This window comes from Wenyingzhuangia sp. IMCC45533 (assembly GCF_054111225.1).
This window is the reverse complement of the sequence record NZ_CM134197.1, coordinates 576715-634385: the sequence shown is the minus strand read 5'-3', so window position 1 is coordinate 634385 and position 57671 is coordinate 576715. Positions and strand designations below refer to the sequence as shown.

Genomic DNA, 57671 nt, shown 5'->3' with positions numbered 1-57671 from the left:
AATAGCATTTTTTATATCATTGTTTTTATAAGTAGTGTTATACAGCATGGTGTAAAGAATCATTATTGGTGTGTTTCCCTAAAATTCTATCGTTTTCTTCCATCACCATTGGGTCATTTTTCATTTCCCATAATATTTTACTAGCTCTTTTTCTGTTTGCTTTTAAATCGATGATAGGATGTGGGTAATCAATCCCCAATTTCAAATTAAATAATCCTTGCTCTAAAGGAGTCATTAAATAAGGTTCGTGGATGTGTTTGGTTTGCAAATGAGCCAATTCAGGTACCCACTTTCTAATAAAATCAGCATTGGCATCTAGCTCGTGTCCATTTTTTACAGGATTGTAAATGCGCAAGGTGTTCACACCAGTTTCTCCGGCTTGCATTTGTACTTGTGCAAAATGAATTCCTGGTTCAAAATCGATAAACATTTTAGATAAGTACACAGCACACTCCTGCCAAGGTTGCCAAAGTAAGTGTGTAAAGAAAGACACAATCATGGCTCTCATTCTAAAATTAAGATACCCTGTCTGGTTCATACATCTCATACAAGCATCAATCATAGGAACTCCTGTTTGTCCTTGTTCCCATGCCTCCTGATATTTTTGAGAAATATTTTTCTTTAACATTTGATACCCTCGGTTGATACTAGATTCTTCCATGGTGTGCTCCATTTCAAACTTTTGTATAAAATGAGCTTGCCACTTTAATCTGGCCATAAAAGCATCTAAATCTTTTTTGTTTTTACTCAAAGGCCTAATAGCCCTAGAAGATTGCCATACTTCTCTTGTTGATAAATTTCCCCAAGCTAAATAAGGAGATAATCGACTACAAGATTCTATTTGAGTGTTGTCTTTCTCTTTTTTAGGATTTAAATACTTGTCCTTAAAAAAAGTATTTTGGTATTTTAACGCTTCTGTGATTCCACCTCTTTGTATCAGACTTTGTTCTGGGGTAGATAAATCTGTAGCGGAGAATTGTTTTTCTAGTTCTTCAACCTCGTGAATGGTTAATAACTGGTTTTTTGGGTGAAAAGGAGCCTGTGGAGCTTCCATATATTCTTTCCACTTTCCAACCCAGCCTTTTCTGTTTTTTATTCCTCTTAGTACACCATTCCAAATGCTCTCTGTCCATTCAATAAGGTTATTATGGCAATACCTTTTAATTTTTAAGTCCCTATGATAAGTACACATCAATCCTGTTTCCTGATGGGAAAACAAATCTCTAATATTATAAAACTGTTGCAATTGATTAATGGTTGCAGCCAGCTCAGAATTTACCGCCAATACTTTAGAATTGTAAGGCAATAAATGCTTGTTAATATCTCTGATAGATTCTTTAATAAAATCCCAATGTCTTTTATCGTAATGAGGATCTTTAATCAAAAATTCTTCGAACACAAAAAGGAGTAATACTCTTTTTCCAGTTCTAATTGCGTTTTGTATAGCTTCGTTATCCTGCAATCTAAGATCGCGCTTTAACCAAACCACAGCTAATGATTCTTTGTTATACATATTGTTATGGTTTTATGGGTTAATAATATTTCTTAACATTCCGTTGAATATAAATCCGTGAAAAGGCCAAACTGCGTACCAATAAAGTCTGCCTAATACACCTTTAGGTCTGTAAATGGCTCTCTGAAAAAGTTTGTTGTTTAAAATTTTAAACTCCAACCAAGCTTCACCAGGTAATTTCATTTCTGCATAGAGCAGTAGTTTTTTTTCTTCCTTATTGGCATAAATAACTCGCCAAAAATCTATAACATCTCCTGTTTGTATTTTGTCTACGTGAGTTCTTCCTCTTCTTAGTCCTACACCTCCAAAAAACAAATCAATATAACCTCTTAACTTCCACAAAAAATTTCCGTAATACCAGCCTGTGTCTCCGCCGATAGACCATATTTTGTATATGGTTTTTTCTTCATCAACAATTTGTTTAGACCTAATATCTTTAAAACAACCATATTGTGGCGGGTTCAAGTGTTTTCCTAAAGACTCACTTAGAATAGGAGAGTTCACAGCATCTTTCCAACTAGAAACAATAGCATTTTGCTCAATAATTACAAAAGCATTTTTAACAGCTTCTTGGTAACTAATAGGAGTGATGTTTAATATTTGGTTGATGTATGAAGGTTTCCCTATAATTTCCACCTTCATACTATCAACCAAACTAACTGCTAATGAATAAGTTGTAGTAGTTACAAAATATAACCAGTAAGAGGACAATTTGGGAGTCATCACGGGAATTGTATAAATGTATCTCTTAAATCCTCTTACTTTGGCAAATTGTAATAACATTTCTTTGTAGGTGAGTACCTCTGGTCCCATAATGTCGTAAGACTGATTGTATAGCTCTTTGACAAGTACGGCTCTAGATAAAAACGAAATTACATCCGTTACAGAAATGGGTTGCGTTCTAGTATTCAACCATTTTGGAGTAATCATGATAGGTAGTTTTTCTATCAAGTCTCTAATAATTTCAAAAGAAGCACTTCCGCTACCTACAATAATCCCTGCTCTGAAAGTGGTTAAATTAAAGGTTCCCTTTCCCAATATACTTTCAACTCTTTTTCTAGACCTTAAATGTTTTGATAAATGTTTGTCATTTACAATCCCACTTAAGTAAATGACTTGTTCACATCGAGTTTTTTCAATATACTTCTTAAAATTTTTAGCACAGTTAGACTCCAAAGTTTCAAAACTTGTTGAGGTACTAGACATGGAATGAATCAAATAATAGGCGATACCTATATCAGTAGGTATGTTTTTTAAAGTTTTAGGTTTCAGAAAATCGACTTCTATAAACGTGATGTGTTTATGGTCTTTGTAGTCCTCAGGAATTCTATTCAAATCTCTAACACAGCAAACCAGCTCGTGTTTGTTTTGCAACAAAACGGGAATGAGCCTTAGCCCAATATAACCTGTAGTTCCTGTAATTAGTATTTTCATTTTTGTGTTGCTTTGATGTGTTTAAAACTCCTGTCATAACCAATGAGTACAAAGGGTAAAGGAATCTTAAATAACATCTAATTTTTTATAACGATGCTTGCGCATTTACTATACGATTGTTGATTTGTGTCAATCATCTATGTCTACTTGTTGATGGGTTTGGGTCGTTGATAGGGGATACGCTCAATTAAATCAGTTTTTACGTATCCATCTAAACCATTGATGGTTACTACTTTTCCCTTTGCCAAATCAATAAAACCATCTTGATGTATCAAATCTTCTTGTACGTATAGTTTTACAATTTCCCCAATTAAAAGAATGGTTCCGTTTTCTTTGATATCGTATTCGTTTGCATATTTCATCAATATTTGGACAGGTGCATCCTTAACAAAAGGAATCTTACTGTCTGGCTTAAATTCCTGAGTCAACGCTGTTTGATTAAACTCGCTTATTTCAAAAGGATACTTTGCACTTGTATGATGAGCATCTTCTATAATATTCTGGTATATATGGTTGATGGAATAATAACCATTCTCTTTAATATTATCGTAAGTGTTCCTCGCTACCGTTGTAGGCCTAAAAATCATACCCAGCAACGGAGGAGCTGAACCCATATGTACTACAGAGCTAAAAACAGACACATTTTCAATACCGCTATCAGAAATAGATCCAACCAAATTGGCAGACTTAAAGCCTGTTGCACTGTTGATTAGATTGATCTTAAAAATATGGTCTAACTCTTTAATTTCTTGGTGTGTATAAGTTTTCATTTACAAAGTTTTATAGTTGTTGATGACAATATTTTTAGCCTTTAAATCGTGCATTAAATTGTACACACCAAAAAACGTTCTATTCATGTATATAAAATGTTTAGAACCCCTGTTTCCATTCATGTTTTTTAGTTGGGTATCGTTGTTAAAACGTTCTCCCAAGGCTGCAATTTTCCCAAAGAAAACTTCATCAGAAAAATCAAAAGTTTCCACGTGAAATGGTTGCGTAAAAAGGCTTAGTAGGTCGTGAAATAAGCTAGTAAAAAAGAACAGTTCTTCTTGAGAATCCTCTTCTAATAAAATTTCTAATTCGAATAATTTCTCTTTAAATAAAACAGGGTCATCAATTACCTTTGGGTCTGCCAACTCAAAATATGGAATGTAAAAGTTGTCAGGAATTTGCTTCATGCACCCAAAATCTAGAGCAATCAAATCATAATTTTCTGAAATAAGAAAATTCCCTGGGTGAGGGTCTGCATGAACTTTCTTTAAAACGTGAATTTGATACATATAAAAATCCCAAAAGGCTTGACCAATTTTGGTTCTCGTACTCTCATCAACTTGATCAATCTCAAATTCAGAAAGATGAACTCCCGTCATCCAATCCATAGTGATGATTCTGTCTGTAGATAGCTCAGGATAATACTTTGGAAATTTTAAATTAGGAATGTCTTTACAAGCCTCAGAAATTTCTATACTCTGATTAACTTCTAAAATATAATTGGTTTCTTCAATTAACTTATCTTCTACTTCCTTAAAGTATTTGTCAGATCCCTTCCCTTTAATATTAAACATTTTAATAGCTACAGGTTTAACAAGAGCCAAATCTGAACTAATACTTTGGGCAACTCCAGGATATTGAATTTTTACAGCTAATTTTTTTTGATCTAAGGTGGCTTTATGCACTTGACCTATACTTGCTGCATTTACAGAATTCAAATCAAATGTATCGTAAATTTCACTTGGGCTTTTTCCAAAATATTTTCTAAATGTTTTTAAAACTAATGCAGAAGATAGAGGGGGAACTGAAAATTGAGATAAAGAAAACTTTTCTACGTACGCTTTAGGTAGCATACTTTTTTCCATACTCAGCATTTGAGCCACTTTTAAAGCACTCCCCTTTAGGTCTTTTAAACTATCATAAATATCCGTGGCATTTGCTTTGTCTAAATTCTGTTTAGCAACGGAAGCATTCCCAACAGTTTTCTCTACGTTGTATTTTAGGTAATTTATTCCCACCTTGGCACCCGTGCTTATCAATTTGGAAGCGCGTTGTATTTTTCCTGTAGGTATGCTATCGAGTGTTTTCATATATTATAGGTTAGGTTTAATTTTTTCTTTGAAAAAGAATTTTCCAAAGTCAATAATGCTTTTAATAGGAGTTAGGTTCATCACATCAAAGCTTGCATTTACAGATTTTTCTATAAACAAATCTGTTTTTTCAAAACCGTTAGAAGTATCATCTAGCCAAAATTGTATTGTAAACACTAGTTGTTTCCATTTAAACTCTTCTAAGCTCTTTTGATTAAACTCGTTAATTTCTTCTTTTTTAAAGTCAAGAGTATCTATTTCTAGCGAAGCCACGTACTCCTTAAATTTTACCTTAAGAGCGTTTAATAGTTTAATTTTTTCTAAAATATTTTTGTTTTCTTTCAATGTGATAATCACATAGCTTCTGTTAGCTGTTAACATTTCAAAAAACGTAAAATAAAATACGAGCAACTTATTTCTAGCATCTAAATCATGATAGCTTTCATCTGCACTAATCAATTTTAAAGTTTCGTCAAAAAAAGTACTGTAAACATCTTTAGCAACACTTTCAAACGAACTGTAATGATTGTAAAATTCCTTCTCGTCAATTTCTAAAGTTTTCGTAAAACTGTAAATTGATTTAGGAGCTTCTCCGTTTTCTAAAACGTGCTCCATGTATTTTGAAATAATTTCGTTTTGTAAGTTTTCTTTGGTCGACATAATATTTTTTTAAAGGCTTTACTTAAAGTTAGCTTACAATTGGCTAAAAATATCACGTCTAATCCTTTTTTTTCTACTGATGATGTTGTGGTCAATGGAAAAGGTATTTGTTACGCAGTGCTAGAAAAATCTAGACTTTTATTGTGTGTGTGATGAATAGGAAGGGGGTAAAACTATCCCAAAAGTATTTTTTTTACAGATTGGTGTTATTGGGTGTTAAATGTTTCGAATGGGAAAGTGGATGTCTAAAAAACAGAAATGCCAACTAACAATTTGTTAACAATAAGTTAACTGATTCTACATGTTTTTGGTGGTGTTGAGAAGGTATATTTGCAACGCAGTTTACAGAAAACAATGGACAGATTTTTAAGAAATACAATTTTGGGATTAGCAATGATGATATCATCATTAGCCTTTTCTAACAACCCTGGAATTGAAGGATTGGACAATATAAACGAAGTCGTTCCCGAATTAAAAGAATCTATTCAAAGAATAAACAAAGTCAATACTAAAGAGGTTGAGAAAATGTTTATGAAGAAGAAAAGAATTGATAAGATTTTTACTCCTAAGAAAAGACTTTCAAAAAAGAAATACTTTATAGCTTAATTATTTTAGATAGCTAATTCTTATTTGATGCCATCAATTACGGCTTGAGGAGCGAATTTTGTTAAATCTCCGTGGTGCTTAATAATATCTCTCACAATACTAGAACTTATAAAAGCGGTGTCTGCACTCGTTAATAAAAATACAGTATCTATACCTGTTAATTTTCTATTGGTAATAGCAATAGCTTTTTCAAATTCAAAATCTGCAGGATTTCTAAGTCCCCTTAAAATAAAATTGGCATTAATGTCTTTACAAAACTCGGTAGTTAAGCCTGTATAGGTCATTACACTAAGGTTTGAAACATGTTCAAAGGTCTTTTCTATAAAAGACAAACGTTCCTTTAAAGAAAACTTGTACTTTTTGGAGTCGTTAATACCAATGGCAATCACGAGCTCATCAAACAAAGGCAAAGCCCTATTAATCACATCTACATGACCTAAAGTAATAGGATCAAAAGATCCTGGGAATACAGCTTTTTTCATAAAGTTTAAGGTATTACTTTTTTGTGGCCATTTCAATAGCGTTCGTCAACAATTTTTCGAGCGGTATTCCAGCAGCCTTCGCTTGTTGCGGTAGTAAACTTTCTGTGGTCATACCAGGAACAGTGTTCATTTCTAAAAAGTAGGGGGTGTCTCCAATAAAAATGAATTCAGATCTCGAAAAACCACTCATGTTAAGTGCTTTGTAAGCTTTTAAAGCCTCATTGTGTAAATTTTGTAGTTGAGTTTCAGAAATTCTCGCAGGAGTTATTTCCGTAGATTTTCCTTCGTACTTGGCTTCGTAATCAAAAAAGTCATTTTCTGATACAATTTCAGTAGCAGGTAAAGGAATAATTTCGCCTTGATAATTAATAACTCCGATGGACACTTCTGTACCCTCTAAAAAAGCTTCTATTAAAATTTCAGAGTCTTCTTTGAAAGCTTTGGTTAAAGCAGCTTCAAAATCATCTATTTGATTTACTTTGGAGATACCAAAACTAGACCCAGCGTTATTAGGTTTTACAAATAAAGGAAGCCCTAACTCATCAACAACCCTTTGTTTGTTAATAGTCTCTCCCTTGTTAAAGTAGAGTGATTTTGCTACGTGAATCCCCTGCTTTTTTAAAACACTTAAGCAATCTCTTTTGTTAAAGGTTAATCCCATTTGGTAACTAGGAGCCGAGGTGTGAGGAATGTCAAGCATTTCCAAATAACCTAACATTTTTCCATCTTCTCCAGGAGTACCGTGTATTACATTAAATGCACAATCAAATTTTACTTTCTGTTGATTGTGCACGAAAGAAAAATCGTTTTTATCAATACCCAATAATAAGCCTTCTTCAATTTCTACAGACCATTGATCTTTAGTAATCGTTACTTTATAGGGAGTGTATAAATTAGTGTCAATATGGTTAAAGACAACATTTCCACTAATCATTGATATTTGATATTCGCTAGAATATCCTCCCATCATAATGGCTATATTCGGTTTCATAATTAGGTGTAATTTGGTCTAAAAATATTAAATATTAATTCAAATCCATGCATCTAGGTTTTATATCTTTGTCAAAAATAATTTTAAATGAAGTTGTTACATTTCTTAAAGAGTAAGTACTTTTTGCTGAGCTTATTAACAGCATTGATTATTAGTGTTTTGTTAGTTTTTGGGGTAATGAAATTTTTACAATCGTATACACATCAAGATCAAAAGATAGAAGTACCCAATTTAACAGCACTTACTTTAGAGGAGGTAAAAATAGTTTTAGAAGATTTAAAACTAGATTGTGAAGTACTAGAAACAGGAAGCTACAATCCTGAAATTCCTAAAGAAACCGTTTTAGAGCAGCAACCAGAAGCAGGACAAATTGTAAAAGAAAAAAGAAAAATATATTTAACAATAAATCCTAACGGTTATGCAAACGCTCCCATTCCATCTTTTTATGGAAGTACCAAAAAAGAAATAGTACAACTGATTATTAACAGTGGTTTTAATATAGGAGGATATGAAGAGGTTGATGATATAGGAACCGTTGTGAGAGGTTTAAAATTTAAAGGAAAAGACTTAAAAGAGGGAGATATGTTGCCTAAGATGTCTGTGATAGATATCGTTATTGGTAACGGACAATTGAGATAAATATGGAGGGAATAGGACCAGAAATGGAGCAGAATTACGAGCATTACAATTTTACAGCAGAACAAGGGCAAGAGCCTTTAAGAGTTGATAAGTTCTTGATGAATTTTATTATGAATGTTACTCGTAACAAAGTACAACAGGCTGTTAAAGATGGGAATGTGTTGGTGAACGATGAGGTAGTTAAAGCCAATCATAAAGTTAAACCAGGAGATGTTGTAAAAGTAGTTTTTGAGTTTGCCCCTGGAGAAACAGAGATATTACCTGAGGATATTCCTTTAAATGTAGTTTATGAAGATGATGAAGTAATTGTAATTAATAAGCCTGCAGGAATGGTTGTGCATCCTGGTCACGGAAATTACGATGGAACCATGGTAAACGCTTTAATGCATCACTTTAAAAATTTGCCAGAAAATGCTGATGGTAGGCCAGGATTGGTTCACCGTATTGATAAAGATACTAGTGGTTTGTTGGTTGTTGCTAAGACAGAACATGCTTTGGCTCATTTGTCTAAACAATTCCACGACAAAACTTCAGAACGTTTGTATCATGCCATTGTATGGGGAAATGTGAAGGACGATGAAGGGACGATTGAGGGAAATATCGGAAGAAATTTAAAAAACAGATTGCAGCAAGATGTTTTTCCAGAAGGAGATCAAGGAAAACCTGCAGTTACACACTATAAAGTTTTAGAACGTTTTACTTATGTAACTTTGGTGCAGTGTGAATTAGAAACAGGTAGAACTCATCAAATTAGAGCCCATTTTAAGCACATTGGTCATACTTTGTTTAATGACGAACGTTACGGAGGGAATGCTGTACTAAAAGGAACTACCTATACCAAGTACAAGCAGTTTGTAGAAAACTGTTTTAAGATAATTCCTAGACAAGCTCTGCATGCAAAAACATTAGGTTTTGAACATCCCACTACTGGAAAAATGATGAGGTTTGACTCTGAAGTGCCTCAAGACATGGTGCAAGTACTAGAAAAATGGAAAGGTTATACGTTAACTAATAAAGATTGATTTAACACACGTTACATAACTTATAAAAAAGGTTGGCTAATTTTAGCGAACCTTTTTTTTATGAGTTGTTTTGTTCCAAAATTATTTAGCAACTTTTATTCTATGTATTAAATTCTTTTTACTAGAAATCTCTAAAAAGTAAATACCAGAACTTAAATTTTCAATTGCTGTTTGATTTGTGCTAGATTGAAGCAACAACCTACCCTGGAGGCTGTATAGTTTAAGGCTCTTAAATTCAGACCATTCAATACTTAATATAGATTGGTCAATGGTTAATCTGATTTCAGAGTCAGTTGAATTAAAAAATAATTCATTTGATAGGATTCTAGTACAGCCGTTTTCGTCAACAATATCAAAAATAGGAGTGTTAGGACATAAATCATCGGGATTTAGTACTCCATCATTGTCATCATCTTTTTGGCTATTACTACACCCTCGCGAGTCAACATTATCTCCCGAAGAGGTGTTTGGACAAAGGTCGATACTATCTAATACATTGTCATTGTCCATATCACCGATAGGGCAGCCATCTGCATAAATTTTAACTCCCTCAGGTGTGTTAGAACAAATATCTTTATCATCAGTAACACTGTCATTATCGCTGTCAAAATTATTGTTTTGACAAAAGGTATATTCAACAAAATCATTATATCTAATATCAACTCCGTTTCCTCTACTTATTAATCTAGGATAGTCTTTATTTATTACTCGGGGATAGTCTTCAGTTGTATATAAAGGTAATAATTCACAATAGTTTTCTAATAAAGCATTGTTGCGGATTATAATAGAATTTACACTGTTGAGTTTTCTTAAACCATTTAATGAAGTTAACGATTCATTTTTCCATATATCTAATCTATCGATACTTGTTACGTTTTCTAGTCCTGTCAGTGATGTTAAAGAGTTGTTACCTTTTGAAAGAAATCCAATATATAGACGATTTACTTTATTTAATTTATCTAGACCAGATAATGTTCTTAATAAGTGATTACCTCTTATGTAAAAACGTTCAACTTCTTCTAAAGAATTCAATCCTTCTAAGCTAATAAGACTAGGGTTATCATCTATGAATAAATAAGATAATACAGTTGAGATGTTTTCAAGCCCCCTTAAACTCGATAGTCTTTTGTTGTCGGAAACAGATAAATGATCAATAAATGAACTTACATTATTTAAACCGTTTAAGTTTTTTAAATGATCGTTCTTTTCAATTTTTATATAATCTGATTCTGTAATATTATTTAAGTTACTTAAGTTGGCTAAATATTTATTGGAAACTATGGTTAGATAATGACATGTATGGATATTGTCAAGCCCTCCAAGTGATTTAAGATTTGTGTTATTGGTAATATTTAATGAATAAAGAGTATTTAAGTTATTTAAGTAAGTTATATTGGTAAGTAGCGTGTTGTTAGATAGATTTATTGATTTGGTATTTGCTAAATTACTCAAGCCATTTAATGAACTAATAGTGGTCTCGTTAATGGAAAATATTCCTTTCACAGAAGTAAGATTATTTAGGTTTTTGATATTATTAATATTAGGGGTTTCAATTGTTAAATTACCCGTTACTGTATTAAAATTAAATACATCAACTTCTTGTTGATTACTAAGCGTTACACTACCTCCAAAAATACCGTTACCGTTATCTCCACTATCAATAACACATTCATCGTTAATTAAATCTGCGTAAGTAGGATTATTTCCATTATGGTATATTCTAATCTGCTCAGAAGTTAATGTGGGAAGAAGATTTTTTAAAGGACAAAAGTCTAATAAGTTATCATTATAAAAAATAGTAATAGTACTTCTAAAGTTTTGAATATTTTCTACAGTAGCAATAGAGTTTAATGCTTTATTATCTCCAATTCGAATATTACCATTAACAGTTGTCAGTTTTTTAAATCCATCTAAACTTGTTAAATGTGGACTTCCAAATATTGTCAAATCTCTTTTAATTTCAGTTAAATTATCCAAGCCTTCTAAAGATTCTAGTAAAACGTCCATTTCACCGTTTTCTTCAATAAAAGAGGTAGATAAAGAAGAGAATAAAGAAAAATCTAAAAATATTTTTTCTAAACTGTTTAATCCTTGAAAGTTTTTTAGCAATGGAGTTCCAGTAATATTTAAAGAAATTACAGTTTTTAAATTATTTAATCCATTAAGAGAGTTTAATTCTATATTGTTTGAAATAAGAAGTCCTCCAGTATTATCTCTGTCTAAATCAAGTTCAGAACCAATATTTTCTAGTTTATAAAGACCTAAAAAAGAAGTTAGACTGTTATTTGATGAAACAAAAAAAAGGTGTCCTATTTGTGTCAAACTGTTCAACCCTTCAAAAGAAACTAAAGAGTTGTTGTTGGTGATGTAAATACTACCTTTTACCTCTGTTAAATCATTTAAGCCTCTTAAAGATACAAGATTTTCATTATCCTCAATTATAAGCCGAGGAAAGTTATAAGACACTTGGTATATAGAATCTTTAATTCCAATAGAAGTGAGCGAATTTAAGCCTTCTAGAGAGGATAAGGATGAGTTTTTACTTATAGTAAAATTATTATTTACTTGTTCTAGTTTCTCTAATCCCCCTAAGTTTGTAATACCACCAGGAGTAGCTTCAGAAATAGTCAAAGACCCATTAACTTCAGTGTAGTTAAAATTGTCTATTTCCTCTTGCGTAGTTAAAGTTAAATCTCCGTTATGCGATTGCGCGTAAAAAGGAGTGTAAGTAGATAAAAAGAGGCAAAGAATGAGAAGCCATAAATTTTTCATAAAAATATTTTTGCCTTCAAATATAAGGATTATTGTCTTTTTAAAATTGATTTCTTTGATTTATGTTATGGTTTCACTTACTTTTTTTAGTTGAATTGAAAGAATAAATAACTATTTTTAATTTTATAATAAATTAATAATGAAAATAGTTGTATCCCCTGCCAAGTCATTGGATTTTGAATCTGAGGTGCCTACAGAAAAATTTACACAAGGAGCATTTTTAAAGCAAGCAGAAAAATTAAATATAGTTTTAAAAGAAAAATCTCCCAAAGATTTATCTGCATTGATGAAAATATCAGATAAGTTAGGAGAGTTGAACTGGCAGCGCAACCAAGAATGGGGTTTGCCATTTACTAAAGACAATGCACGTCAGGTTGTATTTGCATTTAACGGTGATGTTTATACGGGTTTAGATGCCTACACTTTAAAAGCAAAGCAGATAGAAGTTTTACAAGATAAACTCAGAATTCTATCAGGTCAGTATGGAATCTTGAAACCTTTGGACTTGATGCAGCCTTATCGACTGGAAATGGGAACCAAATTAGCTGTTGAGGAACACAAAAACTTATATCAGTTTTGGGGGAATACTGTTACGGAAAAGTTAAACGAAGAATTAGTAGAGAACGAAATATTTGTCAATTTAGCTAGTAACGAATATTTTAAAGTGGTAAAACCAAAGCAGTTAAAAGTTCCAGTAATTACTCCTCACTTTAAAGATTACAAAGATGGCAAACTAAAAATCATCTCCTTTCATGCAAAAAAAGCAAGAGGATTAATGGTTCGCTACATTATTGACAAAAACATTGACACGCTTGAAGGTCTTAGAGGCTTTAATTACGAGAATTACGCGTTTGATGCCAATCTATCTACTGAAACAGATTTGGTATTTACAAGGTAATAGCCGTTAAAATTACATATTACAAAAGAGACAGTTGTTTAGTTTAACACTGTCTCTTTTGTGGTTTTTATGGAGTTCTGACACCTTGTCAGAATTTTCTGACAATTTGTAGAGAGGCAACCCATGGCATACATATTGACTAATCCATATTGTAAAATTGAATTAACAACATAAATAAATAACATAATTATGAGTAAGATTATTGGAATTGACTTAGGAACAACCAACTCATGCGTTTCTGTAATGGAAGGGAATGACCCAGTGGTAATTCCTAATGCAGAAGGAAAAAGAACAACACCGTCTATTGTAGCATTCGTAGATGGAGGAGAGCGTAAAGTAGGAGATCCTGCAAAAAGACAAGCAGTAACAAACCCAACCAAAACAATTGCTTCTGTAAAGCGTTTTATGGGAAACAAGTTTTCTGAAGTTTCAGAAGAAATCTCAAGATCTGCATATAAAGTAGTAAAAGGAGATAACGATACCCCACGTATCGATATTGACGGACGTTTGTACACACCACAAGAAATTTCTGCAATGACTTTGCAGAAAATGAAAAAAACGGCCGAAGATTACTTAGGTCAAACGGTTTCAGAAGCTGTAATTACAGTTCCTGCATACTTTAACGATGCACAACGTCAAGCTACTAAAGAAGCGGGAGAAATTGCTGGTTTAAAAGTACAACGTATTATTAACGAGCCAACTGCTGCTGCATTAGCTTACGGTATTGATAAAAAAGGGCAAGATCAAAAAATTGCTGTTTACGATTTAGGAGGAGGTACTTTTGATATTTCTATCTTAGAAATTGGAGATGGAGTTTTTGAAGTATTATCTACCAATGGAGATACTCACTTAGGAGGAGACAACTTTGATGAGGTGATTATCGACTGGTTAGCAGATGAATTTAACGCTGCTGAGCAAGTAGATTTACGTAAAGACCCTATGGCTTTACAACGTCTAAAAGAAGCTGCTGAGAAAGCAAAAGTAGAATTATCTTCTTCTGCGCAAACAGAAATTAACTTACCGTACGTAACAGCTACTGCTAGCGGACCTAAGCACTTGGTACAAACTTTAACGCGTGCTAAATTTGAGCAATTAGCTGCTGAATTGGTAGTTCGTTCTATGGAGCCTGTTAAAAAAGCTTTACAAGATGCAGATTTAGATACTTCTGATATTGATGAGGTAATCTTAGTAGGAGGATCTACTCGTATTCCTGTAATTCAAGAAAAGGTAAAAGCATTTTTTGGAAAAGAGCCAAACAAAGGAGTAAATCCTGATGAGGTGGTTGCCATTGGAGCTGCTATCCAAGGAGGAGTTTTAGCTGGAGATGTTAAAGATGTATTATTGTTAGATGTTACACCTTTATCTTTAGGGATTGAAACCATGGGGAATGTATTTACCAAATTAATTGAAGCAAATACAACTATTCCTACTAAAAAGTCTCAAGTATTCTCTACAGCGGTAGATAACCAACCTTCTGTTGATATTCACGTATTACAAGGAGAGAGAGCTATGGCAGCGGATAACAAAACAATTGGACGTTTCCAATTAACGGATATCCCACCAGCACAGAGAGGTACTCCACAAATCGAAGTAACTTTTGATATTGATGCAAACGGAATTATTAAAGTATCTGCTGTAGATAAAGCAACAAACAAGTCTCAAGAAATTAAGATTGAAGCTTCTTCAGGTTTATCAGAAGAAGAAATTGCTAAAATGAAAGCAGATGCAGAAGCAAACGCTGAAGCAGATTCTAAAGCTAAAGAAACTGCTGAAAAGGTAAACGGTGCCGATCAATTAATTTTCCAAGTTGAAGCACAGTTAAAAGAAGTAGAAGGTAAATTACCAGAAGACAAAAAAGCTCCTATTGATGCTGCTTTAACAGAGTTAAAAACTGCGCATGCCGCTAAAGATGTTGCTGGAATTGATAAAGCTACAGAAACTCTAAATGCTGCTTTACAAGCTGCATCTGCAGAATTCCAAGCTGCTGCTCAAGAAGCACAAGCTGGTAACGCTGGGGCCGGGGCTCAACAAGCAAAGCCAGAAGGAAGTCCTGAGGATTCAGTAGAAGACGTAGACTTTGAAGAGGTAAAGTAAACACTCAACTGTAGTATATTATTTAAAAAGGGAATCAGAGATATCTGATTCCCTTTTTCTATTTCTAACTAATGGCTTTTGATTTATAGCTGGAAATGCTTGTACGAAAAAAATAAGTATTGACTGATTCGTAGCTACTCTATCAAGTTTCCGTGACTTCATCCAAAACCAAACTGAAAAAATTGAACTGTGTAATACCTTTTTCAAGCATCTAAATAGGATAAAAGCCTACATCAAAAAAGGGATATCACTATATCTATTTTATTTTCTACTCAATGTAAACAACGTAATCTCAGGTCTTACATTAAACCTTACTTGCCATAAGTGACCCAATGCTCTATTAATGTAAAGAGTTCTATTGTTGGATAAATTATATTTACCAGCAGCATACCTTTTGTTTTTTACGGGTAGCATAGGAGGATTTAAAAAAGGAGGTTTTACTTGTCCTCCATGTGTATGTCCAGAAAGTATCCAACTGTTATAGTCTCCCCATACATCCAAATCACAAACATCAGGATTGTGGCAAAGGGCTAAGTTGGCCTCATGACTATTCATATCAGACATCGCTTCTGTTGCATTAAAATTGGTTCCCCAGTAATCGTCTATTCCAATAATATTCAATCCCTTTATATTTATCTGTTCATTTCTAAGAATTTTAACCCCTGAGGATTTTAATATTTTAACGATAGAATTTGCGACATCATTTTCTAACCAGTCTTTTCCATAATCGTGATTTCCTAAAACACCGAGAGTTGCAATTTTGCCACGGACACTATTTTTCATCACAGTAGTTAATTGCTCAAGCTGTTTGTAATCTTCGTAACTCACAAAATCTCCAGTGTAAACCACAATGTCAGGGTTTAATTTTCGTGCTTTTTCAAAAGACTCAATAATGTATTTCCAGTCAAATTTATTGCCTACATGAATGTCACTTATTTGCATTACTGTTTTTCCGATGAGACTTTCTGGTAAATGTTGAATAGGCATTTTAATCTTAACAAACTCTAGCCAAAAGGGTTCAATTTTCCAAGAGTACAATCCGGAAAGGAACCCAATTCCAATAGCACTAAAAACTCCTTTCTTTATAAATTTTCTTCTTTCCATTTTTTATCAATTGATTATTAAATATAAAACGCATTTAGTTTTTTTTATTCTATAAAACCAAAAAAGCAGAGCTTTAAATAGCTCTGCTTCTAATTTTTTACGAATTAGTTATTGAAAACACATCGAGTGAAAATTGACCTAACCTAGTGTTTTAACTGGTAAAAAGCTTCGTACATCGCTGTTCCTAATCTCTTTTGACCTTCGGTAGTATAGTGCGTATCGTCTTTTAATTTTGGGTAATCACTCCAGCTCGGATCCATACTAGTAGGTACCATAGCCGTGTACTTAACTTTTTTGTTTACGTTTTCCATGGCTGTTCTTACCATTTCAATTCCCCCTTCAAATTCTCTACTACTTCTTTTAACGTTATTTACCTGTCCGAAAACAAAAGGCATACATTTTACATCAAATTCCTCTCTGTAAGAATTTATTAGGTTTTCTAAGTTTTCTTCATAATTTGTAGCAGACAGTTCCAAACGTGTGTCTCTTTCACCTTGCATCCAAAACATTCCTATAATTTTATAAGATTTTCCTTCTTTCTCTAATCTTTCAATTTCTTTACGAATCTTGTTAGTGTGTTCAGCATACAATTTCATTTTTTTTCTAGCTTCATTAAATTCTGAGGCATTGGCTTTTTCTTGTGTCCATTGCGGACTCCAAGCTCCGTGTAAAGAAGTACCTCCTACAGATGTTTTAATAAATAAAAATTCTTGGTCAGGGTATTTTTCAGCTAAGTGTAGTCCGATAAACATTTCTGGTCCAAATTTTTCTGTATGTTCCTTTCTAGGGTTGTAAGACAGGGCAGTTCTCCAAGCACCTATTACCAACGTAACCCTATCACTAATTTTTTCTATGCGTTTGGCTGTATCCTTATCTAGTTCACTAAAAACTCCTCTACCAGCCATGTTAGATTGACCCGCAAACAGTACGATATTGATGGGTTTCGACTGGGCAAAAATATAATTGCTGGACAAACCGGTAAGTAGTAAAGTAAAAAATAAAAGTATTTGTTTGGGTGTAAAATTCATCATATTAAGATAATTAAAAGTTTGCTATTAGCTATTTGAACCACTTGTATAAGTTCATTGTAAAAATAGATTATTTTTTTAGTTGAAGAGAAAAGCCGTTTCATTTTTTTGAAACGGCTTTAAAGTTATTTTATGCTATCATATTCACAATCTTCACTAAATGCTTACAATTTCTACTTTGCTAATTCTCGTAAAAGAAAATCGATTGCTAATTTCTTCTAGCTTTTGAATAAAATTCATCAATTTTTTTTCAGGAACTTTCTCTACGAGAACTTCTGAAGTGCTTCTCCATGTAAATTTCACCTTTTGGTAAGAAGTTCTCTTGCTAATAATTCTATTAAAAAAATTCTTAACAGGGGGGTTGGAACTCCTGATAGATCTCTTTAAAACACCGCTCATAGCAGATCCATAATCGTAATCCCACTTAACTAATACAGCAAATAACTTTTTGTTTTTATTGAATACTAAATTTTTCATAAATTATTATTTAGTATAAATATACAAACAACTAATCATAATTTTTTATTTATGTTTTTTATGTTTATCATATTTAATGTTTATGTATTTCTTTTTGAGAAAGCTAGCCCCGCATCAAATTTTGTGCAATTCTAAAAGTATTGCAGTGTGCCTCTATAATCACTTTAATATCCTTAGAATAGCCCCCTCCCATGCAACAAACTATCGGAATACTTTGTTTGAATAAGGTTTGTAATACAAACAAATCTCTTTGCTTACATCCGTCAATAGTACAACTAAGTTTACCTAGTTTATCTGTTTCTAAAATATCTACACCAGATTGATAGAATACAAAATCGGGTTGCTCCCGCTGTAATATTTTGGGTAATATCTCTTTAAGTAAAGATAAATATTTAAAATCTGTAGTGTCTGTTTCTAATTCAATATCCAAATCAGATGTTTCTTTAACAAAGGGATAATTATCTTTTCCGTGCATAGAAAAGGTATACACGTTAGATTCATCTTTAAAAATTTCGGCAGTTCCATTGCCTTGATGTACATCTAAATCCAGAATTAAAATTTTTTTGGCTAATTTATGCTTTAAGAGGTAGTGAGCTGCTACTGCTTGATCGTTTAAGTAGCAAAAAGGCTCGGGTCGATTACTATATGCGTGATGTGTTCCTCCTGCCACGTTCATAGAAATTCCATGTTTTAAAGCGTAATTGCTAGCATCTATAGTTCCTTGAGTAATGATTAATTCTCTATCCACAATTTTCTTACTTAAAGGAAATCCAGATTGGCGAATTTCATCTTTGGTCAATGCCAATTTTAGTAATCTGTCTACATAAGTTTGAGTATGAGCTCCAATTAAATCATTTTTTTGAGCTTTCTCAGGTTTAAAAAAGTTCTCAAAATCGCAAGTTCCCTCGTGCAAAAGCTGCTTGGGAATTAAATCATATTTCTCCATTGGGAAACGATGTCCTTTTTTTAATGGATGTTCATAACAAGGGTGGTAAGCGATTTTTAGCAAAATTAAGGTTGTTTGTTACGTAAACAAAGTTATATTTTCAATCTTTGATATTCATATATTTTTAGTTAATCACTATGAAATTTTATCAGAAAGAACTACAATTAAAACCGAGGGAAAGAGGATACCACCTAATAACGGATGAGATATTAGACTTTGTTCCTGAAATTAACAATATCAACGTTGGCCAAATACAAGTTTTTATAAAGCATACGTCCGCTAGTTTAACTATTAATGAAAATGCAGACCCAACGGTAAGATTGGATTTTGAGACCCATATCAACAAAATGATTCCAGAAAAGTTACCTTACTATAAACACAATTACGAAGGTGACGATGACATGCCAGCACACATAAAAGCTTCTTTTTTAGGTTGTTCTATAAATATTCCTATCACTCAAGGAAAATTAAATTTGGGAATATGGCAAGGGATATATTTGGGGGAGCATAGAAATTACGGAGGTGCGAGAACCGTAGTGATTACAATTTTTGGTGTGCAGTAAATAGCTGCTATAATGTAATCTTAGTTTGATACATTCTTAATTGTTTGTAGTTAAAGACTATTTTTTATAGGCTGAGACCACTTGGCTAATCATGATAAACAAGTTAATCAAAGAGATGGATATTGTTACAATTCGTTGTTTTCGAGTCATCTTTAAAGGGCTTTAAATCATCAGTCAATAAAAATATGTAAAGTTTACAATCTAGATGAAATTTATCATTGGGAAATTTTTTGATGTATTTTGGAAGAAAATTGCATCAACTCAGCAATCCTTATTTTAACTTTAATAATTCTACTTTTATTTATGAGAAAGCTATATAATTTGATTATTAATCAAGGAGTTAAAAGTACATATTCAACAACTCAGAATAAAAGAATAGCTCTTGTAAATACTTATGCATTAATTTGGATGCATTTTACACTTTTATTTCCTTTAGCAGACTTTTTATCAAGAGAAATCGATGCTGTAGTAATTATCTCGACCGTAGCTCAAGCACTAACTTTTTTGAGTATGATACTGGTAGTTGTCTTGAACAGGTACTCTTTTAATCAATCGGCTATTTTTTTATGGATTTTTACAGCCTTTCTAAACTTTTTTAGTTTCTCTATCTACATATTGCCAGGTACTTATATGGAGTATTATTACATCATTATACCCGGTATTGCACTTTCACTATACAAAAAAAACATTATTCCATGGTTTACACTGATAGTTGCGTTTGTATTGTATTTAGCTCCTTATTACATCATTGTTGTTTATCCGCAGGATTATATAGATAGAGTTGAAGTGCCTGCTATGTTAGGAGTATTTTTAAGCTTATTTTTTTTAGTAAACTATTTTAAAAAAACAAATTTGGCCAATGAGTATAAATTAGAATTGGCATATGACAAATTAGAAGAGACAAAAAAAAGTGAATTGGCTCATTTACAGTTAAAATCTTTGAAAGCTCAAATGAACCCACATTTTATGTTCAATGCGATGAACTCTATTCAAAGCCTAGTTTTAAAAGGAGATAAACATGAAGCTTATCAGTACCTATCAAAATTTTCGGATATGATTAGAGAGAATTTGAATATGAGTGAAAAAAGCTTTGTGTCTTTTGACGAAGAATGTTCACTCCTTAAAAAATATTTAGAACTAGAAAAATTAAGATTCAAAGAAAATTTTATCTATCACATTGTTGGAGATGATTACATTGAAGATATTAAAATTCCGTCAATGATTATTCAACCTTTTGTAGAAAATGCTATAAAACACGGTTTACTACACAAAAAGGAAGGAATAAAAAAATTGCATATAAATTTTACAAAATCAGACGTGTTAGAGTGTGAGATAACTGATAATGGTGTAGGGTGTGAGCAGTCTTTAGAGATAAATAGAAAAAACGAATCTGTACATACCTCTTTTTCTACTAAAGCCATTAAAGATAGATTGGAAATTTTAAAGGAATATTACAAAACAGATATCGGCTTTAGTTATTTGCCTGCAAAAACAGGAACCATAGTAAAGGTTAAAATACCGTATTTAAAGACAGAAGATTAATAAATTGAAAATTATCAAACGCATTTATAATTACATCCTAAAAATAGGACAGTCCTCTAAATATCCTACCCCAAAAAATAAAAAAATTAAGCTGCTAAATATTTATATTCTCATCAATATTCATTTTAGTTTATTAATGCCTGTGGGAGATGCAATAACAGGTATTCTAAATTTTAAAATTTTTACATTTTATGTGGGTATGTTTTTAGCAATGTTGCTGTTATTAAAATTGGTTTCCATTAATAAAATTAAACTCGTTACAGTACTTTGGATTGTAATTCTTTTGTTTTCGATATTCATGTTCTCAGTAGTATTGGTACCAGAATCCTACAACGAATATTATTTTGTTTTTGTCCCTGGCATTGCGCTAACACTTTTTAACAAGAATAAAATAGCAATCTGCATCACAATGATTAGCCTTTTTTTGTTTTGTGTACCTTATTACATTATTAGAGTTTATCCGCTAGCGGTAGTAAACAAATTAGACGTTTTTGCAGTAATTGGGCTTTTTTCTTGCGTATACTTGCTTGTTAATTACTTTAAAAAAACGAATATAGAAAATGAGCAAAAGTTAGAACTGGCTTATGCAAAACTAGAAGTATCCAAAGAAAATGAGCTAGCAAGTTTGCGTCTAAAATTATTAAAATCTAAAATGAATCCTCATTTTATGTTTAATACACTAAATTCTGTTCAGAACTTAGTCATTAAAGGGGAGAAAAAGAAAACGTACACTTATCTATCTAAGTTTTCAAGGCTTGTAAGAGAGAATATTAATACAAGTGAAAAAATTTGTATCCCTCTAGAGAAAGAAATTTTACTTATTGAAGAGTACCTAGAGCTAGAAAAATTAAGGTTTAACGGTGAGCTGAAATTTGATATTATATCAAATATAAAAAATGAAAATATTGGAATTCCCTCAATGGTAATTCAACCTTTTTTAGAAAATACTTTGCATAGAATTTTTCATCAGGTAGATAGATACAAGCGTATCAAAATAAAAATTTCTAAAAATAAAAATACAATTGATTTCACTTTGTTGGATAATGGAATTACGGCAGAAAATTTGAGTAAAATAACTGGTGTTGGTACTTTTTACGATACCATTAGGCATATAGAAAAGCATATAGAATTGATCAATTCGTTCTACAATATTGATGTAGAATTTGAACACTATTCCAAACGAGGTGTAACTGTTTGCAAAATAAAAATTCCCTATTCTAAAAAATGTTAATATGGGGATTTATCAAAGAATAGTATCAATTGGACAGCAGCATACTCAAAACAAGCTTGAGAAAAAAAGAATAGCCTTGCTCAACACCTACATTATCATTTGGATGCATTTGAGTTGTTTTTTTATTACATTGGATTTGTTGTTTAAGCCTAAAAATCAATGGAAAGACATTGCTATTCATACCATTTCTCTAAGTATTTTATCTCTTTTTCTATTTTTAAATCACATTAATCAATTTAAAATAACTAGAGTTTTATATATTTTAAAATCGTTTACAATTTTTTACATCTTATCTTTTGTAATTACCTACAGCCCTTATACAGTTTGTTATTTTATTTTTTTACCCTTGGTGGTGATGAGTTTGTATGAAAGCAATAAGCCAGCCTATTTTTTTCTATTGGTGTGTTTATTAACCTGTAATTGGAGTGACTTGTGGATGCTAGATATTGCAGACTATAAACAATGGATAAGAAGTTTTTTTTTATTGAAAGACCCTGTGGTGAGCTCTTTATTCTTTGCAGGATTTTATTTGTTTCATTATTTTAAAAAATTAAATCAAAAAAATGAGGAGCAGTTAGAACTTGCTTATCAAAAGTTAGAAAAAACTCAAAAAGCAGAAGTAGCTCATTTACAGTTAAAGTCATTAAAAGCACAAATGAATCCTCACTTTATGTTTAACGCAATGAATTCTATTCAGAATTTGGTTTTAATGGGTGATAAACGAGAAGCTTATCAGTATTTAGCTAAGTTTTCGTTATGGTAAGAGATAATTTAAATATGAGCGAGAGAAGTTTTATTTCTTTTGATAAAGAAAAATCGTTGCTTATTAAATACCTTGAGCTTGAAAAGTTGAGGTTTAGAAATCAATTTTCGTATCAAATTTTAGGAGCAAAAGCCTTATTGCATATTAAAATTCCTACGATGATTATTCAACCTTTTGTAGAAAATGCTATTAAGCATGGACTCTTGCATAAAACAAAGGGCAGTAAAAATATTAAGATAGAGTTTGAGCTAAAAGAGGTTTTTCACTGTACTATTACAGACAATGGGATTGGAATTGAACAATCCAAAAAAGTGTATATAGCTAATAATGACTGCCACGAGTCTTTTAGTACCAACGCAATTAGAGAGCGGTTAACATTACTAAAAGACTATTATCAAACAGATATTGGGTTTGAGTATTTACCCGCAGCAATAGGAACTAAAGTATTAATAAAAATTCCATACACATTGAGCAATGAAAAAGATTAAAGCAATTATTGTTGATGATGAGTTAAGTGCAAGAGAAAATTTAGTTTATCTGCTAAATAATTTTTGTACAGATATAGTTCCCGTAGATACTTGTTGTAACGTTGATGAGGCTATTATGAGTATTGACAAAAACCAGCCTGACGTAGTTTTTTTAGATATTGAAATGCCTCAAAAAAATGGATTTCAGTTATTAAAAGAATTTTCAGATATAAATTTTCAAATTGTGTTTGTTACTGCTTACGACCAATATGCAATAAAGGCTTTTGAGGTTTCTGCTTTAGATTATTTACTAAAACCTGTGGATATTGACAGGTTGGTTGAAACCGAAAACAAGATAAAACAACAACACACTATTCACAATTTTAAATCCAGAATAGATACTTTTAAAGCCAATCGAAAAAAAGTAACAAAAATTTCTATTCCTTATAAAAGCGACTATGTAATTATTAATGTAGATGATATTATCTGTATAGAGGCAGATAGAATGTATAGTCACATTTATCTCAAAGAGGGTAAAAAATACACAGCTGCTAAAAAGCTGAGTTATTACGAAGAACTTTTTTTTGAAATCTCTAATTTTAATAGAGTCCACAGGTCATGGATTGCAAATTTATCAGAAGTAACTTCGTACTCTGTGGCCAATAAGAAAATCCATTTAGATACAATAGAAATTCCGGTAAGCAAAACATACAAAGGTGTTGTAGAGCTCTATTTGGGTAAATAAATGTTATTGGGAAACAATCTTTCGCTATTGGGAAAGATTAACATAGGTTAGTTCCTTAATAGTATCATCTTTGGTTTGGAAATAAAAAACAGTCCAAAATGAAAAACAAACCAATGAGTTTATTTTGCATTATTTGTGCCCTTACTTTGGTATCATGCGGTAGCAACTCAGACGAAATCGACGAATCTAATTCTTCAAATTCTGGACAATTACAAATAAAGCCTCAAGCCGCTACCAGCGTAGTCTTTGTGGGAGAAAGCATTTCAACAGACAATGCTTTTGATTACTCAACATTGGATTTAGATGAATCCAATGAAGATGATACTTATGTTCAGATACAAAATTACGAAGCTACTTATACTTACGTCTTAAAATTAACGGGAATATATTCTAACGAAAAGTACACTGTAACCGCAGTAGATAAAGGTAATTTAATAAGTAACGCCAAACAGTCGGCAGTCTCTCCTTCTATCCCTAGTAAAACTTTGCATTTTGACTTAGCATCTTTAGATATGAAACCGGATTTTTACACAGGAGTATTGTTAGAGTCTGAAAGTGGAAATGAATTGCCATTAAAAAACTCACTATCAACAGATTCGCGCACTATTAGATTTACAGATCAAGGGAATTCTGAATTTTACACGACCATTAGAGCTTCACAAACCAACGGAGTTATTTCCAGTAATGGTCATCCTAAGGGTCTTCAAATAAAAGCAAACCTCTATGTATTGACTAAAGCCAGAGCTTACAAAAATGTGGGAGAAACACATCAATTGGCCTTTTATACAGTTACTGATCAAACCTTGGTTAAAAAAACAGCCACGTTCACAAGAAATCAATCTGCAACCAGTGGAGGAGGTCCGAGCTACTTTACATCTATAGACTTTATTAGTCCTAGCAATATTGGTTTAGCAGCGGGGGATTATTTGGTCAGAATGGAAGTTTTTAAAAATGGAGTTGGAATTATAAAAAAGTCTCCTTTCCAAAAATTCAAAATAAGTAACTAGAAAAACAAATAACTAAAATTTATTACAAAATGAAAAAACCAAACTATTTATTAAAACTTTTATTGGCGAGTATCTTTTGCTCATCAATGTTTATCATCAGCTGTTCTGATGATAATGGAGATGATACAGAAGAAACCTTTGAAGAACAAAGCGTTTCCTCGGCTAAATTAAATGCAAATACATCTATAACTGGCAACACGTACAAGTTTGCACATGTAGACAACCAACCTATTGAATTAGAAGTTGAGGATTATAACGAAGAATTTACCTATTCATTAGAATTTACTGGTGATAATTTTGACGAAAAGTATTCTATAGATTTGACTAAAAAAAACACATCGTCAGGACCTGTCAAAGGAGATGGAGAATTTGTTAAATTGAGTAAAACGAATATAGTTGGACCTATTTCAACGACTACCTATACGACACTAGTTGCGAGCGTAGAGAATTTAGATATGCTTAGCGATACTTACAGTATTCAGCTATTAGAAAAAGAGAGCAATTCTTTAGTAGAAATTACAGGTGTTAATGAAGATTATGTAGTTGTAGATAACGATGCTACTAGTTTTTTGAGTGGAACGCAACTAGAGGATAATAATTTTGGAAAATTAACAGAACTAGATTTAAACCAAACTTATTTTAGAGTAAGACCAACCATTGTGAACTTTATTAATGGAATTGGAGTAACACTAGGTGTTTACGATTCTAACTTGAAATTAATAAATACCGTAAATAGTAATGGTAGCAATGGACAATTTGGAAAAGGTACGTTTTCCTACCGTTTTTTATCATCTAAAGTTGATGAGTTACTTCAGGACGACGGTACCTATTATTTTAGACTAGAAGAGAGTAAAAACCCCAACGATGCCAGCGATAAAGTATATAAAAATGCTATTTTTCAAAAGATATCTGTTAAAAAGAAGTCCACTTTATCAGACTCTAATGTTATCGTAGCAGTTAAATTATAAAAATTATGAAACTCAAAACATTATTTACACTTGCCATAATTTTATTAACGATGTCATGTAGTTCTGATGATTCGGATACATTGCAGCAAGCAAGCGATACACTACAGCAAGCAAGCGATACATTACAACAAGCAAGCGCAACTCAATCAGTTCTAAAAGTAAAAACAGGAAGAACCTTTCCAAGAATTTCAGATGACACAAACGATATAGAGACATACAACGTAAGTGCAGCATCTCAGATTGAAATAGAAAACCACAACAGTGGCTACACTTACAAATTACAGTTTAAGGGACAACAGTTTGGACGTACCTATTTGGCTTCTGAGGAAAAAGAAGAAGAACAAAATTCAAGAGATTTTGAAGCTAAGGTAAACGTAAATAGATTAACTGTTGATAATGAGTCTGATAATACATCAAATGCAACGGTTGTTGAGTTTGAGGTTGATGATTTAAAAATGGAGGTAGATTTTTATGAGGTGTCTTTATTAGAAGTAGAAAGTAACAATACCATTTCTGTAGGAAACTTTGCTGGAAATACTCAAGAGTATAGGCTTTTAGATACAAGCCAATCTGAGCTAGCAACGACCATTGGTATTCAAGTACCAGGAAACATTTCATATCTCACAGAGATTTCGGAAATCAGCAATTTTAATCTAAACTTTGTAGGTCAAAACGATGTAAGATTATTTACGGATAGTAACGAGACACCTCACTTGGCTTTTCTCAACGTTACTAGTAAAGCTTTAATTAAAAGAGTTGAGGTGCAAAATGCTACCACTTTTTTTGATAATAATACAAGCAGAAGGTACTATAGCTTTGATAGAATGGATTCTCCTAGTACTTTAGGAATTAGTCCAGGTAAATACTCAATAAGGTTGGAAATGCTAGATGCAGACAATCAAATTGTTTCTAAATCTCCTTTAATTCCGTTAGAAATTACAGCAAGTTTAGTTCAGTTTGAATAGGCAAAACGATTAGAAAAAGAAAAATTATCAATAAAATTTTGTTTTGTTTATAACCCTCCGTATACTGGCTATGTACGGAGGGTTTATTTTATATTTAGCGTAAAGTTGGTTTAAAAAAAGTACGTTGATAAGTGCAAATTCATATGAATATTTTGTGTTACAATCCATGATTTACTCTTTAAAATTTATTTTCTCGATGTAAATTTTTTACCGAAAATCATTAGTAATAAAAAAATGAAATCTAATCTAATCTAATCTCTTCCGTTATAACAAACTCTCGTTCTTTAGGTCAATTTCCAGTGTTGCTTTTTGTGTACGTTTAGCATAATATATCCAAATGGAATCCACCAAATTAGATCATTAAAAATTAAAGTGTAAAAAAATTCAAAAGGAACAATGCCTTGAGCGTAATTACCAATAAAGCCAATAGGGCCAAAAATTTTTCCTAAAAAACCAACAGCTATGACAGGCCAATGTTTAAGTGGGTTATAAGATGCCCACCAATAACCTAAACCATAAACACCGACAATCATTCCAACTCCTTGCCAAATCATGGGGAGGTTAAGTCTTTCCATTCCTACCAAATCAAAAAAGTGATTAGGGAATAAAACTACCCAAGTGCCCCATACTAAATTATAAATTGCGGCTAGTTTTAGCGTTATTTTCATATTAAAGATTATTTAAAGCTTGTTTATAGGTGTCAATAGCGCGTTCTCTAGCAAATTTGTGTTCAACCATAGGTTTAGGATATGCAGGTTCGTCTAATTCAGGAACCCATTTTTTAATATAGGTTAAATTTTTATCGAATTTTTGTATTTGCGTAGTAGGATTAAACACTCTAAAATAAGGAGCAGCATCGCAACCCGTACCTGCAGCCCATTGCCAGTTTCCGTTGTTGGCTGATAAGTCATAATCTAACAGTTTACTTGCAAAATACGCTTCTCCCCATCTCCAGTCTATCAGTAAATGTTTGCACAAGAAACCAGCAGTAATCATTCTAACTCTATTATGCATGTGTCCCGTAGTATTTAACTCTCGCATTCCTGCATCTACCATAGGATATCCAGTATTTCCATCGCACCATTTCTTAAACTCCTCTTCGTTGTTTCTCCAAGGAATATGATTGTACTTGGCTCTAAAGTTTTCATTTTTTACATGTGGAAAGTGGAAAAGTATTTGCATAAAAAATTCTCGCCAAATCAATTCACTTAAATACACATCACTCTGTTCGGGTAAATCGAGAATTACCTGTCTAACGCTCAAGGTTCCAAAACGCAAATGTGGTCCAATATGCGTTGTGTGGTTTTCAGAAGGGAAATCCCTGTGATCTCCGTAATCTTTAATTTTTTTTGGTTGATAGTTGGGTACTTCAATATCGGATTTGGAAAAACCAATATCTTTGAGTGTAGTAATATCAAATTGATGGTGGATGAAATTTCTGTAATTGATATCTACCGCCTCTAATTTGATGTTTTCAAAAGCTTTTAACCATTTGTTTTTATAGGGTGTGTAAACAGTATAGGGTTTACGGTCTGCCTTTAAAATTTCATTTTCTTCAAAAATGACTTGGTCTTTGTATCTCGAAAATACACACTTATTTTTTTCTGCTAGTTTATATATTTCTCGGTCGCGTTCTAAAGCATAAGGTTCGTAATCCTTATTGGTATAAATGGTCTCTATATCGTAATTTTCAAATAACTGTTGCCATACTTCTAGAGGTTTTCCTTTAAGAACTAAAAGACTACTGTTATGTTGTTTTAGTAAATCGTTTATTTTTAACAGTTGATGGTGTATGAAAGTAACTCTAGCATCTTGTTTATCTAAATGCGTTAAAATGTTGTCATCAAAAATAAAAATAGGCAACACAGGGTTTTTACCAGACAAAGCATTGTTAAGTCCTGTATTGTCGTGTAAACGTAAATCTCTTCTAAACCAAAATATATTAACTTTTTGCATTTAATTTTTGCTTGAAATATTGATGTAAATAAATGTTACTGAAGATAAGTAGCATACCGTAAAAAGTATCTTCTAAAGGAATGGTAAACATCCTGATTCCCAAATTCTCAAAATTGTTATACCAAACAATAGGCTCTTGTAAAAAACTACCCGTTAAAATTCCATTACTCACAAAAAAGAAAGGGAGTATAGTAATAAAACTAACGTAGTAGTAAAAGAGATTTATCTTTTGTTGTCTTAAAAATAGTAGAAAGATACCTGTTAGCAAAAAGGTTAGAAAAGTATACCAACGGTTATAGTTTAAAATGCTAATCCCCAGTAAAAACATAGCTAATACATAATTAATTTTATGTAATTGAATATTAGTTCCTTTGTTGGGTAATAAATATTGATAGGCAAAAAAGGTAAAAGAACAAGCGTAAGGAATACAGATAAAAAACAGGATTTCTTCTAAGGGTAAGTGCCCTACATATATTCCAGTTAAATATTTTGGGTTGAAACCCCAAATTCCCATGCTCGTAAAAACTTCATCCCAAACCAAAAATAATAGGGCAATAGTAAAACAGCTTAAAAAAAAGGGTTTCCACTCTTTGTAAAAAGCATGTTTAGGATAAAAGCTAAATATAAACGGAATTAAAATACAGCTAATATCAATAATCAAATAGGTGTATTGCATTTAGAAATACTGTTTAAAATATTTAATAGGTACGTATAACATACCGTAACACTCTCCGTCTTCTTTTCCCAAATGTTTGTGATGGACTTTGTGCGCTTTCCTCAGAGATTTTATATAAGGATTTTTAATGTTTTTGAACAAATCAAATCTTTGGTGTATAATAATATCATGAACAATAAAATAAGCAAGTCCATAAAACAGAATTCCCAAACCAACAAAAAATAAATAATTTAACTCGGGTCTTATTCCATAGAAAAATAAAGCGATACTTGGAATGGCGAAAATAACAAAGAAAGCATCGTTTTTCTCGAACACACCTTGGTATTTAGGTTGATGATGATCTTCATGCAAATACCATAGAAAACCATGCATCACGTATTTATGTGTACACCACGTAATACATTCCATCAGTAAAAAAGTACCAAGGGTTGTCAGTATATAGATTGGTAAATTATTCATTAGCTACTTTCTTTATGTGTTCTAAAATTGTTTTTTTGTAATCCTCGTCCATATCATTACTGTGTATATTTTGCATGATATAATTGTAGTCTTCTTCTATGTCTCCATCATAGCCTAGAAAGCCAGGAGCCATTTTTTGTGTAAGCCATCTGATATACCTAGCTTCAATATTATTAGGGTATTTTTTAATAAAATCATCTAACATTTTTTTACCAGTATTAAAATAAGTTAGTTTTTTCAAAGGAGACCATCCAAACTCTGCCTTTTTCATGGTTGCAGCTGCATGGTACGGAGTAATTTTGTAACAATCTGACTGTTGACACAGCAGTATCATTTCGTTCAATTGTTTTTCATCTACCCCAGCTTGAAATATATTTCGAATTGTACTTAAGTTATCACAATCGGGTTGTGCTGTGTTAAAAAAAAAAAGTAAAGTAAGAATGAGTGTTTTCATAATCAAACTAATTTTAATGAGTACTTAGTGTAAGCTCTCATTAAAATTAAGATTTTTGTTGGATTAGAAACTCTAATTCTTTCATTCATTATTTGTTCGCTAGTTGTTTTTTTAAGTTTGTGTAGCAATTTCAAGTAATATTTATAAGCTAAATAGACTCCCATTTTACTTTCTATGGGTAGTTTTTTAATTCCAATCAAGGCTTCTTCAAAATCACGATCGATATCATTGATAATTTCTTGCTTAGTTTCTCCATCCATTGGTAACGAAGTTAAATTAGGAAAATAAGATCTTTCCAAACTTTCCAAATCGTTTTTTAAATCTCTTAAGAAATTTACTTTTTGAAAAGCCGAACCAAGCTTCATAGCATAGGGCTTTAGCTCTTGGTATTTTTGTTCGTTGTTGTTAACGAAAACTCTCAAACACATCAATCCTACAACATCTGCAGATCCGTATATATACTCTTCGTATTCTTCTTGCGTGGCATAAGTGGTTTGAGATAAATCTCTTCTCATGCTTTTTAAAAAATCTTCTACAAAGGGTTGTAAATCATATTTGCGCACTACCTCCTGAAAAGAATTGAGAATAGGATTTAAACTTATTCTACGCTCTAAAGACTTTCTGTATTCACTTTCAAACTCGTCTAATAATGTTTGTTGTGAGTAATCAACAAAAGTATCAACTATTTCATCTGCATAACGAACAAAACCATAAATGGCATAAATTGCGGGTCTTATGCTAGGCTTAAATAGCAATATCCCCATAGAGAAAGAGGTGCTATATCTTTTAGTAACCAACTGGCTACATTCGTAACTAGTACTATCAAATAATGCTTTCATGGTTAATGGTTTTTATGGATTAATTCACTTACAATTTCTCCCGATATAATAGCAGGTGGTACTCCGGGCCCTGGAACAGTTAATTGTCCTGTAAAGTACAAATTGTCTACTTTTTTACTTTTTAATTTGGGTCTTAATATATGAGTTTGCAGTAGGGTGTTGGCCAAACCGTATGCGTTTCCTTTATATGAGTTAAATTGATCTTCAAAATCTTTAATACAATAGCTTTCTTTAAAACTTACGAAAGAAGCAATCTCTTGGTTTGTGTTTTTTTCTAATCTATTAACAATAATGTTAAAATATTTTTCTCTAATAGCAGGTGTATCTTCTATGCCAGGAGCAATAGGAATTAGAAAAGTTCCAGCTTCTTTCCCTTCTGGGGCAAAATAATCATCGGTAATACTAGGGAAACTAGCATAGAATAAAGGTTTTTCGGGCCATTCGGGGGTGTCGTAAATAGATTTTGAATGGGCTCCAAAATCGGTATCAAAAAATAAGGTGTGATGCTCCACATTTTCTATTTTTTTATCAAAAGCTACGTAAAATAACAATGCCGAGGGAGCAAATGTTTTCTTATCCCAATACTTTTCAGAATATTGTTTTAATGATTGAGGCAGTAACGTTTCTGTAAAATGATAATCTGCTCCGCTTAAAAGAATGTCGCAATCAAAAGAAGAGTCGATGGTGCTTACAGAGGTAACGGTATTGTTCTGAGTATTGATAGCAGTAATATCTTGATTTAACACAATGGTTACGCCCAACTCTTCTGCCAATTTAGCCATACCTAGGGCTACTTGGTGCATCCCTTTAATAGGATGCCATGTTCCTAATTTAAAATCGGCATAGTTCATGAAATTGTAAAAACCAGGAGTAGTTTCTGGTTTAGCTCCCAGAAAAAGTACTGGGAATTCTAAAATTTGCTTTAATTCAGGATTTTTTAAATGCTTTGCTACTTGAGATTTAATGTTGCTGAAAAAAGAGCCTACTTTTAAAGCAGTTTTAGGAGTTATAATTTCCATTAGATTTTCACCAGGCTTGTACACTAAATCTTTGATGGCTAAGTTGTAGTTTTCTTCTGCATCAGCAATGAATTTTTTAAGAGATTTACCAGCTCCTTTTTCTATGTTTTCAAAAGTGGCAACAATAGTTTCAAAGTTTGCAGCAATTGTGATAGATTTTTCTACGTCAGAATAAACTTGATAACCAGGATCTAGCTGTTTAATCTCGTAATACTGCGAAGTAGTTTTGTTAAAATCATTAAAAAATTTATCAAATACATCGGGCATCCAATAAAACGTTGGTCCCATATCAAAAACAAAACCATCTTTTTTCAATTGTTGTGCTCGTCCACCTACATGGTTGTTTTTTTCCAAAATGGTTACGTCATATCCTAATTTGGCTAAATAGCAACTTGCGGACAAGGACGAAAACCCAGCACCTATGATAGTTATTCTTTTGTTCTTTTTCATATCCTAGTTTAGAAATCTCTTTTAGTTAAGAGTAGTACAATAATAAAGATATCAAAATAAACTAGTAAATATAAGGTGTGTTTTGGTTGTTTTTGTGATTAATGGGAGGTTTGGGATAGAATTTTTAGTTAACAGGCAACCTAAGTTTTACTGTTTTAACAGTTCTTCCTTAGGAAAAGAACGAGATACAGGAATAATGTCGTTAACGTATCTCAGTTTTACTTGCAAAGATCTGGCGTTACCCTTTACCTCAATAATTTCGTTTTTATTAACCAAAAAAGATCTGTGACATCTCGCAAACTGAGGATAGGTTTTTAATATTTCATAAACCTTTTTTAAAGTAACTCTTATGAGTTCTTGCTTAACTTTATTGTCCTCTATATATACAATGGTCGTATAATTGTTGTTAGATTGCGCAAACAAAATATCGTCTATATCTAAAACTAGGGGGGGCACGTTAATATTATCCGATGGTATACTAACCATCTCTTTCTTTTCTTTTCTTATTTTCTCTATAATTTCAGTAGGGACGGTATTGTGCTTTTTATACAAATAACGTTCAATCATAAAAATAATAAGTAATACAGGGAATATACCTATAGATAATACCAAGCACATAAATTTTAAAAAAGAAAATTTGGGCATGTATTGGGCGACAAAAGCATTGTGATAGAAGTAATTTGAGATAGAAATAATCAAAAAAGAAATTAGCAAAAAGCTAGCTTCTTTTTGTACGGTCCAACTTCTAACGCTAAAATAATATGGAAAGTATTTTGGTAATGCAAAATAACTAATGAATAAGCTAAAGCTAACTAATACTGAATAACCAACAATTAGCAAAGGGTTTTCATTGATAACAACTTCTATACCGTATGGCTGAAAAATTAAGAGGAACATATAGGTAAAAATTCCCACCCCAATAACCATTGATAATTTTACGTTATTCTTATCTATTAAAAAATAAGGTTTGTTACACCATTCTTTAAATTGTTCAATCATGTTTTTTTATCGTGGGGGTTGTTTTCCTATGTGTTTAAATCTATCATGTGTCCAAAAATATATTTCAGGATTTTCAGAAACATCACGTTCTACTTGTTTCAGATAGATATCGGTTAACGGATAACCATCGGATTTTTGTGGGTTTGTAGATAGTATTTCGAATGTAATTTCATAGTAGCCTCGCTTTGGCATTTTAATTTTCATGTAAATTACGGAAAAATTAAATCTTTTAGCCAACATTTCTGCTCCAGTATGTATGGGAACTATCTCGTTAAAAAACGGGGCCCAATAGTGAGTTTTCTTTAGTGAGGGGGATTGGTCACTTAGCAATCCGTAGATAGAAGGAATTCCTTTTCTGTAATTGCTTACAATTTGAGGTATAGTATCGTGAGTAGGAACAAAATAAGAACCAAATCGACCTCTGTTCTCTCTAACGTACTTATCAAAGTATTTGTTTTTCACTCTTTTATAAGCTCCGAAACACTTTAAGCTAGTGTGGTTGTTGATGTTAAACAACCATTCCCAGTTTCCGTGATGAGCACCTAGTAAAATAACGCTTTTGTTCAATCCTTCAAGTTCTCTAAAGACCTCAGGATTCATATACTTATATCTTTTATTGAGTTCTTTCTGAGAAATACCAAAGCCTTTTAACATTTCAATAAAAATATCAACAAAGTGCCTAAACGACTTTTTTTCAATATCTAATCTTTCTGTTTTACTTTTGTAAGGAAAGCAAATTTTTAAGTTTTTTCTAACCGTTTTTTTTCTGTAGCCTATAAGGTAATAAACCAAATAATATAATAGATTTGAGATGCCATAAAGAATCCAAAGAGGTAATTTTGATATTAAAAAAATGATTGGATACAGTATCCAAAAAATAATTTTGTCTTTATTCATTTCATTAAAATAGAGAAACAAATATCGTATATATATTGGAGAAAACTAAATCTTAACAAAATGAAATTAATTGTCATCATTCTAATTGCAGCCAACGTATTGTTTAGCTTACAAGGTTTTAATAATGTATTGTTTTTTAACAAATATAAATTCAACGTATTAAGTATTCAAAGAGGGGAGAAGTACAGAATGTTTACGTCCGGATTTTTACATGTAGACTATCTACATTTGGGTTTTAATATGTATGCTTTATACCTATTCTCTAATACAGTTTTGTATTATTTTAACATACCTCAATACCTATTAATATATGCTTTAAGTTTATTAGCAGGTAACTATTTATCCTTGCTAATTCACAAGTCAGATCCATATTACTCTGCTGTGGGAGCTTCTGGAGCCGTAACGGGTATCGTTTATGCGAGTATCGTTTTATATCCCAACATGGAATTGTATATTTTTCCTTTGCCCATTGCTATTAAAGGTTATGTTTTTGGAATTGGATATTTGTTTTATTCCATTTACGGAATGAAAAAGCAAATAGGTAACGTTGGGCACACTGCACATATTGGAGGAGCTATTGCAGGTTTTGGATTAACACCGTTGTTCAATCCCAAAGTTTTACTAGTTCATCCGTTGCAAACGCTGTTACTTGCCATCCCGATTGTTGTTCTATTAGTGCTTCAAAAAAGGAACCTTTTTCAGTAAGTAATTCAAAGTCATAATATTGGTTTAGCTCATTTTTAAAACCTATTTTTGCAGTTCTTAAAAATAGAGAGATATGGGTCAATTTTTTAATGGTTTTACCATAAAACCTAAAGATGATATTTTAGCAGGGATGACGGTTTCTTTAGCCATGATACCAGAGGTAGTTGCCTTTGCTTTCGTTGCTCAAATAGATCCTTTGGTAGCTTTGTCAGGAGCATTTATCATTGGGTTAATTACAGCAGTCTTTGGAGGGAGACCAGGTTTAATTTCTGGTGCTGCTGGAGCAGTAGCTGTTATCTTTGTACATATGATTCAAGAAGGTCATCAAAAAGGAATGCTATTTGACCAGCCCATAGAAAACATGGGATATTTCTATTTGTTAGGAGCGGTAATACTTATGGGGATTATTCAGATTTTGGCTGGGGTTTTTAAATTGGGACGTTTTGTTAAATTAATACCGCACCCCGTAATGCTAGGATTTGTGAATGGTTTGGCCATTGTTATTTTTTGGGCTCAGGTTAAAATGTTTAGCCACAAAACATTACAAGTCTCTACGGATGGGGTAAAGCAATACATTACCACTTTTATGGAAGGAAGTGAATTGTATACCATGATTGGTTTGGTAGGTTTAACCATGGCCATTATTTTTTTATTACCAAAGCTCACTAAAAAAATACCCGCATCTCTAACAGCGATCATCATTGTTACTTTAATTGTTGTATTGTCTGGAATGGATGTTTCTACAGTAGGTTCTTACATTAGAGAAGGAGGAGGAGAAGGTTTAAAGGGGGAATTTCCTACACCCAATATGGAGCTATGGCAAAACTTACCCTTTAACTTAGATACGTTCACGTTTTTGCTTCCGTATGCATTTTTGGCAGCTTCTGTAGGGTTGATAGAATCTCTAATGACTATGAATTTGGTGGACGAACTTACAGATACAAAAGGAAATGGGAATAGAGAATGTATTGCTCAAGGAGTGGGAAATATTACGAGTGGACTTTTAGGGGGTACTGGGGGTTGTGGTATGATTGGTCAAACAGTAATTAATATCAATGCTGAGGGAAGAGGACGTTTGTCTGGAATTACGATGGCTTTAACTTTGTTGTCATTCATTCTTTTTGCAGATAGATACATTGAGCAAGTTCCTATTGCTGCGTTGGTAGGAGTGATGTTTGTAATGGTGATTGAAACTTTTGCATGGTCAAGTATCAGAATTTTGAGAAAAATACCTAAAGCCGATGCTTTTGTATTGATAGCGGTATCTGTAATTACAGTTGTTTTTGATTTGGCTATTGCCGTTTTTGCAGGAGTGATTATTTCTGCATTGGTGTTCGCGTGGGAAAATGCAGTGAGAATTAGAGCCAGAAAAAGAATTAAAGACGGAGTGCCTACCTACGAAATTTGGGGACCCTTATTTTTTGGATCGGTTAATGTATTTAATGAAAAGTTTGACCCTAAAAATGATCCAAAATACATAGAAATAGATTTTATAGAATCTAGAGTAAGCGATCATTCTGGTTTAGAGGCTATAAAAAGTATTGTTAATAAGTACAATGACTTAGGCAAAGAAGTTAAATTGAGACACTTGAGTGAAGATTGTAAAGTACTGTTGAGAAAGGCTGATGCCAAATTTAACGATATGATTATTGAAAATATTGATGATCCTCGTTATCATTTAGTTGAAAACCCTGAAGCTTTTACCAAGGGATTAAATGATGCTTAGTTTTTATTCACAATATTTGTTTAACAGGGGGGATAAATTATTTCATTATACCTTGACAATGTAAGTCAATGGTGCTATTTGTTGTAGACAATTGAAAAACTGCAAAAATGAACGAAGAAATACTCTATCGTAAAGGAGCAAGAAAAGCACAAGATATTCCAAAAGAAGTATTGGGATTGCTGAATGACGGAAAAATTGAATCCGTTAACTTAACGGAGTGGTTAGCGGTAGACCATTTAAAACTTGTAAATACAAGCTTTTTAAAAATCGGCATCTCCAAAGAAAAAATAAAGTTGATTTCTGAGAACATTAAAAATCAGAAAAAACCTTCTACAATGAACACAACAAAATTAGTTGGTTCAATGCTTTATGAATTATATTCAACTAGTAAAGAATTAAGCTCAATCTTTGATAATTTGAGCACACATCCATCCGATTCTATTCGATGCTATGCACCGTATCTAAAATCTTTAGATAAAAAATTGTGTATAAGCGAAAAACTTTATCAATCAGAAAAATTAATTGCCGATACTCATTTTGGAGTTCGTGAAGTTGTTTGGATGGCCTTACGACCTGAAATTGATACCAATTTGATAAAGTCCATAGATATTTTAAGTGGTTGGACAAAAAACAAAGACGAAAATATAAGACGTTTTACAACTGAATCAACAAGACCGAGAGGCGTTTGGTGTAAGCATATTGAGAAATTAAAGGAAAATCCCGAAATGGCTTTACCTATTTTGGAAAATTTAAAATCGGACAAGTCTGACTATGTTCAAAATAGCGTTGGAAATTGGCTGAACGATGCAAGTAAAACGAAACCTAATTTTGTAGTTGCGCTTTGTGAAAAGTGGAAAAAGGACTCTCCTACAAAGGAAACTGAGAAAATAATAAAACGAGCTAGACGAACGATTGATAAAAAATAACTGCTTGCAGCAGAAGCCACAATTAATAAAGATTTAGGTATTCTACTTTCTTGTATTTTACATAATAATACGATGTAAATCATAATGTTACATATGTAAAACTGTTTGTCTACAATCGTCTAACTTTCCACCCAAGTTACATCCTCAAAAGGCTAATGACAGTTTACTATGCTGCTTCATCAGTATGATGAATCTTTGCTACTAATGGGACTTCTTACTCATTTTTTTTTCAAAAGTTAATAAAAGAGAAGGAAGAATAATTAAGTTAGAAAGCATGGCAAATAACAGCGTAATTGAAACCAACCCACCTAAAGCCTTTGTACCTCCAAAACTAGAAATGATAAAAACTAAAAAACCAAAGAATAAAACAATGGAGGTATAGAACATGCTAATTCCAGTTTCCTTTAAAGCTTTGTATACAGAATTTTTTATCTGTCCTCCACTAGACTTCAATTCCTGTCTGTATTTAGCCAAAAAATGAATAGTATCGTCGACAGATATACCAAAAGCAATGCTAAACACAAGTATAGTAGAAGGCTTTAAAGGAATTCCCAAAAAACCCATAATTCCAGCAGTTAACAATAGCGGAAACAAGTTAGGAACTAAAGAAATTAAAATCATTTTATAGTCTTTAAATAAAGAACCAATAAAAAGGGAGATGAGAATAATTGCTAAGCTGAGCGATATCGTTAAATTGTTAATTAGGTAATTGGTTCCTTTTACAAACACTAAGGCTTTTCCAGTCATGCTCACAGCGTATTTTTTACTTGGAAAGTTCTTATCAATAATTAATTGCAAACGGTGTTGAATTTGTTCCATTCTCTCAGTACCAATATCTTTCATAAATGTAGTGACACGAGCATATCTACCCGTTTTATCCACCATGTTGCTCAAAGCATCATTGTTAGCACCAGAGTTTTTGGCAAATCCTAAAATAAAGTTTTTTTCCTGTGAGGTTGGTAGGTCATAGTAGTCAGGGATTCCATTGTAAAAAGCTTGTTTAGAGTATTTTACCAGATTGTTGATAGAGATAGGTTTGGAAAGTTCAGGTATTTTTAAAATTTCTTCCTCTAACTTTTGAATACGCTTGAGCGTACTCAATTTCATCACCCCTTTATTTTTTTTAGTATCGATTAAAATTTCCAAAGGGAGAATACCACCAAACTCTTTTTCAAAGAAAACAATATCTTTATAAAACTGAGTTTTTTTAGACATATCTTCAATCAAACTTCCCGACACCTTAATTTTGCTAGCCCCAAGAGCACCTAATATGGCCAGAGCAAGAGTTACCAAATACACATATTTTTTTTGATGACTCACTACTCTTGTCATTCCCTTAATAATACCATCAGCCCACTTTTTCTCTAAATGTTTTAAGTGTTTGGCCTTTGGCAGAGGCATAAAACTATACAGGGTTGGAATTAAACACAAAGACAGCACAAATATTCCTAAAATACTAACCGATGCCACAACACCAAACTCTTTAAGAATTTGACTCTTAGTAAATATAAACGTTGCAAAACCAGCAGCAGTGGTAACATTGGTCATTAGCGTGGCATTACCGACTTTGGTAATAACTCTGTGTAAAGATTTAATTTTGTTCCCATGCTTAAATACTTCTTGCTGATACTTATGAATTAGAAAAATAGCGTTAGGAACTCCAATAACAATAATTAGCGGAGGTATTAAAGCGGTTAAAATAGATATTCTGTAGTCAAACAATCCAATAAAACCAAAAGACCATAAAACTCCTACGATAACCACCGTAAGGGTGATGGCTGTAGCTCTTACGGATCTAAAAAATAAGAAAAAGATGAGTCCAGTAACGCCCAAACCTAAAACGACAAACATACCCATTTCAGACTTTACGCTTGCAGCATTCATGCTTCTTACGTAGGGCATACCAGAGATTCTAACTTGTACGTCGTTATCTTTATTAAACTGATTGATTAAAGGATTAAAAGTGTCTTTTATAAAATCTGATCTTCTCTTGGTGTTTACTACCTCCTTATCGATATAGACAATGGTTTGTACAGTCTCAGTTTTTTTATTGAATAATAGATTGTCGTAAAAAGGAAGGTTGTTGAAAATATGACTCCTAATACTGTCTATTTCTTTCTGATCGAATAATTTTTTATTGAACAGGGGAGATAGCTCAAATTTTTGGAGAGCAACATTTTTTTTAAGTTCTTTAATGTTGCTGAAAGAGATAACTCCTTCAATTTCAGTTTTAAAGTTGGCAATATCATCAGCCAAAACTAACCAGTTGTTGAACTTTTTGGCATCTCGTAGTAGCGTGCTGTCTTGTACAGCTAGTACCACAATGTTCCCCTCTTCTCCAAAAATATTTAGAAATTCGTTGTATTCAATATTTACTGGATGATCTTCGGGTAATAAATTAGCTTCGTTGTACGAGAATTGCACGTTTTTAAACTGAGAACCTAATAAAACAGTAATCAGTAAAATAAATATAAGTGTGCTAATTCTGTTCGTTAAAATAGTTCTAGCTAATCGATTCCAAAATTTCATTTGATATAAAGGGAAATGGTAGTGATATTAAAAAGCTATCTAATTTAGTAATAAAATACTTTGTTAGATAGCTTTAAATGGTATTATGTTGTTAATGGTAAAATAATGAAAGTTAAACCTTCATAATTTCCCCATCTTTTACAGTATATAATTCGTCAATTTTCTTGATAAATTTGTCTGTTAATTCCTGAACATCAGCTTCTGCAGCCTTTTTCTCATCATCAGAAACATCAGTTTTTTTAATATCGTTGTTAGAATCTCTTCGGATATTTCTAACGCTTACTTTAGCGTGTTCTGCTTCTGCTTTAGCTGTTTTAGACAGTTCTTTACGTCTTTCTTCAGTTAACGCAGGAACGTTAATAATAATACTTTCACCGTTATTCATAGGATTAAAACCTAAGTTTGATAACATAATTCCTTTTTCAATTTCAGGAATCATATTTTTTTCCCAAGGTTGAATGGTAATGGTTTGTGCATCTGTGGTGTTCACGTTAGCTACTTGACTCAATGGAGTCTGAGATCCGTAGTAATCTACCATAACGCTTCCAAGCATTGCTGGACTTGCTTTTCCAGCTCTAATATTTCCAAATTCTTTAACCAAGTGAGCAATGGCAGCATCCATTCCTTCTTTGGTGCTATCTATAATAAATGTAACTTCTTCGTTCATCTTGTATATTATTTATTTGTAACTATTGTTCCTATATCTTCTCCTTGAATTAATTTTTGCAAGTTTCCTTTGGTATTCATATCAAAAACTAAAATAGGTAAACTGTTCTCTTCACTCAACGTAAACGCAGTAGAATCCATGATTTTTAAGCCCTTGTCTAATACGTCTCTATAAGAGATGGACTCAAATTTGGTAGCATTTGGATCTTTTTCTGGATCAGCGCTATAAATTCCATCTACGCGTGTTCCTTTTAAAATAACATCTGCTTGTATTTCGATAGCACGTAGTACAGAGGCTGTATCCGTGGTAAAGTAGGGGTTACCAGTTCCTGCACCAAAAATTACGACTCTCCCTTTCTCCAAATGCCTAACCGCTCTACGTTTGATGAAAGGTTCTGCAATTTCTTCCATTTTAATGGCTGTTAACAGTCTTGTTTGTACACCAACAGCTTCTATAGCACTTTGTAATGCCATACCATTGATACAAGTTGCCAACATTCCCATGTAATCTCCTTGAACTCTGTCCATTCCTTGAGCGGCACCAGAAATTCCTCTAAAAATATTTCCGCCACCAATCACAATTGCAATTTCTAAACCAGTGTCTACAGCCGCTTTAATTTCATCTGCATATTCCGCTAATCTTTTAGGATCAATACCATATTGATTATCTCCCATTAAAGCTTCTCCACTTAATTTTAAAAGTATTCTTTTGTATTGCATAATTGTTAGTTAGGTTGTGCAAATATAAAATTTTGAGATAAAATTAGGGAATCTAATTACATGTTTTACAAAAGAATTACAAATACAAAAAAACCTCTCATTGCCTAATGAGAGGTTTGGTATAAGTTATAATGTTTAGAATAAATTATCCTAAAGATACTCTTGTAAATGCAGTAACTTCAACGTTGGAAGCTGCAACATATTCTGCAACAGTTTTCTTTTCGTCTTTGATAAAGTTTTGATCTAGTAAACATTGCTCTTGATCTAAAGTAGTGTTGTCAGATACGAATCTTTCCATTTTACCTGGTAAAATTCTATCCCAGATTTTTTCTGGTTTACCTTCTGCAGCTAATTCAGCTTTAGCAGCTTCTTCTGCCTTAGCTAAAACTTCTTCTGTTAATTGAGACTTAGAAATAAATTGAGGAACATTTTTTAATGTTTTCCCTAATCTTCCTAGTTCAATATTGTCTTTTTCAATCGCAGCAATTCTTGCTTCAGTTTCAGCAGTAACAAATGCAGGATCAAAATCTTTATAAGATAAAGAAGTAGCTCCCATAGAAGCAACTTGCATTGCAATGTCTCTAGATAAAGCATCTGCACCCTCAATAGCTTTAGATAAACCTACTAAAGAAGCAATTTTGTTTCCTACGTGAATATAAGAACCTACAAAAGGAGCTTCTACTCTTGTAAAATCGTTAATTTCTAATTTTTCACCAACAACACCAGTTTGCTCAACTAGTTTATCAGCAACAGTTAAACCTTCGTACTCAGAAGCTAAAAACTCTTCTTTAGTCTTAAAGTTTAAAGCGTGAGCTGCTAAGCTTTTTGCCAAAGCAACAAAATCATCGTTTTTACCAACAAAATCAGTTTCACATCCTAATACGATAGAAACACCCACAGTTTTGTCGTTATTTACAACAGAGATAGCAGCACCTTCGCTTGACTCACGGTCAGCTCTTTTTGCAGCCATTTTTTGACCTCTCTTACGTAAAACGTCAATAGCTTTATCAAAATCTCCTTCAGCTTCAATCAAAGCTTTTTTACAGTCCATCATTCCAGCTCCTGATGATTTTCTTAATTTCATCACGTCAGCTGCTTTAATATCTGCCATAGTATTATTATTTAAAGTTTTTATAAAAATGAACGGTACAAAAATATAAAAGATTTGTACCGTTGCATGTTAATTTTGTATGATTATTTTGCTTCTTCTGTAGCTGCCTCTTTAGGAGCTTCAGCAGGAGCATCTTTACCAGCTTTTCTTTCACTTAACCCTTTAGCAACCGCTTCAGTAGTATAAGATAAAATTTTATCAATAGACTTAGAAGCATCATCATTAGATGGAATTACAAAGTCAATTGGGCTAGGGTCAGAGTTGGTATCTACCATTGCAAAAACAGGAATGTTCAATTTCTTAGCTTCTGCTACAGCGATGTGCTCTTTTTTAACATCAATTACAAATAAAGCACCAGGTAAACGAGTCATATCAGAGATAGAACCTAAGTTCTTTTCTAATTTAGCTCTTTGACGGTCGATTTGTAATTTTTCTCTTTTAGATAAAGCATCAAAAGATCCATCAGTCTTCATTCTATCAATTTGAGCCATTTTTTTAACAGCTTTACGGATAGTAACAAAGTTAGTTAACATACCACCTGGCCATCTTTCAGTGATGTAAGGCATGTTTACAGCTCCAGCTTTTTCTGCAACGATATCTTTAGCTTGCTTTTTTGTAGCAACAAATAAGATCTTTCTTCCTGATGCAGCTATTTTTTCTAAAGCAGCAGATGCTTCGTCAATTTTAGCTGAAGTCTTGTACAAGTCGATGATGTGAACTCCGTTTCTTTCTGTGTAGATGAAAGGAGCCATACTTGGATTCCACTTTCTAGTTAAGTGTCCAAAGTGTACACCAGCTTCTAATAATTCTTGAATATTTGCCATAATATGGGTTATTGTTTAGATGTTAGCAATAGGAGAGTAGTTCTGTGTAGAAGTCTCTACTATTTTTGCTAAACAATCGATTAATTTTAATATATAATTGTAAAAGATTAACGCTTTGAGAATTGGAACTTCTTTCTTGCTTTCTTTTGACCAAATTTCTTACGTTCAACCATTCTAGGGTCACGAGTTAATAATCCTTCTGGTTTTAAGATCGTTCTGTTTTCAGCATCAATTTCACATAAAACTCTAGAAATAGCCAAACGAATTGCTTCTGCTTGTCCAGTAACTCCTCCTCCAAATACATTTACTGTAATATCAAAAGATTCTAAGTTTTCTGTTAATAATAAAGCTTGTTTTACTTTGTATTGTAATGTACCCGTAGTAAAGTAGTTTGTTAACTCTTTACCATTGATAGTAATGTTTCCTTTCCCTTCAGAAACATATACTCTTGCTACGGCAGTTTTTCTTCTACCAATTTTGTGAATAGTTTCCATGTTTATTTAAGGTCGTTTAAGTTAATAGCTGTTGGTTGTTGAGCTTCTTGTGCGTGCTCAGTACCAGCATAAACGTATAAGTTTCTGTAAAGAGCGCTTCCTAATTTGTTTTTAGGTAACATTCCTTTTACTGCTTTTTCGATTAATCTTGTAGGATCTTTTTCGAACATTTCTGTAGCAGATAAACTTCTTTGACCACCTGGATATCCTGTGTGACGGATGTAAGACTTGTCATCCCACTTTTTTCCAGTTAATTGAATTTTTTCAGCGTTGATAATAACAACGTTGTCTCCACAATCTACGTGAGGAGTGTAACTTGGTTTGTGCTTACCTCTAATTAGTTTTGCAACTTTAGAAGCTAAACGACCCAATGTTTGTCCGTCCGCATCAACCAAAATCCACTGCTTGTCTACAGTAGCTTTGTTAGCCGATACTGTTTTGTAACTTAATGTGTTCATTTACACTTAGTTTTTGTAATAATTAAACAATAATTCTTCTTGGATTCTCCAAGGGATTGCAAAAGTATGATTTATTATTTATTTGACAATCTGTTTTTTAGAATTATTTTTAGCCAATAGCTTTTTTTGATATTTCCCTTGTACAATATCAATAAGCACCAATACAGTAATTACAAAATAAAAAGTAGTTTTACTCATAGGGGTCACGTGGTTGTCTAAAATACTGATATGTGCCAAATGACCTCCCTCAGATAACAACATAATTCCTACAATTAACAATACAAATAAACCGAGCACTTCGTACATTCTGTTTTTTTGTAAAAAGGTGGAGATTTTATCAGCAAGAAATATCATTAGCAATCCTCCCGTTACAATGGCAATAGTCATTAATATTAATTGAGTTGAAAAAGGCAAGTGACTGGTTAGAGCCATGGCACTCAAAATAGAATCAAAAGAAAAAATTAAGTTCATCACCACAATCCAAGCAATAACGCTTTTGGCAGATTTATTTTCACCGTTGTTTTGATGATGATCGTTAGGGTCAATGTGCATCATATGCCATATTTCTTTTACAGCAGTATATAAAATAAAAACACCCCCTACCAAAACAATCACTGCATGCACATTAAGTTCTAAATGAAAGATTTTCGTATCGATTTTTAAAAAAGGATCCTGAAAAAACTGTATCAAATACATTAAGACAAATAGCAATACAATTCTTAAAGCGATGGCCAAACTGATTCCAATTTTTCTAACAGCGCTTTGTTTTTCTTTAGGAGCTTTTTGTGACTCTAAGGAGATATATAAAAGATTATCGAATCCCAGCACAGCTTGTAAAAGGATTAACATAAATAATGTAATTAAGCTTTCAATTGAAAATAAATTTTCCATAGCAATAAGTTATTGTATTATAGTATATAATTTAACGTGTAGGTTTTTTAAAAGAAATTAAAATTAATGTGCATCTAGCCAATTATCTCCCATATCCGTATCCACCACAAGAGGTACGTTAAGTTTGTACGCATTTTCCATTTTAGAAACAATTAAGGGTTTTAAAATTTCCACCTCTTCCTTATGCATATCAAAAACCAATTCATCATGCACTTGTAGTAGCATTTTGGTTTTATAATCACCCTCTTCCAAGGCCTTTTGAATATCAATCATCGCTATTTTAATAATGTCTGCTGCGGTACCCTGAATAGGTGCGTTCACCGCATTTCGCTCATCAGCGGAGCGAACAATAGCATTGGCAGAATTGATGTTTTTTAAATATCTACGTCTGTCGAGTAAGGTTTTTACATATCCATTTTCCTTGGCAAAGTCTACTTGGCTAGACATATAAGCTTTTAAAGTAGGATACGTTTTGTAATAAGTATCAATTAATTCTTTAGATTCTTTTCTGCTTAAATTCGTTTGTTGGCTCAACCCAAATGCAGATACACCATATATAATTCCAAAGTTTACCGTTTTAGCATGGCTACGTTGCTCTCTTGTTACCTCTTCAATAGCAATTCCAAAAACTTTAGCAGCAGTAGATTTGTGGATATCATCACCGTTTTGAAAAGAAGCCAACATTTCTGGATCCTGACTCAATTCGGCGATTAATCTAAGTTCTATTTGAGAATAATCTGCAGCAAATAACACATAGTCATCATTCTTTTTAATAAATGCTTTTCTTATTTGCTTACCTCTTTCTGTTCTAATCGGTATGTTTTGTAGGTTTGGATTGTTAGAACTTAATCTACCTGTAGCCGCGGTAGACTGGTTGTAAGTGGTGTGGACTCTTTTAGTTACAGGATTTACCTCATTAGGAAGTGCATCTACGTAGGTGTTCTTTAGCTTAACCAATCCTCGATATTCTAATATTTTCGCTACGATTTCGTGCTCTGTTGCCAGCTTACTTAAAACATTTTCTCCCGTAGCATACTGACCTGTTTTTGTCTTTTTGGGTTTGTCTATCAATTTCATGTTCTCAAACAACACAATACCCAATTGTTTAGGAGATGCAATATTAAATTCCTCTCCGGATAATTGAAAGATTTCTGCCTCCAAACTTAAAATATCTTTGGTTAACACATCAGACAATTCACTTAAGTAATCTACATCTAAATTAATCCCCTCTAGCTCCATAATAGCCAGTACTTTAAGCAAAGGGAGCTCTATGTTGTAAAATAATTTTTCTAAATTATTTTCAGTGAGTTCTTTGGAGAAGAAAGTTTCCAACTGAAAATTAACGTCCGATTGTTCGCACGTGTAAGCGGTGATACTTGTTAAAGCAACCTCTGAGAATTTTAATTTATTCCTTCCTTTTCCAATGACAGATTCTTGATTTTTAAGTTCGTAACCCAAGTATGTTTCCGACAATATATCCAATTGATGTCTCATATCTGGATGCAGTAGATAATGAGCCAAACTAGTATCAAAAAAAGCACCTTTAAATTCAATGTCGTACTGTGCTAAAAGCTTTATATTGCTTTTGGTGTCGTAAGAAATTTTAACAATATGTTCGTTTTCAAAAAAGTGTTTTAACTCGTTAAAAACAGTCTGTTTATTATTGTTTACGGGAATGTAGTATCCTGTTTTGGCTTCGTAAGAAAAACTAAAACCAATAATAACGTCTACAAAGTTTTCCTTTTCTGTGATGATATCAAAAGCAACTTTAGGCTGATTGATTAATTTTTTTAAAAACAACCTTCTAGCCGTATCGGTATCTAAATATTGATAGAGGGAATCGGTGTCCGTGATGGTTTTAAACCCAGAAGTAATAGTTACTTGTTGATGATGAGTATTAGGAGTAGCAAACAAGTCTAGTTGAGGTTCTCCGTCTGTAGATTCAGATTTTGGTACTTCTAATTGGGGTGCATCTATGGCAAAAAGTCTATTAAAACTATCCGCAATTCTTCTAAACTCCAACTCTTGAAATATTTTGGTAGTTTCCTCTTGGTTGGGTTTACACATCGTATAATCTTCTTCATTATACTTAACGGGACAATCCAACATGATGGTAGCTAATTGCTTAGAAAGTAGCCCTAACTCCTTATTGGCTTCAACTTTTTCTTTCATTTTCCCTTTTAGCTCATGTGTGTTCGCAAAAAGGTTTTCAATGGAACCGTATTGTTTGATGAATTTTTTAGCAGTTTTATCTCCAACACCAGGGAGTCCTGGGATGTTATCTACAGCATCTCCCATCATTCCTAAATAATCTATCACTTGTAGAGGTGAGTCTACCTCAAATTTTTCTTTTACTTTATCAACGTCCCAAATCTCAATTCCGTTCCCTATTCTAGCAGGTCGGTACATAAAAATATTTTCAGACACTAGTTGTGCGTAATCTTTGTCGGGAGTGACCATATAAACCTGGCAACCATTTTTTTCTGCTTGTTTTGCAATTGTTCCAATCAAGTCATCAGCCTCAAATCCCTCTACTTCAATAATGGGAATGTTCATCGCTTTTAAAATTTCTTGTATATAAGGAATGGCAATTTTAATAGCTTCTGGAGTTTCTTGTCTGTTGGTCTTGTATTCGGTAAAGGCCTCAGTTCTTAAGGAAGAACCCCCTTTATCAAAAGCAACAGCTAGCAGTTCTGGTTTTTCTCTTCTGATGACATCTAGTAAAGAATTGGTAAATCCTAAAATAGCGGAGGTGTCCATTCCTTTAGAATTAATTCTAGGGTTTTTAATAAGAGCGTAATATCCTCTAAAAATAAGTGCATAAGCATCTAATAAAAAGAGTCTTTTTTGATTGGCCATAACTATTGTTTTGAGATGGGTAAATGTAATTAAAATTGATAAAATTTAAAGACTGGTTTTGGTTGATTTGACACCTAAATCATTAATAATTATTAAAAAATGTTCAGAATAAGCCTATATTAGGGTGCTTTTCTTTGTTTTTTTGATAAAAAAGTTATATTGCAATACGGAGTTGGTCTTCTATAGACTTACTTCTTAGTAACTTAAAAGTATGTTGTATGACTAAATTTGGAGATTTAATAAATGTTGAAATACCTGTTTTAATAGATTTTTATGCTCATTGGTCGGATGAAGATAAGGTGACAGGAGTGGTATTGAGAGATGTTGCTGCTGCCCTGGGAGATAAAGCCAAGGTGATAAAAATTGACACACAAAAAAATGAAATTTTAGCAGATGCCTTAAAAGTAGAGGCGAGTCCAACTTTTGCTATTTATAAAAACGGAGTAATGCAATGGAGGCAGGCCGGGGCTCAAGATGCTGATACGCTAATTTCCTTAATGCAGCAATACGTTTAACCAATCAATTTAAAGGTGTAGCCTTGTTCGGTTAAATGCTTCAATACAGCAGGAAGTGTTTCTTTAAGCCTAGGGAAAGCTTTAATGCTGTCGTGAAAAACAATAATATCTCCTTTATTACAATTCTTTATCACATTTTTTGTGCATTGTTTGGCTGATAAATTTTGGTCAAAGTCACCACTAAGCACACTCCACATAATTATTTTATAACCCAATTTTTGCAACTCATTAGACTGATTTCCTGTTAGCTTTCCATAAGGAGGTCTAAATAGTTTTTGCGATACGTTTTTAGGAAATAAATTTTCCGCTAGAATAGTGTCTTCTACGTATTTTTTGGTCTCTATATTCCATCCTTTGAGATGGCTAAAAGTGTGGTTACCTACAGCGTGATTTTGTTCCAAAATTTGCTCAAAAATTTCAGGATTTTTTTGCACATTATCTCCGATGCAAAAAAAGGTGGCTTTCGCGCTATGCTTTTCTAACTGATTTAAAACCCACGGAGTAATTTCAGGAATAGGTCCATCGTCAAACGTTAAGTATATTTCTTTTTCCAAGGTGTTAAAACTCCAAACCCATTGTTTAAAAAGGGATTGAAGTATTTTGGGAATTTTGACAGGATAAGGTCTGAACATTATTTAAGGATATCTTCAAATAACTTGATATGACCGATAAACTCTGTTTCTACTTTGTTTTTGTAATCTTCGTCGTTGTCATATTTGTTAACGTCCGCAGCAATGGTTTGGTAAAGTTTAAAAGAGTTTTCAACATCACTAAAAACAGTATCAATTTGTCGGGGACTTAGATGGCTGTAATATTGCAACTGTTCCTGAAATATCTGAATCAATTGATTGGCAGCAAGCCTAGCTTTTTTAGGTTTGTCTAGCAAGTAGTACTGTTCTGGAAATCCAAGACATACTCCATATTGCATATAATCTTTAATAGGCATCTTGTTGTAGCTAATGTCTAGTACTTCCTCAGCTTTTTCTAATTTTCCATCATTCATTAAAACTTCTACTAATCTAGAAATATTGTTTCTGTATGATATAGAGTTTTTTCTAGACTCTGCATCTAAATAAAAATCTTTACCTCTGTGTCCAAAGTCCCAGTTTTTTACTTGACGATACATTTTATCAGAATCAATACGACCCATTCCTAAGATACCATATTCGCTTTCTGTTTTTATAGGAACTAGTTGAAAAGCCATTCCATCTAATTGTAAATAATCTTTTAACCATAGATATTCTGCATCGTCGTTAGAACCACCCGTAAAATAAATAGGTCTTTCCCAGTTGTTGTTTGCTAAAATATCCAGCATCAAAGTTCTGTTTTTGGTTAGACCCCTATCATCTACATCAAGATCCATAAAATCTACAATAAGTGCGGAGTCTTTAGCTTTTACAATGCCATTTTTTAAAACAGCTTGTTTATCCACATTTAATCTGAGTTTGTTAGTTGGGTAGAATTTTTCAAACTTATCTTCACCAATTTCTATGTAAGTTCTTTTGTCTGAAGAATCAATCCATTTCATGAAATTTCTAATATCCCACCTCTCATTAGATTGACCTGTGTGGTAAGCTACATCTAAAGTACCGTGTTTGTATTGCTTGTGAGTAAGCTGCGATGGAATAGGAGGTGCTTCGTAAGTCTTGCGTTTCATTTGGTCTATATACCAGTCGGTAGCAAGTAAACTTGTATTTACAATTTTTATATCTGTTCTATATCCTTCCACTTCTTGCAAATACCAAAGCGGAAAAGTATCATTGTCGCCAATGGTAAATATAATAGCATTTTTGTCACATGAATCTAAGTACGCTTTTGCATTAAAATGAGCGGTGTATTTGTTAGATCTATCGTGGTCGTCCCAGTTTTCAGAAGCCAAAAGAACAGGGGAGATGAGTAGGCAACATAAAGGGACAATGTATGCAAAAGATTTAAGAGGTTTCACTTGGTTGATTTTATTCCAAATAGCGTAAACACCAAAGCCAACCCACATGGCAAAAATGTAAAAAGAACCTACAATTGCGTAATCTCTTTCTCTTGGTTCAAAAGGTTTAGGATTGGTGTAAAAAATGATAGCAAATCCTGTGAAAGCAAAAAATAGCAATAAATTGTAAAAATTTCGTTTGTCCCTGTTATACTGAAAGACCAAACCGATAATCCCTAGTAAAAGAGGAATACCATAATAGATATTTCTTCCTTTGTTATTTATAACTTCTGAAGAAAGATTTTTTTGAGAACCTAGAAAAATAGCATCTATAAAGTCTATGCCTAATATCCAGTTTCCGTTGAACGGATCCAATCTTCCTTGGATATCGTTTTGTTTTCCAACAAAATTCCAGAATAAATATCTAAAGTACATATAGCCAAATTGATATTTGACCATAAACTCTACATTCTGAGCAAAAGTTGGTTTGGCTTTACTCTTGGCCGGAATACCTACAATTGATTTGTAATTTTGTTCCAATCCCGGTACAACCATTCTTGGTATAAAACCTTTGTGTTTGTCAGATGTTTTTTCTTCGGCATTCTTGTAATCATTCACAATAATGTATTTGCCAGATTTATAATCCTTTTCGTATTTGGGTTTTACATCAATCAATATAGGATCTCCATTGCTGTCCAAAGCGGGTTCTCTATCGTATTTAGAGGAGTAATAAGTATCATAAAAAATATTTGCATCACCATATTGCTCTCTATTGTAGTAGGCCAATAATTCTCTAGCGGATGACGGATTATTTTCGTTAATGGTGGTGTTGGCATTTGCTCTTATAGGAAGCATTAACCAGCAAGAAAAACCAATCATCACAAAAGCTATAGATAATAGGGCGATGTTTGCTACGTATTGCTTACGTTTTTTAGTATAGGATAAGCCAAAGTAAAACCCGACAACAATCACAATACCCGCAATAATACTACCAGAATTAAACGGCATACTTAGGTTGTTCACAAAGAATAATTCAGAAGCGCTGAAAAACTTTAAAGTAAAAGGGAACAAGAATTTAAAAATAAAAACAAGCGCACCAATAGCAATGACATTGGCCATAACAAAATTTTTGATAGTATATTTTTGGTAGTAATTGTTTAAATAAATAAAAACCAAGGAAGGAATTACCAATAAAGCAAGTATATGAACTCCAAAAGACAAACCAATAACAAAACATATTAAAATTAACCACTTGTTACCCCTGGCCGTTGAAAAAGACGATTCCCATTTTAAACCTAGCCAAAATAAAAGAGCCATTAAAAAAGAAGACATGGCATAAACCTCTGCTTCTACAGCGCTAAACCAAAAACTATCGGAAAAGGTGTACGTTAAACTTCCTACAAAGGCAGCTCCTAGAATTGCGATGGCTTTGCTATTAGTTAGTTCACCATTTTTTACAGCAACTCTTTTAATTAAATTGGTCAGAGACCAAAACATAAATAGAATAGTAAAGGCACTAGCCAAACCAGACATAAAATTCACCATATAAGCAATGTTACTGGGAGAAGTGCTGAAAGTGGCAAAAAAAGCTCCCAACATTTGGAACAATGGAGCACCAGGAGGGTGTCCAACTTCTAGTTTAACAGCTGTAGAGATATACTCCCCACAGTCCCAAAAACTAACCGTAGGTTCAAGGGTTAAAGTGTATGTTATTAAGGAAATACTAAAAGCAATCCAACCAAGGACTACGTTCCATTTTTGATATGAATGTTCTTTCATTACAAGAGTTAAGACTATTTTTAAATCACAAATTTAGTCAAATATAAAGATTGATAAATGCTTAGCTTAAAAATGTTCTTTTAAATCACCTTATTTTTTCTAAATATGAGTAAAACCTTGTATTTCAATAGCTAGTATTTTACAAGCCAACAAAGTGTTATTTTTTTCGAAAAAGTATTGCAAAATTATAGAATAGGTGTATATTTGCCACCGCAAATGCACTGTCCCATGGTGTAATGGTAACACAGCGGTTTTTGGTACCGTCGTTCAAGGTTCGAGTCCTTGTGGGACAACAAAGCAATCTTAATTTTAATAAGATTCTAAGATAGTTTACCTAATAAAGCATTTGCTACTTATTGTCCCATGGTGTAATGGTAACACAGCGGTTTTTGGTACCGTCGTTCAAGGTTCGAGTCCTTGTGGGACAACTTTTGAAACTATCAATTCTCAACACTCTCAGCCATCTTTTAATTTTAATAACTATATTCTAATATCGCATTGTGTAAATTAATGTTTTAGCAGATTAACGTAATTAAAAATCTTCAGTTTATTTAACGTCTATTTACATATCTTGTAAGTATTCTGGATAATAGAAAGTAATTACCTGATGTTTCTCTATTTTTAAGTAGGAATTGAAGTTTTCTTGAGTGTATTTTCAACCTTTTTATAGAAATAGACTCAAACGAGTAGGACAAAATCAATGCTTAATAAACTTAGCGAAATTATTTAAATCATGCGATGAGTCTGTTTTTTTAGGTTTGTTTAAAAAAAGACTTTAAGAGGTAGAACACATGTTTTGGTTTGGGGATTGATGTAAAAATTACTTTTATAAACAATAAGAATCTCTAACAAGTAAATTCAAACGTATTATTAAATATTTCAATGATGAAAAATATAATCTTGGTCCATGTATGCATGGTCTTTTTTGTGTCGATTTCTGTTTGTGGACAAAAGAAAGGGAGACAGAAACTATCCTTTAATAAAGATTGGAAATTTATCTTAAAAGATAGTTCGGTTTTTAAAACAAAGGATTTTGATGATTCTGATTGGAGGGAGTTAGATCTACCTCATGATTGGAGTATCGAACATAAAACCAGTAAAAAAAATTCAGGAAGAAACGCTTGGTTTCCAGGAGGAGTGGCATGGTATAGTAAAGAGTTTATCTTACCATCAGGTAGCCAAGAAAAACATGTGGAAATTCAATTCGATGGTATTTACAGACATTCAAAAATTTGGATAAATGGAGAGTATGTTGGTGCACAGTATGATGGTTATACGAGTTTTTATTTTGATATAACTGAATTTTTAAATCCAACTGGTCAGAGAAATAGAATAGCGATTAGGGTAGATAACTCAGTACAGCCTAATTGCAGATGGTACTCAGGTTCTGGTATCTATAGAAATTCTTGGTTAACCATTACAGATAAATTGCATATTAAAAACTGGGGAGTAAGTGTAACGACTCCTCAGGTTTCTAAATCTAAGGCTGTCGTTAAAGTGAATGCGGAGATAGAAAACTTTAAAGGATATGAGGACCTAATTGTAAAGACAACAGTTTATGACAAAAATAAAATTCTTGTGGCAAACTCTAATAAAGCTATCGTTGTTAATTTGCTAAAGGACTATAATGAAGAGTTAGAGCTAAACATATCAAATCCCAATTTATGGAGTGTTGATACTCCAAATATGTACAAGTTAGAAGTTGAGTTATGGACTCGAAACGAGTTGATAGATAGCTATGTCACTAATTTTGGAATAAGAGATATCAGATTTGATGCTGACAGAGGTTTTTTTCTGAACAATAAAAATCTCAAAATAAAAGGAGTTTGTTTGCATCACGAGGCAGGTTCTCTCGGAGCTGCTGTTCCTTTAGAGGTTTGGCAAAGGAGACTATCTAAGCTCAAATCTATAGGATGTAATGCAATTAGAACAGCACACAATCCGTTTGCTCCAGAATTCTTGGATTTATGTGATGAGATGGGATTTCTTGTAATGGATGAATTCGTGGATAAATGGAATCATGATGAGACTTATTTGTCAAAAAAAAATAAAAAAAGCAACTTTTTTAACCCTTCGGGTTTTGGAGATCCATTTTTTGAATTGGAATGGCAAAAAAATTACGAACAAACAATCAAGAGGGACAGAAATCATCCATCTGTAATTATTTGGAGTGTTGGTAACGAAAATCACAGCCCAGGTAGTGTTAATCAAAATGTAGGGTTAAAAAAATACACTTCTTTTGTTAGATCCATAGATAGCACAAGACCTGTAGTTTCTGGAATGGAACGAGGAAAAGATATGCCTTACAGACAAAAAATTAAAAATATATTAGATTCTTGCCAATTCATGGACTTAATAGCTCTTAACTACGGAGAGCAATGGTGTGAAGAAATAAAAAAACAGCATCCAGATAAAGCCTATTTAAGCACTGAGAGTTATAGGTATTTTAACAGTGAGTTAGAAAAAAGATTTGCTTCCATGGAAAAATCACCTTGGTTGGACGTGATGAGTAATGATTATAATGCTGGCTTATTTTTATGGTCTGGTATCGATTATTTGGGAGAGAGTAAAAGTTTTTCAAAATTAGGATCTAATTCAAGCTTAATTGACTTCGCAGGATTCAGAAGAGAGGTATCGTACTTATATCAAGCGTTATGGTCTGATGAGCCTATGGTGAGAATAGCCGTTTACAAGGGCGATTCGGACGATTTTTCTACATCAGGTAGATGGTCTTCTCCTCCTGTTAACGAAACATGGAACTTAGAAGAAGGAAAATCATACGATTTGGTAACCTATACAAATTGTGAATCTGTCAATCTCTACTTAAACAACCGTAAGATTGGAAATAAGCAGTTAAAAGACTTCTCTAATTGGATTGTTAAATGGAAAGAACTTAGGTTTGAGCCTGGTACATTGATTGCTAAAGGTGTTGTTGGGGGGCATGAGGTTTGCGAATTTAAATTAGATACTTACGAAAAACCAGAAAAAATAGATGTTCGAGTTTTTCCAGAGAAAATAAAGGAGGGGAGTGTGGTTCAAGTAGAGGTTCGTGTACTCGATAAAAAAAATCACTTAGCGAACATGGCTAGCCTAAATCTTAATTTTGATTTATCAGGTGATGCAAAAATTTTAGCGTTGGAAAATGGAAATCATCTCAATGTAGAAGGTTATACAAATAAAAATGAAATAAAAACTAACAAAGGGAGGTGTCTAATTGTTTTGAAGGTTAATACTTTTAAAGAAAAAATCACACTTCAAATAACATCTAAAAATCTTAAAACTAAAAGATTTCTTCTCAAACCTTGATTTTTATGATGTCTTAAAGCTATGTGTAAAATATTTTTAATAAATAGCTCTTCTAAGTTTGTATTTTTCACATTATCAGATGTTTATGTTTTTTTTGTGTTTTGGTAATAATGATGTTTAAGCACAAATTATTTATTAGTAGACATACATCGAGTGCATTAACTAAACTATTTTAGTCCCACATTAATTATAAAACAAATTACATTATGAAAAAACAATTACTTAAGATTGCAAGTGTAGCTTTATTATTGGGAGCTAGTGTTCAGTTAAATGCACAAAACATACTACCTGAAGCCGCTTTTGGATTTGAAAATGATGGCGATGTGACTTTTGGTGGGGCAGATCCAGCTACCAGAAACGGTGCAACTTCTCCTTCTAACATTGTCAATGCTATGACGCAAGTAGATGGTTTTACACAATCTAGTGAGCAAGCACAAAGCGGAACTTACAGTGCGAAAACTGATTTAGTTGCTATTGGTACTACAATACCAAAATTACAGACTTGGAGAGGTAGTAACGGAGGAAGTTTTTTTACCACCGTTGTAGATAACTACACTTTAAAAGTGTGGGTTTATTTAGTAGGGGATACTCCTACAACACTTAGGTTGAGTATGAATTCTCAGGCAGGTAACCCTGCAACAGCTTTCGATTTTACTGGTTTATCTAAAAACACATGGCATCAAGTAACAGCGAATTCAACAATTAATTCTGTTGAAGCTGAGGCAAATGGTTGGTTTAACGTTGATTATACAGGTTTCCAAGCATCCCCTGCTGCTGGTAGTGCAATATATATCGATAACATTACTATGGAATTAACTTCTACACTAAGTACAACGGTAGCTACTAAAATTGAGGGAGCTTCTGTAGATGCAAGTAATGGTGCTATTACTGTAACAGGTGCTAATTTAGATGCGGTTTATTCTATTACAGGTCAGCAAGTAGATGCTTCTGGTTTGGCAAGTGGAATTTATATCGTTAAAATTTCTAAAGGAAACAAGCAAGAATCTGTTAAAGTTATTTTGTAAGAAATACACTTTTTAAATTAAAAAGACCCGATAATTTTATCGGGTCTTTTTTTGTTTTGGTAAGTTCTTCAAACGCTTTTTTAGATAAATTATAATTAGATCAGTGGTAGTTCAGTCCTTCAGTAAACCTTTTAATTTTAAGACTTACCTTCGTTGGTGTTTCTTTGATGAAATTAAGCAGACAAAGAACATCGATCAAAAGCGCAAAATCAAAGTAAATAACTTTTTAAAAGCTCTATGGGTATATCAAACAAACGCATTTAAAAATTGCTAGAATAAGCCGCGCAAGTTTTTATTAAAAATAGTTTATTTTTGCAGCTCAAAAAAAATGTCAATGTGACATTTTTTTTACAATTGGCAGATGTTTTGCCATAAGAGCTACAACTATTATTGATAATCCTATTACCATGAGTAAAAAAGAAGATATACAAGAAGAAAAAATTGTTGAGGAGCAAGCTTCTACAGA

The 57671-nt window shown here is 32.7% G+C and carries 54 protein-coding genes and 2 tRNA genes (2 of these 56 only partly in view); 23 read left to right on the top strand and 33 right to left on the bottom strand.

The annotated features are described in order from the left end of the window. The 6 genes from ACXGQW_RS02780 to ACXGQW_RS02755 form a co-directional block, all read right to left on the bottom strand. Positions 1 to 63: the start of a hypothetical protein gene (locus tag ACXGQW_RS02780; RefSeq protein WP_457823583.1), read on the bottom strand. 372 nt of this gene lie to the left of the window's left edge; the window shows 63 of its 435 coding nt (coding positions 1–63); the start codon lies at positions 61 to 63; its stop codon lies beyond the left edge, outside the window. Beyond that, positions 38 to 1513: an FAD-binding domain-containing protein gene (locus ACXGQW_RS02775; RefSeq protein WP_457823582.1), complete on the bottom strand. Its 1476-nt coding sequence runs from the start codon at positions 1511 to 1513 to the stop codon at positions 38 to 40. The genes ACXGQW_RS02780 and ACXGQW_RS02775 overlap by 26 nt, the downstream gene beginning before the upstream one ends. A gap of 12 nt (positions 1514 to 1525) precedes the next feature. After that, on the bottom strand, positions 1526 to 2947 hold the full coding sequence (locus ACXGQW_RS02770; RefSeq protein ID WP_457823581.1) for an SDR family oxidoreductase: 1422 nt from the start codon (positions 2945 to 2947) through the stop codon (positions 1526 to 1528). Between the two features lie 143 nt (positions 2948 to 3090). Continuing rightward, complete coding sequence (locus ACXGQW_RS02765; RefSeq protein ID WP_457823580.1) at positions 3091 to 3717, bottom strand: flavin reductase family protein; 627 nt, start codon at positions 3715 to 3717, stop codon at positions 3091 to 3093. Continuing rightward, positions 3718 to 5028 carry an ABC1 kinase family protein gene (locus ACXGQW_RS02760; RefSeq protein WP_457823579.1) on the bottom strand — a complete coding sequence of 437 codons (1311 nt, stop codon included), beginning with the start codon at positions 5026 to 5028 and terminating at the stop codon, positions 3718 to 3720. A gap of 3 nt (positions 5029 to 5031) precedes the next feature. Beyond that, positions 5032 to 5688: a TetR family transcriptional regulator C-terminal domain-containing protein gene (locus tag ACXGQW_RS02755; protein ID WP_457823578.1), complete on the bottom strand. Its 657-nt coding sequence runs from the start codon at positions 5686 to 5688 to the stop codon at positions 5032 to 5034. A gap of 354 nt (positions 5689 to 6042) precedes the next feature. Here ACXGQW_RS02755 and ACXGQW_RS02750 point away from each other — a divergent pair, with 354 nt between their 5' ends. Continuing rightward, positions 6043 to 6294, top strand: coding sequence for a hypothetical protein (locus ACXGQW_RS02750; protein WP_457823577.1), 252 nt, complete (start codon positions 6043 to 6045; stop codon positions 6292 to 6294). 20 nt (positions 6295 to 6314) lie between these two features. Here ACXGQW_RS02750 and coaD read toward each other — a convergent pair whose 3' ends face one another. Then, positions 6315 to 6776: a pantetheine-phosphate adenylyltransferase gene (gene coaD / locus ACXGQW_RS02745; RefSeq protein ID WP_457823576.1), complete on the bottom strand. Its 462-nt coding sequence runs from the start codon at positions 6774 to 6776 to the stop codon at positions 6315 to 6317. Between the two features lie 13 nt (positions 6777 to 6789). Beyond that, the gene (locus ACXGQW_RS02740) at positions 6790 to 7767 is read right to left on the bottom strand and encodes a D-alanine--D-alanine ligase (RefSeq protein ID WP_457823575.1); all 978 of its coding nucleotides are present in this window, start codon (positions 7765 to 7767) and stop codon (positions 6790 to 6792) included. Positions 7768 to 7854: 87 nt separating this feature from the next. Between ACXGQW_RS02740 and ACXGQW_RS02735 the strand changes: the two genes are divergently transcribed. Together ACXGQW_RS02735 and ACXGQW_RS02730 are read left to right on the top strand one after the other, a co-directional pair. After that, positions 7855 to 8406, top strand: a complete 552-nt coding sequence (locus ACXGQW_RS02735) for a PASTA domain-containing protein (RefSeq protein WP_457823574.1) — start codon at positions 7855 to 7857, stop codon at positions 8404 to 8406. 2 nt (positions 8407 to 8408) lie between these two features. After that, the gene (locus tag ACXGQW_RS02730) at positions 8409 to 9428 is read left to right on the top strand and encodes an RluA family pseudouridine synthase (RefSeq protein ID WP_457823573.1); all 1020 of its coding nucleotides are present in this window, start codon (positions 8409 to 8411) and stop codon (positions 9426 to 9428) included. Between the two features lie 81 nt (positions 9429 to 9509). Here ACXGQW_RS02730 and ACXGQW_RS02725 read toward each other — a convergent pair whose 3' ends face one another. Next, on the bottom strand, positions 9510 to 12200 hold the full coding sequence (locus ACXGQW_RS02725) for a T9SS type A sorting domain-containing protein (protein ID WP_457823572.1): 2691 nt from the start codon (positions 12198 to 12200) through the stop codon (positions 9510 to 9512). A 139-nt stretch (positions 12201 to 12339) separates the two neighbouring features. Between ACXGQW_RS02725 and yaaA the strand changes: the two genes are divergently transcribed. Both yaaA and dnaK read left to right on the top strand, forming a co-directional pair. Further along, a complete protein-coding gene (gene yaaA / locus ACXGQW_RS02720; RefSeq protein WP_457823571.1) occupies positions 12340 to 13098 on the top strand; it encodes a peroxide stress protein YaaA in 759 nt (252 codons plus the stop codon). A gap of 189 nt (positions 13099 to 13287) precedes the next feature. Then, on the top strand, positions 13288 to 15192 hold the full coding sequence (gene dnaK, locus ACXGQW_RS02715) for a molecular chaperone DnaK (protein ID WP_457823570.1): 1905 nt from the start codon (positions 13288 to 13290) through the stop codon (positions 15190 to 15192). A 261-nt stretch (positions 15193 to 15453) separates the two neighbouring features. On the opposite strand, the gene ACXGQW_RS02710 is transcribed toward dnaK, so the two are convergent. From ACXGQW_RS02710 to ACXGQW_RS02695, 4 genes are all read right to left on the bottom strand, one after another. Continuing rightward, entirely contained in the window at positions 15454 to 16296 is an 843-nt protein-coding gene (locus ACXGQW_RS02710) for a metallophosphoesterase (protein WP_457823569.1), read from the bottom strand. Between the two features lie 143 nt (positions 16297 to 16439). Beyond that, on the bottom strand, positions 16440 to 17327 hold the full coding sequence (locus ACXGQW_RS02705; protein ID WP_457823568.1) for a sialate O-acetylesterase: 888 nt from the start codon (positions 17325 to 17327) through the stop codon (positions 16440 to 16442). A 153-nt stretch (positions 17328 to 17480) separates the two neighbouring features. Continuing rightward, the gene (locus tag ACXGQW_RS02700; protein WP_457823567.1) at positions 17481 to 17801 is read right to left on the bottom strand and encodes a hypothetical protein; all 321 of its coding nucleotides are present in this window, start codon (positions 17799 to 17801) and stop codon (positions 17481 to 17483) included. 103 nt (positions 17802 to 17904) lie between these two features. After that, the gene (locus ACXGQW_RS02695; RefSeq protein ID WP_457823566.1) at positions 17905 to 18810 is read right to left on the bottom strand and encodes a histone deacetylase family protein; all 906 of its coding nucleotides are present in this window, start codon (positions 18808 to 18810) and stop codon (positions 17905 to 17907) included. Between the two features lie 74 nt (positions 18811 to 18884). Here ACXGQW_RS02695 and ACXGQW_RS02690 point away from each other — a divergent pair, with 74 nt between their 5' ends. The 9 genes from ACXGQW_RS02690 to ACXGQW_RS02650 all read left to right on the top strand — a co-directional run bounded on the left by ACXGQW_RS02690 (position 18885) and on the right by ACXGQW_RS02650 (position 26998). Continuing rightward, positions 18885 to 19310 carry a secondary thiamine-phosphate synthase enzyme YjbQ gene (locus ACXGQW_RS02690; RefSeq protein ID WP_457823565.1) on the top strand — a complete coding sequence of 142 codons (426 nt, stop codon included), beginning with the start codon at positions 18885 to 18887 and terminating at the stop codon, positions 19308 to 19310. A 303-nt stretch (positions 19311 to 19613) separates the two neighbouring features. Then, complete coding sequence (locus ACXGQW_RS02685) at positions 19614 to 20852, top strand: sensor histidine kinase (protein WP_457823564.1); 1239 nt, start codon at positions 19614 to 19616, stop codon at positions 20850 to 20852. Positions 20853 to 20856: 4 nt separating this feature from the next. Continuing rightward, complete coding sequence (locus ACXGQW_RS02680) at positions 20857 to 22083, top strand: histidine kinase (protein ID WP_457823563.1); 1227 nt, start codon at positions 20857 to 20859, stop codon at positions 22081 to 22083. A 1-nt stretch (position 22084) separates the two neighbouring features. Continuing rightward, the gene (locus ACXGQW_RS02675; protein WP_457823562.1) at positions 22085 to 22846 is read left to right on the top strand and encodes a histidine kinase; all 762 of its coding nucleotides are present in this window, start codon (positions 22085 to 22087) and stop codon (positions 22844 to 22846) included. 14 nt (positions 22847 to 22860) lie between these two features. Further along, on the top strand, positions 22861 to 23334 hold the full coding sequence (locus ACXGQW_RS02670; RefSeq protein ID WP_457823561.1) for an ATP-binding protein: 474 nt from the start codon (positions 22861 to 22863) through the stop codon (positions 23332 to 23334). Continuing rightward, positions 23321 to 24058 carry a LytR/AlgR family response regulator transcription factor gene (locus tag ACXGQW_RS02665; RefSeq protein ID WP_457823560.1) on the top strand — a complete coding sequence of 246 codons (738 nt, stop codon included), beginning with the start codon at positions 23321 to 23323 and terminating at the stop codon, positions 24056 to 24058. The genes ACXGQW_RS02670 and ACXGQW_RS02665 overlap by 14 nt, the downstream gene beginning before the upstream one ends. Positions 24059 to 24156: 98 nt before the next feature. Then, on the top strand, positions 24157 to 25065 hold the full coding sequence (locus tag ACXGQW_RS02660) for a hypothetical protein (protein WP_457823559.1): 909 nt from the start codon (positions 24157 to 24159) through the stop codon (positions 25063 to 25065). A 29-nt stretch (positions 25066 to 25094) separates the two neighbouring features. Continuing rightward, positions 25095 to 26033, top strand: coding sequence for a hypothetical protein (locus ACXGQW_RS02655; protein ID WP_457823558.1), 939 nt, complete (start codon positions 25095 to 25097; stop codon positions 26031 to 26033). 5 nt (positions 26034 to 26038) lie between these two features. Beyond that, positions 26039 to 26998 (top strand): hypothetical protein, encoded by a 960-nt coding sequence (locus tag ACXGQW_RS02650; protein ID WP_457823557.1) that lies wholly within the window; start codon positions 26039 to 26041, stop codon positions 26996 to 26998. A gap of 284 nt (positions 26999 to 27282) precedes the next feature. Here the strand turns inward: ACXGQW_RS02650 and ACXGQW_RS02645 are convergent, their stop codons facing one another. From ACXGQW_RS02645 to ACXGQW_RS02605, 9 genes are all read right to left on the bottom strand, one after another. Further along, positions 27283 to 27666 carry an alkyl hydroperoxide reductase gene (locus ACXGQW_RS02645; RefSeq protein ID WP_457823556.1) on the bottom strand — a complete coding sequence of 128 codons (384 nt, stop codon included), beginning with the start codon at positions 27664 to 27666 and terminating at the stop codon, positions 27283 to 27285. A gap of 1 nt (position 27667) precedes the next feature. Next, positions 27668 to 28954, bottom strand: coding sequence for a cryptochrome/photolyase family protein (locus ACXGQW_RS02640; RefSeq protein WP_457823555.1), 1287 nt, complete (start codon positions 28952 to 28954; stop codon positions 27668 to 27670). After that, on the bottom strand, positions 28941 to 29630 hold the full coding sequence (locus ACXGQW_RS02635; protein ID WP_457823554.1) for a lycopene cyclase domain-containing protein: 690 nt from the start codon (positions 29628 to 29630) through the stop codon (positions 28941 to 28943). Before ACXGQW_RS02635 ends, ACXGQW_RS02640 begins: the two co-directional genes overlap by 14 nt. Next, positions 29631 to 30089, bottom strand: a complete 459-nt coding sequence (locus ACXGQW_RS02630; RefSeq protein WP_457823553.1) for a sterol desaturase family protein — start codon at positions 30087 to 30089, stop codon at positions 29631 to 29633. Beyond that, the gene (locus tag ACXGQW_RS02625) at positions 30082 to 30543 is read right to left on the bottom strand and encodes a hypothetical protein (RefSeq protein WP_457823552.1); all 462 of its coding nucleotides are present in this window, start codon (positions 30541 to 30543) and stop codon (positions 30082 to 30084) included. The genes ACXGQW_RS02630 and ACXGQW_RS02625 overlap by 8 nt, the downstream gene beginning before the upstream one ends. 2 nt (positions 30544 to 30545) lie before the next feature. Next, positions 30546 to 31382 (bottom strand): phytoene/squalene synthase family protein, encoded by an 837-nt coding sequence (locus ACXGQW_RS02620; RefSeq protein WP_457823551.1) that lies wholly within the window; start codon positions 31380 to 31382, stop codon positions 30546 to 30548. A gap of 2 nt (positions 31383 to 31384) precedes the next feature. After that, positions 31385 to 32851 (bottom strand): phytoene desaturase family protein, encoded by a 1467-nt coding sequence (locus ACXGQW_RS02615; RefSeq protein ID WP_457823550.1) that lies wholly within the window; start codon positions 32849 to 32851, stop codon positions 31385 to 31387. Positions 32852 to 32998: 147 nt separating this feature from the next. Then, on the bottom strand, positions 32999 to 33850 hold the full coding sequence (locus tag ACXGQW_RS02610) for a LytR/AlgR family response regulator transcription factor (RefSeq protein ID WP_457823549.1): 852 nt from the start codon (positions 33848 to 33850) through the stop codon (positions 32999 to 33001). A 6-nt stretch (positions 33851 to 33856) separates the two neighbouring features. Beyond that, entirely contained in the window at positions 33857 to 34747 is an 891-nt protein-coding gene (locus ACXGQW_RS02605) for a lysophospholipid acyltransferase family protein (RefSeq protein WP_457823548.1), read from the bottom strand. 60 nt (positions 34748 to 34807) lie between these two features. Here ACXGQW_RS02605 and ACXGQW_RS02600 point away from each other — a divergent pair, with 60 nt between their 5' ends. The 3 genes from ACXGQW_RS02600 (at position 34808) to ACXGQW_RS02590 (ending at position 38104) form a co-directional block, all read left to right on the top strand. After that, on the top strand, positions 34808 to 35452 hold the full coding sequence (locus tag ACXGQW_RS02600; RefSeq protein ID WP_457823547.1) for a rhomboid family intramembrane serine protease: 645 nt from the start codon (positions 34808 to 34810) through the stop codon (positions 35450 to 35452). A gap of 73 nt (positions 35453 to 35525) precedes the next feature. Next, entirely contained in the window at positions 35526 to 37178 is a 1653-nt protein-coding gene (locus tag ACXGQW_RS02595; RefSeq protein WP_457823546.1) for a SulP family inorganic anion transporter, read from the top strand. Positions 37179 to 37285: 107 nt separating this feature from the next. Then, a complete protein-coding gene (locus ACXGQW_RS02590; RefSeq protein ID WP_457823545.1) occupies positions 37286 to 38104 on the top strand; it encodes a DNA alkylation repair protein in 819 nt (272 codons plus the stop codon). Between the two features lie 201 nt (positions 38105 to 38305). Here ACXGQW_RS02590 and ACXGQW_RS02585 read toward each other — a convergent pair whose 3' ends face one another. The 9 genes from ACXGQW_RS02585 to polA form a co-directional block, all read right to left on the bottom strand. Beyond that, positions 38306 to 40633 carry an efflux RND transporter permease subunit gene (locus ACXGQW_RS02585; RefSeq protein WP_457823544.1) on the bottom strand — a complete coding sequence of 776 codons (2328 nt, stop codon included), beginning with the start codon at positions 40631 to 40633 and terminating at the stop codon, positions 38306 to 38308. A 112-nt stretch (positions 40634 to 40745) separates the two neighbouring features. Next, a complete protein-coding gene (frr, locus tag ACXGQW_RS02580; protein WP_457823543.1) occupies positions 40746 to 41300 on the bottom strand; it encodes a ribosome recycling factor in 555 nt (184 codons plus the stop codon). A gap of 8 nt (positions 41301 to 41308) precedes the next feature. Further along, entirely contained in the window at positions 41309 to 42019 is a 711-nt protein-coding gene (pyrH, locus tag ACXGQW_RS02575) for a UMP kinase (RefSeq protein WP_457823542.1), read from the bottom strand. Positions 42020 to 42164: 145 nt separating this feature from the next. Continuing rightward, the gene (tsf, locus tag ACXGQW_RS02570; protein WP_457823541.1) at positions 42165 to 43130 is read right to left on the bottom strand and encodes a translation elongation factor Ts; all 966 of its coding nucleotides are present in this window, start codon (positions 43128 to 43130) and stop codon (positions 42165 to 42167) included. 83 nt (positions 43131 to 43213) lie between these two features. Beyond that, positions 43214 to 43954, bottom strand: a complete 741-nt coding sequence (gene rpsB / locus ACXGQW_RS02565; protein ID WP_457823540.1) for a 30S ribosomal protein S2 — start codon at positions 43952 to 43954, stop codon at positions 43214 to 43216. A 107-nt stretch (positions 43955 to 44061) separates the two neighbouring features. Next, positions 44062 to 44448: a 30S ribosomal protein S9 gene (gene rpsI / locus ACXGQW_RS02560; RefSeq protein ID WP_457823539.1), complete on the bottom strand. Its 387-nt coding sequence runs from the start codon at positions 44446 to 44448 to the stop codon at positions 44062 to 44064. 2 nt (positions 44449 to 44450) lie between these two features. Then, the gene (gene rplM / locus ACXGQW_RS02555; RefSeq protein ID WP_457823538.1) at positions 44451 to 44906 is read right to left on the bottom strand and encodes a 50S ribosomal protein L13; all 456 of its coding nucleotides are present in this window, start codon (positions 44904 to 44906) and stop codon (positions 44451 to 44453) included. A gap of 78 nt (positions 44907 to 44984) precedes the next feature. After that, on the bottom strand, positions 44985 to 45797 hold the full coding sequence (locus ACXGQW_RS02550) for a TerC family protein (RefSeq protein WP_457823537.1): 813 nt from the start codon (positions 45795 to 45797) through the stop codon (positions 44985 to 44987). Between the two features lie 63 nt (positions 45798 to 45860). Beyond that, entirely contained in the window at positions 45861 to 48656 is a 2796-nt protein-coding gene (gene polA / locus ACXGQW_RS02545) for a DNA polymerase I (protein WP_457823536.1), read from the bottom strand. A gap of 218 nt (positions 48657 to 48874) precedes the next feature. Between polA and ACXGQW_RS02540 the strand changes: the two genes are divergently transcribed. Next, positions 48875 to 49171, top strand: coding sequence for a thioredoxin family protein (locus tag ACXGQW_RS02540; protein ID WP_457823535.1), 297 nt, complete (start codon positions 48875 to 48877; stop codon positions 49169 to 49171). On the opposite strand, the gene ACXGQW_RS02535 is transcribed toward ACXGQW_RS02540, so the two are convergent. Both ACXGQW_RS02535 and ACXGQW_RS02530 read right to left on the bottom strand, forming a co-directional pair. Further along, a complete protein-coding gene (locus ACXGQW_RS02535; protein ID WP_457823534.1) occupies positions 49168 to 49725 on the bottom strand; it encodes a polysaccharide deacetylase family protein in 558 nt (185 codons plus the stop codon). The two genes, ACXGQW_RS02540 and ACXGQW_RS02535, sit on opposite strands and share 4 nt — an antisense overlap. A 77-nt stretch (positions 49726 to 49802) precedes the next feature. Then, positions 49803 to 52874 (bottom strand): glycosyltransferase family 117 protein, encoded by a 3072-nt coding sequence (locus ACXGQW_RS02530; protein ID WP_457823533.1) that lies wholly within the window; start codon positions 52872 to 52874, stop codon positions 49803 to 49805. 222 nt (positions 52875 to 53096) lie between these two features. On the opposite strand from ACXGQW_RS02530, the gene ACXGQW_RS02525 reads away from it, so the two are divergent. The 5 genes from ACXGQW_RS02525 to ACXGQW_RS02505 all read left to right on the top strand — a co-directional run. Further along, a tRNA-Gln gene (locus ACXGQW_RS02525) sits at positions 53097 to 53167 on the top strand. A gap of 64 nt (positions 53168 to 53231) precedes the next feature. Beyond that, a tRNA-Gln gene (locus ACXGQW_RS02520) sits at positions 53232 to 53302 on the top strand. Positions 53303 to 53759: 457 nt separating this feature from the next. Further along, complete coding sequence (locus tag ACXGQW_RS02515; protein WP_457823532.1) at positions 53760 to 56180, top strand: glycoside hydrolase family 2 TIM barrel-domain containing protein; 2421 nt, start codon at positions 53760 to 53762, stop codon at positions 56178 to 56180. A gap of 206 nt (positions 56181 to 56386) precedes the next feature. After that, positions 56387 to 57205, top strand: a complete 819-nt coding sequence (locus ACXGQW_RS02510; RefSeq protein ID WP_457823531.1) for a T9SS type A sorting domain-containing protein — start codon at positions 56387 to 56389, stop codon at positions 57203 to 57205. Between the two features lie 407 nt (positions 57206 to 57612). After that, positions 57613 to 57671: the 5' end (the start) of a nucleotide exchange factor GrpE gene (locus ACXGQW_RS02505; RefSeq protein ID WP_457823530.1), read on the top strand. The gene runs 508 nt beyond the window's last position; the window shows 59 of its 567 coding nt (coding positions 1–59); the start codon lies at positions 57613 to 57615; its stop codon lies off the right edge, out of view.

Excerpts from the sequence above, each read along its gene's own strand:
- ACXGQW_RS02775 (WP_457823582.1), bottom strand. The coding sequence starts at position 1,513 with ATGTATAACAAAGAATCATTAGCTGTGGTTTGGTTAAAGCGCGATCTT.
- ACXGQW_RS02770 (WP_457823581.1), bottom strand. The coding sequence starts at position 2,947 with ATGAAAATACTAATTACAGGAACTACAGGTTATATTGGGCTAAGGCTC.
- ACXGQW_RS02765 (WP_457823580.1), bottom strand. The coding sequence starts at position 3,717 with ATGAAAACTTATACACACCAAGAAATTAAAGAGTTAGACCATATTTTT.
- ACXGQW_RS02760 (WP_457823579.1), bottom strand. The coding sequence starts at position 5,028 with ATGAAAACACTCGATAGCATACCTACAGGAAAAATACAACGCGCTTCC.
- ACXGQW_RS02755 (WP_457823578.1), bottom strand. The coding sequence starts at position 5,688 with ATGTCGACCAAAGAAAACTTACAAAACGAAATTATTTCAAAATACATG.
- ACXGQW_RS02750 (WP_457823577.1), top strand. The coding sequence starts at position 6,043 with ATGGACAGATTTTTAAGAAATACAATTTTGGGATTAGCAATGATGATA.
- coaD (WP_457823576.1), bottom strand. The coding sequence starts at position 6,776 with ATGAAAAAAGCTGTATTCCCAGGATCTTTTGATCCTATTACTTTAGGT.
- ACXGQW_RS02740 (WP_457823575.1), bottom strand. The coding sequence starts at position 7,767 with ATGAAACCGAATATAGCCATTATGATGGGAGGATATTCTAGCGAATAT.
- ACXGQW_RS02735 (WP_457823574.1), top strand. The coding sequence starts at position 7,855 with ATGAAGTTGTTACATTTCTTAAAGAGTAAGTACTTTTTGCTGAGCTTA.
- ACXGQW_RS02730 (WP_457823573.1), top strand. The coding sequence starts at position 8,409 with ATGGAGGGAATAGGACCAGAAATGGAGCAGAATTACGAGCATTACAAT.
- ACXGQW_RS02725 (WP_457823572.1), bottom strand. The coding sequence starts at position 12,200 with ATGAAAAATTTATGGCTTCTCATTCTTTGCCTCTTTTTATCTACTTAC.
- yaaA (WP_457823571.1), top strand. The coding sequence starts at position 12,340 with ATGAAAATAGTTGTATCCCCTGCCAAGTCATTGGATTTTGAATCTGAG.
- dnaK (WP_457823570.1), top strand. The coding sequence starts at position 13,288 with ATGAGTAAGATTATTGGAATTGACTTAGGAACAACCAACTCATGCGTT.
- ACXGQW_RS02710 (WP_457823569.1), bottom strand. The coding sequence starts at position 16,296 with ATGGAAAGAAGAAAATTTATAAAGAAAGGAGTTTTTAGTGCTATTGGA.
- ACXGQW_RS02705 (WP_457823568.1), bottom strand. The coding sequence starts at position 17,327 with ATGATGAATTTTACACCCAAACAAATACTTTTATTTTTTACTTTACTA.
- ACXGQW_RS02700 (WP_457823567.1), bottom strand. The coding sequence starts at position 17,801 with ATGAAAAATTTAGTATTCAATAAAAACAAAAAGTTATTTGCTGTATTA.
- ACXGQW_RS02690 (WP_457823565.1), top strand. The coding sequence starts at position 18,885 with ATGAAATTTTATCAGAAAGAACTACAATTAAAACCGAGGGAAAGAGGA.
- ACXGQW_RS02685 (WP_457823564.1), top strand. The coding sequence starts at position 19,614 with ATGAGAAAGCTATATAATTTGATTATTAATCAAGGAGTTAAAAGTACA.
- ACXGQW_RS02675 (WP_457823562.1), top strand. The coding sequence starts at position 22,085 with ATGGGGATTTATCAAAGAATAGTATCAATTGGACAGCAGCATACTCAA.
- ACXGQW_RS02670 (WP_457823561.1), top strand. The coding sequence starts at position 22,861 with ATGAGCGAGAGAAGTTTTATTTCTTTTGATAAAGAAAAATCGTTGCTT.
- ACXGQW_RS02665 (WP_457823560.1), top strand. The coding sequence starts at position 23,321 with ATGAAAAAGATTAAAGCAATTATTGTTGATGATGAGTTAAGTGCAAGA.
- ACXGQW_RS02660 (WP_457823559.1), top strand. The coding sequence starts at position 24,157 with ATGAAAAACAAACCAATGAGTTTATTTTGCATTATTTGTGCCCTTACT.
- ACXGQW_RS02655 (WP_457823558.1), top strand. The coding sequence starts at position 25,095 with ATGAAAAAACCAAACTATTTATTAAAACTTTTATTGGCGAGTATCTTT.
- ACXGQW_RS02650 (WP_457823557.1), top strand. The coding sequence starts at position 26,039 with ATGAAACTCAAAACATTATTTACACTTGCCATAATTTTATTAACGATG.
- ACXGQW_RS02645 (WP_457823556.1), bottom strand. The coding sequence starts at position 27,666 with ATGAAAATAACGCTAAAACTAGCCGCAATTTATAATTTAGTATGGGGC.
- ACXGQW_RS02640 (WP_457823555.1), bottom strand. The coding sequence starts at position 28,954 with ATGCAAAAAGTTAATATATTTTGGTTTAGAAGAGATTTACGTTTACAC.
- ACXGQW_RS02635 (WP_457823554.1), bottom strand. The coding sequence starts at position 29,630 with ATGCAATACACCTATTTGATTATTGATATTAGCTGTATTTTAATTCCG.
- ACXGQW_RS02630 (WP_457823553.1), bottom strand. The coding sequence starts at position 30,089 with ATGAATAATTTACCAATCTATATACTGACAACCCTTGGTACTTTTTTA.
- ACXGQW_RS02625 (WP_457823552.1), bottom strand. The coding sequence starts at position 30,543 with ATGAAAACACTCATTCTTACTTTACTTTTTTTTTTTAACACAGCACAA.
- ACXGQW_RS02620 (WP_457823551.1), bottom strand. The coding sequence starts at position 31,382 with ATGAAAGCATTATTTGATAGTACTAGTTACGAATGTAGCCAGTTGGTT.
- ACXGQW_RS02615 (WP_457823550.1), bottom strand. The coding sequence starts at position 32,851 with ATGAAAAAGAACAAAAGAATAACTATCATAGGTGCTGGGTTTTCGTCC.
- ACXGQW_RS02610 (WP_457823549.1), bottom strand. The coding sequence starts at position 33,850 with ATGATTGAACAATTTAAAGAATGGTGTAACAAACCTTATTTTTTAATA.
- ACXGQW_RS02605 (WP_457823548.1), bottom strand. The coding sequence starts at position 34,747 with ATGAATAAAGACAAAATTATTTTTTGGATACTGTATCCAATCATTTTT.
- ACXGQW_RS02600 (WP_457823547.1), top strand. The coding sequence starts at position 34,808 with ATGAAATTAATTGTCATCATTCTAATTGCAGCCAACGTATTGTTTAGC.
- ACXGQW_RS02595 (WP_457823546.1), top strand. The coding sequence starts at position 35,526 with ATGGGTCAATTTTTTAATGGTTTTACCATAAAACCTAAAGATGATATT.
- ACXGQW_RS02590 (WP_457823545.1), top strand. The coding sequence starts at position 37,286 with ATGAACGAAGAAATACTCTATCGTAAAGGAGCAAGAAAAGCACAAGAT.
- ACXGQW_RS02585 (WP_457823544.1), bottom strand. The coding sequence starts at position 40,633 with ATGAAATTTTGGAATCGATTAGCTAGAACTATTTTAACGAACAGAATT.
- frr (WP_457823543.1), bottom strand. The coding sequence starts at position 41,300 with ATGAACGAAGAAGTTACATTTATTATAGATAGCACCAAAGAAGGAATG.
- pyrH (WP_457823542.1), bottom strand. The coding sequence starts at position 42,019 with ATGCAATACAAAAGAATACTTTTAAAATTAAGTGGAGAAGCTTTAATG.
- tsf (WP_457823541.1), bottom strand. The coding sequence starts at position 43,130 with ATGGCAGATATTAAAGCAGCTGACGTGATGAAATTAAGAAAATCATCA.
- rpsB (WP_457823540.1), bottom strand. The coding sequence starts at position 43,954 with ATGGCAAATATTCAAGAATTATTAGAAGCTGGTGTACACTTTGGACAC.
- rpsI (WP_457823539.1), bottom strand. The coding sequence starts at position 44,448 with ATGGAAACTATTCACAAAATTGGTAGAAGAAAAACTGCCGTAGCAAGA.
- rplM (WP_457823538.1), bottom strand. The coding sequence starts at position 44,906 with ATGAACACATTAAGTTACAAAACAGTATCGGCTAACAAAGCTACTGTA.
- ACXGQW_RS02550 (WP_457823537.1), bottom strand. The coding sequence starts at position 45,797 with ATGGAAAATTTATTTTCAATTGAAAGCTTAATTACATTATTTATGTTA.
- polA (WP_457823536.1), bottom strand. The coding sequence starts at position 48,656 with ATGGCCAATCAAAAAAGACTCTTTTTATTAGATGCTTATGCACTTATT.
- ACXGQW_RS02540 (WP_457823535.1), top strand. The coding sequence starts at position 48,875 with ATGACTAAATTTGGAGATTTAATAAATGTTGAAATACCTGTTTTAATA.
- ACXGQW_RS02530 (WP_457823533.1), bottom strand. The coding sequence starts at position 52,874 with ATGAAAGAACATTCATATCAAAAATGGAACGTAGTCCTTGGTTGGATT.
- ACXGQW_RS02515 (WP_457823532.1), top strand. The coding sequence starts at position 53,760 with ATGAAAAATATAATCTTGGTCCATGTATGCATGGTCTTTTTTGTGTCG.
- ACXGQW_RS02510 (WP_457823531.1), top strand. The coding sequence starts at position 56,387 with ATGAAAAAACAATTACTTAAGATTGCAAGTGTAGCTTTATTATTGGGA.